The organism is Streptomyces sp. NPDC048496, assembly GCF_043200055.1.
Classification (GTDB): Bacteria; Actinomycetota; Actinomycetes; order Streptomycetales; family Streptomycetaceae; genus Streptomyces.
This window is the reverse complement of record NZ_JBICXB010000002.1, coordinates 401,926-459,596: the sequence shown is the minus strand read 5'-3', so window position 1 is coordinate 459,596 and position 57,671 is coordinate 401,926. Positions and strand designations below refer to the sequence as shown.

Below are 57,671 nucleotides of genomic sequence, written 5' to 3'. Positions count from 1 at the left end.
GGGTCACACCCCGGACGGGACCTCCGCCTTGGAGCCTGAGCTGTCGTCGCCTCCGGCCTCCAGCGCCTTGTTGCGCCGGACCGAGGACCAGAAGGACCAGCCGATCAGCACGACGCCGACGAGACCGGTGATGATCTCGTTGATCTGGTACTGGATGGTGACGAGCAGGATGACGGACAGCGCGCCGATGGCGTAGTGCGCGCCGTGCTCCAGGTAGACGTAGTCGTCCAGGGTGCCCTGTCGGACCAGGTAGACGGTGAGCGACCGGACGTACATGGCGCCGATGCCGAGGCCGAGGGCCATCAGCACGATGTTGTTGGTGATGGCGAAGGCACCGATGACGCCGTCGAACGAGAAGGACGCGTCGAGCACTTCCAGGTAGAGGAACATGAAGAACGCGGCCTTGCCGGAGAGCACGATCGCGGAGACCTTCTTGCCGCTCTTCCTGGCCTCTTCCTCGACCTCGTGGTCGCGCTCCTCCTCTTCCTCGAGCTTGTTCTCGAAGAAGCCGGAGAGACCGCCGACGATGAGGTACGTGATCAGACCCGCGATACCCGCGAGCAGGACGGTCTCCGCCTTGTCCGCGTGCGCGCCGCCGTGCTGGTGCGCCTGGGTCGCGAAGGTCATGGCCGAGACCAGCAGCACGATGAGCGCGATGCAGACCGACAGCATGTCGACCTTGCCGAGCTTGGCGAGCGGGCGCTCGATCCATCGCAGCCACTGGATGTCACGGTCCTCGAAAATGAAGTCGAGGAAGATCATCATGAGGAACATGCCACCGAAGGCGGCGATCGCCGGGTGGGCGTCCGTGACCAGTTGCTGGTAGCGGTCGGGCTGGTTGAACGAGAGATCGACCGCCTCGATGGGCCCGATCTTGGCAGTGATGGCCACGATCACGACGGGGAAGACCAGCCGCATACCGAAGACCGCGATGAGCACACCGACCGTGAGGAAGATCTTCTGCCAGAAGGCATTCATCTTCTTCAGGATTCCGGCGTTGACCACCGCATTGTCGAAGGACAGCGAGATCTCGAGGACGGAAAGAATCGCCACCACACCGAACGCTTCCCACCCCCCGTAGAACACCGCTGCGACCAGGCCGAGCGCGGTAATCGCGAACGACCAGCCGAAGGTTTTCAGAAGCACTGGCTACCCCATCGTGTATGTAACTGGGTCTCCCCTGGACGTGTACGGGGCTCCCCCGCTGTGCGCGGCTTTACGAAACGTTGACCCCGAAGTCTAGAGCGATGCCCCGCAGCCCCGACGCGTACCCCTGTCCCACTGCGCGGAACTTCCACTCGCCGCTGTAGCGGTAGAGTTCCCCGAAGATCATCGCGGTCTCGGTGGAGGCGTCCTCGCTCAGGTCGTAGCGCGCGAGCTCCTGGCCGTCCGCCTGGTTCACCACGCGAATGAACGCATTGCTGACCTGGCCGAATGTCTGGCCGCGATTCTCGGCCTCATGGATCGAGACCGGAAAAACGATCTTGTCGCAGTGGGCGGGGACCTGGTTGAGGTTCACGATGATCGACTCGTCGTCGCCCTCGCCCTCACCCGTGAGGTTGTCGCCCGTGTGTTCCACGGAGCCGTCCGGACTCGTGAGGTTGTTGTAGAAGACGAACCATTCGTCGCCGAGCACCCGGCCCGACTGGCACAGCAGCGCGCTGGCGTCGAGGTCGAAGTCGGCGCCCGTGGTGGCTCGTGCGTCCCAGCCGAGGCCGACGAGCACCTGGGTGAGGTTGGGTGCGGCCTTGGAGAGGGAGACATTGCCTCCCTTGGCGAGCGTGACGCCCATGATGTGAGTCCTCCCCGAGTCGATGAACCGTCTGTTGAGCGCGTCCGGCGCCGCACTGGGTGCGGCGCCGGACGGGGATGTGCTGGGGGTGTACAGCGGATTATGGCCGGACACCTCCGGGGGCGCGGCCCGGGCTGTGCCTTCTCAGGAACGGCCCGGTCCCGCGCTCTGGGCCGTACCTCAGACGTTGACGCCGAAGTCCTGCGCGATGCCGCGCAGACCCGAGGCGTAGCCCTGGCCGATGGCACGGAACTTCCACTCGGCGCCGTTGCGGTACAGCTCGCCGAAGACCATGGCGGTCTCCGTCGAGGCGTCCTCGCTGAGGTCGTACCGCGCGAGCTCGGTGTTGTCCGCCTGGTTGACCACGCGGATGTATGCGTTGCGCACCTGGCCGAAGCTCTGCTGGCGGGTCTCGGCCTCGTAGATCGAGACCGGGAAGACGATCTTGTCGACGTCGGCCGGGACTCCGGCCAGGTTCACCTTGATGACCTCGTCGTCGCCCTCGCCCTCACCGGTGAGGTTGTCACCGGTGTGCTCGACGGAGCCGTCGGGGCTCTTGAGGTTGTTGAAGAAGACAAAATTACCGTCGCTGCCGACCTTGCCCTCGGCGTTGGTCAGCAGCGCGCTGGCGTCGAGGTCGAAGTCTCCACCGGTGGTGGTACGGGCATCCCAGCCCAGACCGACGACGACGGCGGTCAGGTTGGGCGCGGCCTTGGTCAGCGAGACGTTGCCGCCCTTGCTGAGGCTGACTCCCACGAGTCCTCCCATTGGTTTCTTGGGGGCCGACGGCTGCCGGCGCCTCCACGTTGCGTTGGCATCGGATCAACGAGTGGATCCTAGTGACGGGTTCCCGGCCAAAACAGGCTTTTGGCCGGGGGGCGCCGGGAGATCGTCCGGAACACCGGCGCGGGATCGTCCGGAACCGGATCAGATCGCGTCGAGGGCCTTGATGTAGTCGTTCAGGTCGCGCGCGTCCGGCAGACCGTTGACGACGGTCCAGCGCACCACGCCCTCCTTGTCGATGATGAAGGTGCCGCGCACCGCGCAGCCCTTCTCCTCGTCGAAGACGCCGTAGGCCCGGGAGGTCGCGCCGTGCGGCCAGAAGTCCGAGACCAGCGGGTACTCGAGGCCCTCCTGCTCGGCGAAGACGCGCAGGGTGTGGATGGAGTCGTTGGAGACGGCCAGCAGCTGCGTGTCGTCGTTCTCGAACTGCGGCAGCTCGTCACGGAGGGCGCAGAGCTCACCCGTGCAGACGCCGGTGAAGGCGAACGGGTAGAACAACAGCACCACGTTCTTCTCGCCGCGGAAGTCGGAGAGCTTCACGGTCCGGCCGTGGTTGTCCTTCAGCTCGAAATCCGGGGCCTGGGTACCGACCTCGATCGCCATGGAAACGCGTCCCTTCGCTGCTTCACCGGGCTGGGCTGTCCGGGTGGACTCCCACCCTACGCAGAGACCTCGGTGGGCCTGCGGACAGGGATGTGCGCGGGCGGGGACCTGGGTACGGGCATGCGAAGGCCCCCGCCGGTGCACGACCGGCGGGGGCCTCGTGGTGAGTGCGGTTCAGCGCCTGGCTTTGGCCGACTTCGGGGTGACCAGACGGCTGCCCGTCCAGTCCTTGCCCGCATTGATGCTCTTGGTCTGGGAAAGACCGGCTGTCTGGCCGGCCTCGTTGATATCGCTCGGTTCGACGTAGCCTTCGCGGCCTGTCTTCGGCGTCATCAGCCAGATCACACCGCCTTCGTCGATCAGACCAATGGCATCCACCAGCGCGTCCGTAAGGTCGCCGTCCTCGTCGCGGAACCACAGCAGGACGACGTCAGCGACGTCGTCGTAGTCCTCATCGACGAGTTCCTGGCCGGTAGTGGCCTCAATGCCCTCACGGAGCTCCTGCTCGACGTCGTCGTCGTAGCCGATCTCCTGGACCACCTGTCCGGGCTCGAACCCCAGCCGTGCAGCCGAGTTGGTCCGTTCCTCCGCGTGGTCCGCGGTCGCGCTCACGGGTTGCCTCCTGATCATGTTCGGAAAATGCTTCAGCCACGCGCGTGCGCGGGGCGTTGGCCGTAGTCCACACGGGCGCGGCGGATCGCGCAAGTACCCAGCGTGCGAGACCGCCTGAACGGTGACGTTCCCTGCCACGTCGCCGCACGATCGGCAGGTCCCTGACTGGGCTCCACACGGCCGTCCACACCCTTTACGTCCTTGCACAGCTTATGCCGTTTCGGTCCGCCAATCGGAGTCGAGCAGCCTTTGGGAACGCTTGGACGGGTTGGGCGTATGGTTGCGGTTTGATCCAACCCGTCTGCCGAGCCGCCCTGGCGTACCCGACATGATGCCTCCCCACCTGGCGGTTACCCCTCGGTAGAGATGACGTACGCGCCGTCGCGGTACACGATGGTGCTGGCGTACATGCATACATCCCGGGGGCATGCCTCCCGTGACCAGGCCCCGTAGAGCAGCACCGAACAGCGAAGGAACAGCGTGGCTTCCGGATCCGATCGCAACCCGATCATCATTGGCGGCCTTCCGAGCCAGGTCCCGGACTTCGATCCTGAAGAAACCCAGGAATGGCTCGACTCCCTCGACGCCGCCGTCGACGAGCGCGGCCGTGAGCGGGCCCGCTACCTGATGCTCCGGCTCATCGAGCGCGCGCGCGAGAAGCGCGTCGCCGTGCCGGAGATGCGCAGTACGGACTACGTGAACACGATCGCCACGAAGGACGAGCCGTTCTTCCCCGGCGACGAGGAGATCGAGCGCAAGGTCCTCAACGCGACCCGCTGGAACGCGGCCGTGATGGTGTCGCGCGCCCAGCGCCCGGGTATCGGCGTCGGCGGTCACATCGCCACGTTCGCCTCCTCCGCCTCGCTGTACGACGTGGGCTTCAACCACTTCTTCCGGGGCAAGGACGACGGTCTGGGCGGCGACCAGATCTTCTTCCAGGGGCACGCGTCCCCCGGTATCTACGCCCGCGCATTCCTGCTCGACCGGCTGAACGAGGCGCAGCTCGACGCCTTCCGCCAGGAGAAGTCGAAGGCGCCCAACGGCCTGTCCAGCTACCCGCACCCGCGGCTGATGCCGGACTTCTGGGAGTTCCCGACCGTCTCGATGGGCCTCGGTCCGCTCGGCGCGATCTACCAGGCCCGGATGAACCGCTACATGGAGGCGCGCGGTATCGCCGACACCTCCCGGTCCCACGTCTGGGCCTACCTGGGCGACGGCGAGATGGACGAGCCCGAGTCGCTGGGCCAGCTCTCCATCGCCGCCCGTGAGGGCCTGGACAACCTGACCTTCGTGGTCAACTGCAACCTGCAGCGTCTCGACGGTCCGGTGCGCGGCAACGGCAAGATCATCCAGGAGCTGGAGTCGCAGTTCCGCGGCGCCGGCTGGAACGTCATCAAGCTGGTCTGGGACCGCTCCTGGGACCCGCTGCTGGCGCAGGACCGCACGGGCATCCTGGTCAACAAGCTGAACACCACGCCGGACGGCCAGTTCCAGACGTACGCCACCGAGTCGGGCGCGTACATCCGGCAGCACTTCTTCGGGGACGACCCGCGGCTGCGCGACATGGTCAAGGACATGACCGACGACCAGATCCTGCACCTGGGCCGCGGCGGTCACGACCACAGGAAGGTCTACGCGGCGTACGCGGCGGCCAAGGCCCACAAGGGCCAGCCGACGGTGATCCTCGCGCAGACGGTCAAGGGCTGGACCCTGGGTCCGAACTTCGAGGGCCGCAACGCGACCCACCAGATGAAGAAGCTCACGGTCGAGGACCTCAAGCGGTTCCGCGACCGGCTGCACATCCCGATCACGGACAAGCAGCTGGACGAGGGCTACCCGCCGTACTACCACCCGGGCCGCAACTCGGAAGAGATCCAGTACATGCACGACCGCCGCAAGAGTCTGGGCGGCTATGTCCCGACCCGTGTGGTGCGCGCGAAGCCGCTGGTCCTCCCTGAGGACAAGACGTACGCGACCGCGAAGAAGGGTACGGGTCAGCAGTCGATCGCCACGACCATGGCGTTCGTCCGCATCCTGAAGGACCTCATGCGGGACAAGGAGATCGGCAAGCGTTTCGTGCTGATCGCGCCCGACGAGTACCGCACCTTCGGCATGGACGCGTTCTTCCCGAGCGCGAAGATCTACAACCCGCTGGGTCAGCAGTACGAGGCAGTGGACCGAGATCTGCTGCTCGCGTACAAGGAGTCGCCGACCGGTCAGATGCTGCACGACGGCATCTCCGAGGCGGGGTGCACGGCGTCGCTGATCGCCGCGGGTTCGGCGTACGCCACGCACGGCGAGCCACTGATCCCGGTGTACGTCTTCTACTCGATGTTCGGTTTCCAGCGCACCGGTGACCAGTTCTGGCAGATGGCCGACCAGCTCGCGCGCGGCTTCGTGCTGGGTGCGACCGCCGGTCGTACGACGCTGACCGGTGAGGGTCTGCAGCACGCGGACGGCCACTCGCAGCTGCTCGCCTCGACGAACCCGGGCTGTGTGGCGTACGACCCGGCGTTCGGGTACGAGATCGCGCACATCGTCAAGGACGGTCTGCGCAGGATGTACGGCGAGAACAGCGAGGACGTCTTCTACTACCTCACCGTCTACAACGAGCCGATCCAGCACCCGGCCGAGCCGGAGAACGTGGACGTCGAGGGCATCCTCAAGGGCGTCTACCGCTTCAGGAGCGGCGAGAAGGGCATGATCCCGGCCCAGATCATGGCGTCCGGTGTGGCGGTCCCGTGGGCGGTCGAGGCGCAGCGGATCCTCGCCGACGAGTGGAACGTGAAGGCGGACGTCTGGTCGGCGACCTCCTGGAACGAGCTGCGCCGCGAGGCCGTCGAGGTGGAGCGGTACAACCTGCTGCACCCGGAGGAGGAGCAGCGCGTCCCGTACGTGACCCGGAAGCTCTCCGGCTCCGAGGGCCCGTTCGTGGCGGTCTCGGACTGGATGCGTTCGGTGCCGGACCAGATCGCGCGCTGGGTTCCCGGTGCGTACCAGTCGCTGGGTGCGGACGGCTTCGGCTTCGCCGACACGCGTGGCGCGGCCCGCCGGTACTTCCACATCGACGCGCAGTCGATCGTCCTCGCGGTGCTCACCGAGCTCGCGAAGGAGGGACGGGTCGACCGTTCGCTGCTGAAGCAGGCGATCGACCGGTACGAGCTCCTGGACGTGACCGCGGCCGCCCCGGGCGCGGCCGGCGGCGACGCGTAAGCACGACGGCCGAAGGGCGGCGGGATCTTCTGGTCCCGCCGCCCTTCGGCGTATCCGGTCAGTTCTCCCAGACCTTGAAGGCCCTGACCTGGTACGGGGACTGGGGCACCCAGGTGCCGCCGCCCGGATAGGTCTCGAACTCGCCGGTCTCGGCGCACTCGGCCGACTGATATGTGGTGACGGGCCGGCCGGTGCGGTTGGCGAGCGCTTGGACCTTGTTGCCCGCCGGCAGCGGCACACAGCTCTCGATGTCGATCGTGGACAGCTCATGGATCTGCCGCAGGCCGGTGAAGTCCGGCTTCTCCCAGAGGCAGAGCTGACCGCTTCCGCAAGCCCCAAGGCGTGCGGGTGCGGAGTGGGCCGCGGCCTGCGAGCCCGTGGAACGGGCAGCGGCCTGCGGAGTCGCGGGGTGGGCCGCGGCCTGCGGAATCAGGGCGGCGGTGGCGAGAGCGGCGGCAAGAATGGTCGTACGCATGGAAATCGACCCCCGTGGTGGTGCGAATCAGTTGCACGCACCCTGACCTGCTCGGCAGCGCCCGGGGAAGGGGCTGCGGAGCACACCACCCTGATAGGCGACAGCCCCGCCGGAACGATCCGGCGGGGCTGTCGTGCGCACTGTGTTGACGCCACGGAGGCGTCACGACGAACGGTCAGATGTGACCCGCGCCCGCACCGGCCTCGGCATTCGCACCGCGCTTGGTGAGCGTGGCGACCAGAGCGGCGACCACCGCGACGACGCCGGCGACCATGAACGCCGTGCTCATGCCCGACACGAACGTGTCATGGGCGACGTCCGCGATCTTCGCCGCGACCTCCGGCGGAGTGTTGCCGGCCACCGGCGGTACGCCGACCTCGACAGCCGAGGACGCGGCGTCCAGCTGCTGCGGCGAAAGGGGCGGAAGCTTCGCTGCCGTCCAGTTGTCCGCCAGCTGCGAGTCGACCCGGGAGGCCATGACCGCGCCCAGCACCGCCGTACCGAGGCTGCCGCCGACCTGCATGGCGGCCTGCTGCAGGCCGCCCGCGACGCCGGAGAGCTCCATCGGGGCGTTGCCGACGATGACCTCGGTGGCGCCGACCATCACCGGGGCGAGGCCGAGGCCGAGCAGACCGAACCAGATCGACATGGTCAGGGTGCTGGTGCCGATCTCCAGCTGAGACATCCCGAACATGGCGACCGCCGTGCACACCATGCCGCCGACCAGCGGGACCCGCGGGCCGAACTTGGTGATCATGGCGCCCGCGAGCGGCGAGGCGACGATCATCATCCCGGTCAGCGGCAGCAGGTGCAGACCGCTGTCGACGGGGCTCAGACCGTGCACGTTCTGGAGGTAGAACGTGACGAAGAACAGCCCGCCCATGAAGGCGAAGGCCATCAGCACCATCAGGACCGCGCCCGCGGACAGCGGCACCGAGCGGAACATCGCCAGCGGGATCAGCGGCTCCCTGACGTTCTTCTGGGAGAAGGCGAAGACCACGAACAGCGCCACGGCGGCACCCAGGAAGCCGAGCGTCCTGTAGTCGCCCCAGCCCCACTGCGCACCCTTGATGAGCGCCCAGATCAGGCAGAACATCGCCTGCGACAGCAGCACGATGCCGCCGATGTCGAAGGAGCGCGGCGCGTTCTCGGCGCGGTGGTCCTTGAGGATCACCACGCCGAGCAGAAGCGCGATCACTCCGACCGGCACATTGATGAAGAAGACGGACTGCCAGCTGACGTGCTCGACGAGGACGCCGCCGAGGATCGGACCGCCGGCCGTCGAGGCCCCAATGACCATGCCCCAGATGCCGATCGCCATGTTCAGCTTCTCGGCCGGGAAGGTGGCGCGCAGCAGGCCGAGCGCGGCCGGCATCAGCAGGGCGCCGAAGAGACCCTGCAGCACCCGGAACGCGATGACCAGAGCCACGCTGCTGGAGAAACCGATGGCTCCCGATGCCGCGGCGAAGCCCACGACACCGATCAGGAAGGTCTGGCGGTGGCCGAACCGGTCACCGAGCTTGCCCGCGGTGATCAGGGAGACCGCGAGTGCGAGCATGTAGCCGTTGGTGATCCACTGGACATCGGCGAGCGAGGCCTTCAGGTCCTGCTGGATGGCGGGGTTGGCGATCGCGACGATCGTGCCGTCGAGCGCGACCATCATCACGCCGATGGCCACGGCGAAGAGCGTCAGCCAGGGGTGGCCGCGCAGCCCCTTGGCCGGGGCGGGAGCAGGGGCGCCCTGCGGCTCCCGCAACGGCTTTTCTGCGGTGGTCTGACTAGTCATGCCGGGGACACTAGTGTCAGTCGCTGACAGTTGACAAACCATTTCACAAGCCGGTAACTGTCACGTGGCTCACAGGTACCCTGAGCTGGACAAAGAGACAGAAAGAGGGCCGCTCAGTGACCGATGTCCGGCGCGCCGCAGAGCCACCGACCGGGCTGCGGGAACGCAAGAAGCGACACACCCGGGACGCCCTGCTGCACGCCGCCCTCGACCTCTTCACCACCCAGGGGTACGACGAGACCACCGTCGACGAGATCGTCGACGCCGTCGAGGTCTCCCAGCGCACCTTCTTCCGCCATTTCGCCAGCAAGGAGGAGACCGTCTTCGCCGTCCAGGAGATGATGGAATCGCATTTTCTCTCCGAGCTGCGTCAACGACCCGCAGCGGAAGCCCCTTTCGAGGCTATGCGCAGCGCGGTCCTGCGCACCTGGAACAGTATCGGCGAGGCGATCGAGGAGACCGTCACGGTCGAACTCCACATGCGTACGTACCGGATGATCGAGTCGACCCCTTGCCTGCTCGCGGCCCACCTGCGGCGCAGCTTCGACCTGGAGACCGAGATGGCCGAGGTGATCGCCGGGCGCGAGGGCCTCGACATCCGGACGGATCCGCGACCGCGGGTCGCCGTCGCCGCGTTCTCCGGGGTGATGCGGGTGGCCGGGCAGCTGTGGGGGCAAGGGCGGGACACGAGCGTGGAGTCGCTGCGCGCGCTGACCGAGAACTATCTGGACCAACTGGGCCCGGCGCTCGCAGGGAACTGGCATACGCCGGTCGAACCCGCGACCGCCGCGCCTGCGCCTTCCGCCGGATAGCTCCGCCCCAGCCATGTGCCGAACGCCTCATACCGGAACATGGCGGACTTCACAACTGTCGCACCACAACCGGCCCGCGCAGGACGGGAGCGGCGCGAAATCCGTCGGAGCGTACCGGACGCGCGCACGGAGCGTGAGAGAAACCCGCCCCGATTCCCTGCAGGCGAGTGATGTGTGTCACCCGGTTCACAGTGGTCGTCGCGCGTCTCCTAATGTGGGCCGGAGTGACTTCCTTCGACTCCTCCCCCACGCTCACCGCATGGCGCGCACTGCTCGCCGTCGCGGTCGTGTTCGTGATGCTGGCGACCACCGGCTGGACAGCCGTACGTCACCAACCCTCCCACGAGCCACGCGACATCGCACTCGCCTCCTGGGCGCGGGGGCGGATAGCGGGTCACCCGCTGCCGCACGCCGATGCACCGCCGTACCGGCTGGCGCGGTTCTTCGCCACGCTCACCGCCACACAGCGGACCGCGCTCGCCGACAGGTACCCGTTGGTCGTCGGCAATTTGAACGGCGCCCCGGTCACCCTGCGCTACCACGCCAACCGGCGGGCCCTGGTTCAGGCGCGGGCGGTCGAGCGGCGGCGCATGCACGACGTCAGGCTCTCCCCGGACGGCCGCGCCGAGGCGCTGCGCCGGATGGAGCGCTTCCAGTCGATGCTGGCCCACGGCCGGCATTTCCTGGCCTTCGACCCGTCCGGGAAGGGCCACGCCGCCGAGGTGTTCGGTGACCTGGACAAGGCCGAACGGATCTCGATGGTCGTGCCCGGTGTCGACACCAACCTGCTGACGCTGGAGCGGACCGGGCCGAAGGTCGACGCCGCCCCCGTCGGCATGGCGAAGTCGCTGTACACGGCGGAGCGCACCGCCCGCCCCGGCACCCGGACCGCCGTCATCGCCTGGGCCGACTACACCGCGCCCGCCGGCATCGGTATGGACGCGGCCCTGGGAAACCTCGCCGAGCGCGGCGCGGTCCGGCTCAACGCGCTCGTCGGCGCGCTGCCCGGCACGTCAAAGGTCTCGCTGTTCTGTCACAGCTACGGGTCCGTGCTGTGCGGTGTCGCCGCGGAAGAACTGCCGTCCCGGGTCACCGACATCGCGGTCGCGGGCAGCCCCGGCATGCGGGTGGGACACGCGGCGCAGCTGCACACCTCGGCCGCCGTCTGGGCGATGCGGGACCGCAACGACTGGATCCAGGACGTACCGAACATGGAGGTCGGCGGGCTCGGCCACGGGGCCGATCCGGTGGACCGGGGCTTCGGTGCGCGTGTCGTCTCGGCGGGCGACGCCAACGGGCACAGCGGCTATTTCGTGCCGGGCACCGAGAGCCTCCGCAACTTCGCCGCCATCGGCGTGGGTGCCTACGGCTCGGTGACCTGTGCGAGCGCCGACAGCGCCTGTCACAAGGGAATTTCCGGCGCCGAAGGCGTGTGACGCGCGTAAAGTGCCGCAAGGGAGCATGAATTGCGGCATACGCCGAGGGGGACGTGCGGGCAAGTGCCACATACGATGAGGCACATGGGTGATGTGCTGGCGGGAATTCATGCCACCTGGGAGTTCGACACCGACTCCGTGCTCATCCGCTTCGAACGGGGTATTCGCACGCCGAAGCTCTTCCAGAGCCTGCGTGAACGCCGCATTCCGCATGCGGCGTTGTCGTCGGTGACGCTGACTCCGGGCAAGCGGGGCACGGTGGTGCTGCATGCGGTGCCGAGACCCGGCGCCGATCCCCTGCTGGAGGCTGCGGCAGGGCAGCTGAAGGACGGCTGCGATCCGTACCGGCTGGTGCTGCCCGCCGAACGCGAGACGCTCGCCGAGTACTACGCGGACGAGCTGCGCGCACTGCTCGGAGCGGACGCGGGGGAGCCCGCCGAACGTTTCATGGTCGCGGCCCCCGAGGCGCCGATGCAGTTCAAGGCGTACGACGGCCGGGCCAGCTTCGACGGGGACCGGATCTCCTTCCGCTGGTTCTGGACGGGTGCCTCCACGGCGAAGTGGAAGGCGGGCGACCAGACGTTTCCGGTCACCGAGCTGTGCGGGGTCGAGTGGCGGTCGCCCGAGGCGTTCGGCGGCTACCTGCGGCTGGTCCCGCGAGGTGCCGGGAGTGCGGTTTCCCTGGCGGGCGCGGAAGGTGCGGCCGCGGAGGGCGGGGCGCCCCGTCCGGACGCCGCACCCGGTCCGCAGGCAATGACCCCGCGGGCCGCCCAGGCCGATCAGGACCCGGCCGCGGTGACCTTCGGGCTCGGCTACGGCCCGGTGCACGAGTCGCTGCCGTTCGCCGCCGCCGTCCTGGAATCCGTACGCAGGAACCAGTCCGCCCCCGTGGCGGCAACCGCCGTCCTGGCGGGCGCGGGGCGCCGCGATCCGGCGGACATCGCCGAGCGGATCCGGCACCTCGGGGAACTCCACCGGGCGGGACTCGTGACGGACGACGAGTTCAGCGCGAAGAAGGCCCAGCTGCTCGCGGAGCTGTAGCGGCGTGCGGCGATCCCGCCGCACGACCGGATCGGCCGGCTGCTGCACCGTCCACTGGTGTGGGCTCCGGTCGCCGTGTTCGCGCTGGGGATCGCGTAGCGGGGCGGCCGGCGCCGCCGCCGGTTACTCGCGCGCCGCCGACGTCGAGCTCATGTCCGGGTAGCGGTCCCCTGCGACCAGGCCGGCGATCGGCTCCAGCACGGCCAGCTCCTCCGGCGTGAGGGTGAGCCGGGTCGCCCCGACGTTCTCCAGCAGCCGGCTGCTCTTGCGGGTACCCGGGATCGGCACCACGGTCAGGCCGTGCACCTGGGCCCGCTGCTGCACCCACGCCAGCGCCACCTGCGCGGCCGAGGCCCCGTGCGCGGCCGCGATCTTGTGGACGGGTTCCAGCAGCGCGGCGTTGGTCTTCGCGTTGTCGCCGGTGAAGCGCGGCTGGTACTGGCGGAAGTCTTCCTTCGACAGGTCCTTGCCCGCGTCCGCGAACGCCCCGGTCAGGAAGCCGCGGCCGAGCGGCGAGTACGGCACGAACGTCACCCCGAGCTCGACGGCGGCCGGCACGGCACTGCGCTCGACGTCCCGGCTGAAGAGCGACCACTCGGACTGCAGGGCGGCGATCGGGTGCACGGCGTACGCCTCGCGCAGTTCCGCGCCGGTGACCTCGCTCAGCCCGAGCTGCTTGACCTTGCCCTGCTGGACCAGCTCGGCCATCGCGCCGACGGACTCGGCCAGCGGGACGGCCGGGTCACGGCGGTGCATGTAATAGAGATCGATGACGTCCGTGCCGAGGCGGCGCAGGCTGTCCTCGACGGCCTGGCGGATGTACCCGGGGTCGTTGCGCACGCCCCGGTACTGCGGGTCATCGGTCCGCTCTATGGCGAACTTCGTGGCGAGGGTGATCTCGTCCCGGTGCGCTCCGACGAACGGGGCCAGGAACGTCTCGTTGGCGCCGCTCCCGTAGATGTCCGCGGTGTCGAAGAGGGTGACGCCCACGCTCAGCGCCGTCTCCAGGGTTTCGCGGGCCGCGGTCTCGTCGGTGTTCCCGTAGAACTCGCTCATGCCCATGCAGCCGAGTCCCTGCACGCCGACCTGCGGGCCGTCGTGTCCCAGCTCCACTGTGACGATCTTGTTGTCAGTCATCAGGCACAAGGCCTTTCCGGCGCCCGTCGGGCACTCGCATAGAAGTCGATCTTGTGGTCGAGGACGGCGAGGGTGTCCTGGAGCTCCGCGATCCGCGTCCTCACATCGCGACGGGTCGCCTCCAGCAGCTCCTGCCGTTCCTCGAACGTGTGCTCGCCCTCACGCAGCAGCTCCGCATACCGGACCATGTCGGCGACCGGCATCCCGGTCAGCCGCAGCTTGCCGACGAAGGCCAGCCAGTCGAGGTCGCGATTGGTGAAGCGGCGCTGACCGGTGTGGGACCGGTCGACGTGCGGCATCAGCCCGATCCGCTCGTACCAGCGCAGCGTGTGGGCGGTGAGCCCGGTGAAGGCCGCGACCTCGCTGATGGTGTAGCGGTCCTGACCCTCGGGGCGCGGATGAGCCCTGGGTGCCGATGCGCATGCGTCCGTCCCTGCGGAAGTGCTCTCCATCACCGTCATGACCTCCACGCTAGAACCTTGGAGTGCACTCGAAGCAAGCGCAAACGGCGACGGGTTTCGGGCGGGTGGCGGGGCGGCCCGGCCGCCCCGCCACGTGGCACGGAGGAATACCCACGCACCGACTGCGGGCGAGGAACTCACCCGGGGACGCCGGGCGCCTACGGGTTCAGGATGGCGCGGACCGCGACATTATCCGCTTCGGCAACCAGGATTCCGATCTCCACCCCCGAGCCGACCGGTAATGCAGCACGACCAACCCACCTCCCCAACTGAATTCCGCCTTTAAGTAGGTTGCTTCAGGAACAGCGACCCGATCACGAAGGACCGACTCGCGCCTACGGCGAACGCAACACTCTGGGGAATCCCAACGTTTGACGCATTCAACTCACTGACGTTGATCCCTTTTGTGCTTCCTTCCAAAAAATGAAGAACACACGCCCAAAATCATGACGAGCACTCCGTAAGCGATCATCGCCTCTTCGAGTCGTTCAAGAAATCTCCCCTCACTGGAATTCATCACCAGAAGGAGAATTCCTGAGACCGAGAAAACCAGCCCGACCCATACCGCCGGAAAGTTGAATCGATCACCCTCGCCGGCCGGTCGTCGCCCGGACGTGGAGGTCCCCGACATCTCGCCCTCATCCCTCTTCTGATTTCTTGCGACAGCCCAAGGAATGAGCGGCGCAACTATCAGTCCTACGCCGGCCGCTTGCCACGGCGGCCCGAGGGTGAGCGCCAATGCCGTGACCGCACAGACCCACACACCGATACCGGCGAGAACCAGGTAGCCGACGAAGCCCCGAGAGGAGGCGGACTTACGGATACGTCTCACCTGCCCGCCCATTTGGTGCCGAATCCCATGTGATTCACCACCTGCCTTCCGTTCAGGCCACCCTTCCAGAAACGCCCGCCGTTCCTCCATGCCGAGGAGAACAGAGTGGACACCGAATGGTAGGGGCTTGTCGGACTCATGAGCATTCCCGCTTTACTCAGTGCGGTTGCTCCACCGACCGTCGCAGCACCTATCGATGCCGACTGCACGTAACCCTCCGTAGTGTGTTGCCCGCCGGACAACCCATAGGTTGCAATTCCTTGTGTGGCCCCGATTGCCGCGCTCAGGAGAATTCCACCGGCACCAGCACATATTCCGGCGGTCGCGATGGTGCATGCAACCGCTACCACTGTGCCAACAATTATTACTACCCCTTGAGCTATTCCACGCCAGTGATCCTTCGCGAAGCCTCCAACAGCGCTGGCAGCACCAGCCACTCCGGATACGACTCTCCCTCCGGAGTTGTTCCAGATTCCCTTCCAGAATCCCTCTTCGTGTTTGTTGTTCTCCTGCTGTTCCAGCGCACGCTTGAGATCCGCTGCCCGTTTCTGTGCATCCGCTTGTTGCTGAGAGCCCGACTTGTTTCCGGAGCAGCTGGCGGACATGCTGCCGCCGTAGCAGTACTTGGGGCCGTCGATGGCCGCTGCGAGCTCGGCGGACCGGCGCCGGCCTTCCACGCTGTTGTGGTCCGGGTTCACCGCGGTGCAGCTGGCTGACATGTTGCCGGTGTAGCAGTTGCTCTTGGGCGGGGTCGGGGGTGCGCAGCTGGCGGACATGTTGCCGCCGTAGCACCTGGAGTTCTCGCCGGTGGGGTCGGAGTAGGTGGCCGGGTTGTTGCTGCCGTACTGGTAGGCATTGTGCTGGACCGGGTCGTCGACGACCAGGAGCGGGTCCACGGAGATGAACCGGCCGAGTGTCGGGTCGTACTCGCGGGCGCCCAGGTGTGTCAGCCCGGTCGGGTCGGTCGTTCCGTCCACGAAACCGTGACTGCCCGGCCAGCTTGTACCCGTGCTGGCACGTGCACCGCCGAAGGGAAGTTGCTTGCGCCGAGTGACCAGCTGGCCCGCGCCCATGGCGACTGCGACGAGCGCGGTGCCCTGCTGGTCGCCGAACAGGAGGGATATTCCGGCGTTGGTCCGGACGGCTACTGTCTCGCCACCGTGGGTGTAGTAGCGGGCCGCCGTCTTGACGCCGGCCGAGGTCGTCGTCAGCTCGTTGCCTCCCGGCAGGTACGCCGTCGTGCTGCCGTCGGCGTTGCGGGCCAGGATCCGGTTGCCGTCGGTGTCATAGACATAGGACGTCGTCTTGCCGCCCTCGGTGACCGTGTCGAGGTTGCCCTCTGCGTCCCAGGTCATTCCCTGATTCCGTGAACCGCCCTTGCGCGTCTCGGTATTACCGGACGCGTCGTAGGTGAAATTCTCCGTCTTGCCATTGTCCGGACCACCAGTCGTGGAGACGGAGCGCAGGGCGTGGGGGGTGTCCCCCGGCTTTCCGGGCGTGTACGTGCGAGTGACATCGGAAGCGCCCGATGTGACCGCGTGCCGGGTCTCCTTGGTTCGGTTGCCCATCATGTCGTACTCGTAGGTGTGCCAGTAGGCATCCGGTCCACCCACCGTCTCTGCCGACGGCTTCTTCTTGCAGTCGTCGGACGCGTTCTTGGTGGTCCAGGCATCCGTCATCTGCCGCAGTGCGTCGATGCCGAAGCACTGGGTGTCGGTCACCGCTGCCGCGTCCTGGCCGGACGTGCTTGATATCCGGGTGGTGTTGCCCGCCGCGTCGTAGGAGTACTTCGTCGCCTCGATCCTCAACGCCTCGTCACCGTCGAGGGTGCGTCCGGTCAGCTCGCCCGTGTGCTCGTCCCACTGCTGCGTGTTGTAGACCTTGTGTCCGAGCGTGCCGTACTCGGTCCGGACCGGCCTGGAGAACACGTCGTACGAAGTGGCGTTGACGAGGACGGTCGAACCCGCGGTGGTCTTCTGCGGGAGATCGCCCTCACCGTAGACCGTGGTCTGACGCTCGCCGGGGAGGCCGCCGGCAGCGGGGTGCTTCACCCATTCCTGAGTACCTGTGTACTGGTTGTAGCCGTATGTCCAGGTGTACGAGCCGGCCAGCGCGCCCGCGGAGTCCGGCAGCGTGGCCGTCGTCGAGGTGGGCTGGTAGCGGTCGTCGTAGCTGTCGACCTGTGTGGTGTAGGCCTTGCCGTTCTCGTAGCGGGTGCTGGACGACGGCTGTCCCTTGGCGACGGTGTCGTACATCCACGAGGCGCGTAGCGTCGAGCCCTGTTTCAGCTCCTTCTTGCGTCCCAGTTCGTCGTATATGGTGGTCAGTTCGCCGCCGCGGGCGTCGACGACCAGGTTCGGCCGGTCCGCGTCGTCGTATTCGGTGCGGGTGAAGCCCTTGTCCGGGTCGTCGGCGGTGTGCTGACGGCCACGTGCGTCGTACGTCCAGGTCCAGGTACCCGCGGGGTCGGTCATCTCCGCGAGACTGCCGTGCTTTTCGTACGCGTAGGTGGTGGTGCGGAACTCGGTGCGCTGGGCGTTGGTATAGGTGCGCAGTTCGCTCTTGCGACCGAGAGCGTCTTCGATGGTCGTGGTCGCGGTGCCGCCCACGGGCGGTATGACCGTGGTGCGGTCGCCGCCGTACACGGTGGTGGTGCGCTTGGTTTCGTCACCGAACTTACGGGAGATCGCTGCCACGGTACGCGTCGCGCCGTCGAAGAGGTTCTCCACAGACGCGGGAACCTTGCTGTCGTCACCGCTCGCCAGCGTCGCGGACGGGGCGCCTGCGGCGTAGTAGGGGCTGTACGTCTTCCAGGCCTGGCCACGGGTGTCGTACAAGATCTCGCTCACCAGTCGTCCGGCGGGTGCGCCGACGGCCGGTGACTGAGTCTCGCGGGGGCGCAGCAAACCGTCATAGAACGTGTACGTGCTGGCGTACGAGCCGTCGAACTGCATGGCCTTCGCCGTCACCACACTGGGCTTTGACTTGGTGACGCTGTAGGCGTACTCGGTGGAAGGCAGCTTGGGGTAGGCCGACTTGGACCAGCCCGGCTCCCACACCTTGATGACTCTGCCGAGCGCGTCGTAATCGATGTCCGCCCGCTTGCCGTTGGCGTCGACGACCGCGGTGGTCACTCCGCGTACCGGGTCGGTGAAGGTGGTGTTGGCCTGTTCGAGAATGTTGGTGGCGACGGTCTGGTTCGGCGACTGGCCGGTGGGCGGCTTGTACTCGGTGGTGATGGTGGACTTGGCGGCGTCGGTGGCGGAGGTCTGGCGTCCGTAGTCGTCGTATCCGGCCTTGCTGACGGTCACGAAGCCGGTGCCGGCACCGTCGTTCTCGTCGCGCCGGGTCTCGTCCCCCTTGGTCGGTCCGGCGCCGAGCGTCGTGGAGTTGTCGTAGTAGTAGCGCTTGGTGGAGATCAGATCGGCGGGCAGGCTCGGGGTGGTGCCGCAGAGCTTGGCCACCACCTTCGACTCGGCGACCAGGTCAAGGATGTTCGCGCCGGTGTTGCGGGCGTACGAGGCGGTGGTGCACTGTTCGTCGCCGCTCTTGCCGGTGTCTCCGGTCTCGGAGAGGGTTTTGACCCTGCCGTAGGAGTCGAACTCCCGATCCGATTCGGTGCGCCGCAGCTTCCCGCCGTCGATCGTGGTGCGGTTCTGTTCCTTCTGCACCGCGGTCCGGTAGGCGTAGACCTTCGGCAGGCTGTCGGCGCGTGTGTGGGTGGCGGTCGCGGACGAGTGCCAGGGCGTGTAGCCGGTGGCCGAGACGAGAGCGCCGCCCGAACCGTTGTAGGTGGCCTCCTCGCGCGTCATGCCGGCGAAGGCCTCGTGGTCATCGATCGTGTTGCCTTCGCCGTCGGCGACCTTCGCGCCGGGGATGCCGCGGAAGTAGCGGGTCTCGGTCAGGGACTGGATGCCCTGGACGGGGTCTCCGGTGCGTGTCTGTACGAGCCCGTAGCCCTTGCGGTCGCCGTAGGTACGCTCCTCGGCCTTGGTGAGCTCGTCGTCGTCCTTGGCCCAGGCGAGCCCGCCGGAGTAGGAGTAGTCGGTCCGCTTGACCGGGGCGCCGGCGACGTTGTCCGACTCCAGCATCTGGGTGACCACATAGGAGTGGAACCAGTCTGCGTAGGGCTTGTACTCCGCTGCGGGGGCTTCCGGCGGGGACCAGATCACCGGATAACAGCGTTTCGTGTTCGCCGACGGGCTGGGCAGGCTTCCCGCCTTGCAGTCCGCGCCGGAGTAGGTGACGCCGATGGTGCCGCCGGACTCGGTGTCGATCGCGTAGACGCGGTAGCGGTTGTACGCGGGGATCACGTCCACCGCGCCTTCCACGCGGTTGGGAAGCTGCTGACCCCGGAACGTCACTGCGGGGAGCGTCGTGTCACCCGCGGTGTGTCCGGTACGCGTGATGGAGGACAGCCACAGGGGAGGGTCGGTGCCGTCCCCGGTCGGGGGGAACGTCTGCGTCAGGGCCCAGGAGTCGGCCTTCTTGTACGCGCCGTCGGAGAGCGCCGACGTGGTGATCCGGGTGAGGCGTTTGCGGCTGAAGTACGTGGGCGAGGAGTTGCCTTCGCAGGTGTCGCCCTCGGCGCAGGACTGGTCGAACGGGGTGTCCGGCCAGTTCTTGGCATTGGTCTTGGTGAACTTGCCCGTGGCGCAGTCGAATGTGTCGGTGGGCAGGCACCGCTCGGCGACCTCGAAATCGACCTTGGCCACGGCCTTGTCGGCGTACACGCGGTTCGAGCGCAGACCGTATTCGATGCGCTTGAGGTAGCCACCGCGGGTGTAGCTGGTCATCGTGCCCTTGTACGTCGTCGGGTCGATGTTGCGCTGGTAGTAGTTGGACTCCTTCGCCCAGTAGTAGGCCATGGCGTTGCCGTGGGGGTCGACGACGTAGTCCAGGTTCCAGCGCCATGCCTGCTGGCACCAGGAGTCCTTGAAGGCGGTGGCGTGGCAGTCCTCCCCGGCGTGGTTGCCGAATACCGGCACCGTCCAGGTGGAGTCGGTCTCGTCCTTGCCCGTGCTCCAGCCGGGCAGGCGGTTGTAGCCGAAGTGGTACTGGGTGCCGTCCGGGGTGGTCACCAGCCAGTACTCGCCGTCGTTGTCGCCATTGCCGCGGTCCGCACTCTTGAGAAGGACGACCCGGGTGCCGTCGTCGTCCTTCTTGTGCCACTCGTCCTTGTGGGCCGCGTCCGGGGTGTCGTCCTTGACCAGCTCACTGGAGGAACCGTTCATGGAGAGCGTGGCGTTGTTCGTCTTCCAGCACTGGTCCCCGACACGGGTGGTGTTGTTCCCGTTCTTCTTGTCGTCCTCACAGGCCACGTAGCGGCGCTCGATGAAGCCCGGTGACATCGACCAGCCGTCGCCGATCCAGTTGGCCTGGTTGTTCGTGGCGGCGGTGCGGCCGTCGACGTCCTGCGAGGAGTAGGTCAGTCCCAGATTGGGTTCCAGGCCGCCCGGAACGGCGGGGGTTTCGATGTCGTACGCCCATGAGAAGCCGCCTGACGAGCCACCGGCGTTCCACCGGCCCGAAGGTGCAAGTGACGTGGCGGTGAACTTCCCCGCAGCGCCGGCGGGAGCGGCCGTCACCGCGAAGAGAGTGGTGTCAGGGGATGCGGCAACGCCTGTGGCGGAGCGTGTTGCGGAGGATTCCGGCTGCACCAGCTGCTCGGTGTCCAGTTCAGCGGAGGCCACGACCTCCGTGTCGACCTCGGCCGAGAGTGTGCTGCGCCTGGGGTCGTTGACCGTCTTGACGGCGGCGCCCGGCGCGCAGCCCTTCTTGCCCGGGGTAGTCAGGGCGCAGGCAGGAACCTGGCGCAGCGTCAGCCGGGAGGCCCAGTCGCCGCCGTACATTCCGGCAAAACTCGCGTAGTTGAGCTGAACGCCCACCCGTTCCTTGCCGTCCTGGCTGCCGTGCCCCTTCAGGGCGATCACCACACCATTGATGCGGGCTGCCTCCGCAGTCGCCCGGTCCAGCACCTGCACCTGCACCTGGTCGGCCGCCATACGCGTCCGCGTGCCGTTCTTCGGAGCCGCGATCGCCACCGGCAGTGACCCCGCGCTCGCGGACTTCGACCTCCTGCCGACCGCGGGCGTGTCCAGCGTCACGGAACCGGCCTTGGGCCAGTGTGCCTTGGCATTCGGCTTCCGGTGGGCCTGCGCGGTCTCGTCCGGCTTGTCCAGACCCTGCCGCTCGACACGGGAGACCGGCACAGGATCCGGCTTGGTCGGTTTCTGCAGCTCCACCTCTGCCGCAGCCGCCACCGGGCCACCGAGGAGTGCGAGGACGAGATAGGCCACCAGGGACAGCGCGATGACCCGGATGCCCCTGTCGTATCTGCCACGCGCTCGTACTGATCGATCGAACACTGCCGGGCGTATACCGGACATCCATTCCCCCCACAGGAACTTCACAATGCCAAAGATCCGCGAACGGTAACACACGGCGTGGGGCAAGCAAAGGGGGAAATCAAAACACCTCGAAGAATGCATCGATCGAGAAACTTGCGGTATCACCTCTCGGAATCATCCGCCGCTTTTTTCAAGACAAAAATCTCACGCCCCCTCCAGAAGGGAGTGCCGCCAACTGCGGCCAAATCGCCGCCAGCACAGGCATGTTGGCGCGATCCGGACTCTGAAAATCCCCCATAGTCGACAATCCCACACGTCTTTTCAATCTACCCACAATATCGATCTATCAGATGTAGCAAAATCTCTTCAGCGAGGCCATTAATCAGGCTGTAAGGTGCGCAGAATTCAGTGAAGTAACGGAAAGGAAGTGTGATGGCGAATCCTCCACCTCGGCAGAGACGTATCCCGTTTCTCCCCATATCCGTGGCGACAGCGCTGATCCTGGCGTTGACCGCACCGATGGCTGCCGCGATGCCTGCCGGGGATCGCGCCGCGCCCGTCGTACCGACGGACGAGCGAGCAGAGGTCACCGCTGAAGCCTCGGCACTCGCCGAGGCGAAGTCGACGGGCGAACCGGCCGAGATCCTGTCCCGCCGGACCGAGACCTCCCAGGTCTTCGCCAACCCGGAGGGATCATTCACTCAGGAGACCTACGCCCTTCCCCAGTGGGTCCGGAAGAACCACAAACTGGTCGACATCGACCCGACCCTCACCCCCACCGCCGACGGGACCCTGGTCACCAAGGCGACCGAGGTGGGCATCGCGTTCTCCGGCGGCGGCAGCGGGCCGCTGGTGACCATCACCCGCGACGGGCGAAGCATGTCGTGGTCCTGGCCGACGGCGTTGCCCACGCCTCAGGTCGATGGCAACACCGTGACGTATGCGGAGGTGATGGCGGGCGTCGACCTGAAACTGCGAGCCGGCGAGAGCGGCTTCGGTGAGCTTCTGGTGGTCAAGACGCCCGAGGCCGCGGCCAACCCGGCGCTGAAGAGCCTGGAGTTCAAGCTGGCCACCGATGGCGTGACCGTCGCCGCTGATGAACACGGCAACATGAGGGCCGTCAACCCCGCCGGGCAGGAGATCTTCACGGCCCCCACCCCGCGGATGTGGGACAGCTCCGTCCCTGCTGGTTCAGCCGCCGCACTGAGCGCATCCGGCCCTGCGGCTCAAGAGCCCCGCGGGGACGAGTTCGAGCCCGGAAACGGCGCGCTGGAGACGTCGATGCCGCTCAAGGTGGGCGCGGACACCCTCACCCTGGCCCCCGACCAGTCCCTGTTGACCGGCAAGGAAACGACCTACCCGGTATACCTGGACCCTTCGGTGAGCGGCTCGCGCGAGGCCTGGACCATCATCTACAAGAAGTACCCCGATGGCACGTTCTACAACGGAGCGGGGTGGACCAACTCCGACGGCTCCAAGGGAACATCGACCGCCCGGGTCGGCTACGAGAACCAGACCAACGGCACGGCACGTTCCTTCTTCCGCATGGACTCCAACAACCTGTGGAACACGGACAAGGTCATCTCCGCCTCCACCTTCCGGATCAAGAACAGCTGGTCCTGGTCCTGCACCAACCGCCCCGTGGAGACCTGGCTGACCGGATCCATCAGCTCGTCGACCTCGTGGAACAAGCCGCCTTCCTGGTCACGTCTGCTGAGCACGGTCAACGAATCCAAGGGATACAACTCGACCTGCCCGGGCGGAAATCTCGCCTTCGACGTGACGTCCGCCGCCAAGGACGCCGTCAGCAAGCACTGGGACAACATCACTCTCGGCATGCGCGTCCCCGTCGCCAGTGAGACCGATGTCTACGCGTGGAAGAAGTTCGACGCCAAGTCGGCGGTGCTGTCGACCACATACAACACCCGCCCCAAAGCCCCGACCGCCCTGGACACCATCCCCAGCACGAAGAACACCCAGGGCTGCGGTGACACCGCCCCGTACGGCCTGATCGGCAACACCGACATCTACCTCACCGCCAAGATCACCGACGGGGACGGCGGCACCGTCAAGGCCAAGTTCAATCTGTGGCCCACCGGCCACCACCCCAATGACGACCCCAACGGGGTCATCGTCGTCAACAAGACGCTCTCCGTCACCTCCGGCACCGTGGCCAAACTCAAGGTGACCAAGGCCGAGTTGACTCCGTACCTGTCCAAGGCGAACGGCAACTTCTCCTGGAAGGTCCAGGCCCAGGACAGCGCGCTCTCCTCGGACTGGACGCCTCCCGCGGGAAAGCCGGGCTGCCGCTTCGTCTTCGACCCCACCCGCCCGAGCAGCCCGCCCGGTGTCGACTCAAAGCAGTTCCAGACGGCAGCGACGGCTGGCCCGGCGTCACCGGAAGCGTCCGCACCGAAGGCACCTTCAGCATCACCAGCGGCGGAGTGGCCGATGTCACCAAGTACGAGTACTGGACCGACTGGGACTCCACCCGCAGGACCGCGACGCCCAGCACCAGCGGGGGCTCCGTCTCGGTGAAACTGACGCCGACCGCAGCCGGATCCAACCAGGTCTACGCCAAGAGCTACGACAAGGCGGGCAACTCCTCCGACACCACCGTCTACCTCTTCTACGCGAACGGCCCCAAAACCCCCGACAAGCCCGGCGACATCAACGGGGACGGCAACGCCGACCTGTGGGGCGTGGACAAGGACGGCACTCTGCGCCGCTTCTACGGGGCCGGCGACGGCACCGTGACCGAGGCGGCACTCACCGCCTCCAACTACACCTGGAACAACACACCGATCACCCACCGCGGCGACTGGAACGACGACGCCTACGAAGACCTCATCGCCCTGCGCCACGATGCGGCCCTGGGCACCGACCGCCTGTGGATGCATCCCAACAACGGGTACGGCTTCGCCTGCACCGACTGCGTCGACGGCAGGAACCGTGAGGAGCTGACCGTCTACGACCCCAACAACGACCACTGGCAGGGCGCGAGTCAGATCCTCGCCATCGGAGACGTGGACGGCCCCCTCGACACCGACGGGGACGGCACCATCGATACCCCGGGCTACCCGGACCTGCTGGTGAAGACCAGTGACCAGCTCTGGCTCTACTACGGTGCGCCCGACTACCGGCTCGACTCGTACCGCGATCCCGTCCTCCTTGCCGCCGGCGACGCCATGAGCGACGGTGGCTACACCCTCGCCAAGATCACCCTCGCAGCCCCGGGCGACTTCACCGGCGACGGCCAGGTCGACCTGGCCGCCCGCTTCGACATCGGCGGCGGGCTCTACCTCTACGACAGCATCAACCCCGACGGGCCCAACGGCCCCGACCAGGTCAACCCTGGCCACCGCGTCCTGCTGGCCACCGGCTGGACCACGGCGAACGTCCCTCTGTTCACCGCACCCCCCGACGCCAACAACAACGGCAAATTCGATCTCTGGGGCACCACCCCCGGCAGCGGAAGGCTCCGTTACTTCTCCGATTACATTCCGGGCGGCTACGGCCCGACCACGACTGCTTCCGAAGCCTTCACCGGCTACCAAGCCATCAGCTGACCTTTCGGTGACGAGGCAGTGTGCCCCCGCCGCACGACGGCGGGGGCGCGCTCGCCCTCGTCGGGCGGCCGGTGGCTCGACAGCCCCGCCCGTTACGCTCGTACGCATGCAGAGCCTGGCGATGATCGACAACTGGCCCGTCCCCACCGCGGCAGCAGCCGTCGTACGAGCGGACGGCACCGTCGTCGGCAGTCACGGCCCCACCACGCACCGCTTCCCGCTCGCCTCCGTCACCAAGCCGATAGCCGCCTATGCCGCCCTCGTGGCGTACGAGGAAGGCGCCGTCGAGCTCGACGAGCCGGCCGGGCCCGAGGGTTCCACCGTCCGGCATCTGCTCGCGCACACCAGCGGGCTCGCCTTCGACGAGCACCGGACGACGGCCGCACCGGGCACCCGGCGGCTCTATTCGAACGCGGGCTTCGAGGTACTCGGCGACCACATCGCCAAGGCCACCGACATTCCGTTCCCGGAGTACGTGCGCCAGGCCGTACTGGAACCGCTCGGGATGATCTCGACCACGATGGACGGCTCGCCCGCCAAGGACGGTGTCTCGACCGTCGACGATCTCGTGCGGTTCGCGGCGGAGGTGCAGGCGCCGCGGCTGCTCGACCCGCGTACAGTGCTGGCCGCGCAGACCGTCGTCCACCCCGGCCTGAAGGGTGTGCTGCCGGGCTACGGCCACCAGAACCCCAACGACTGGGGGCTCGGCTTCGAGATCCGGGACTCCAAGTCGCCGCACTGGACGGGCACCTCCTCGTCCCCGGCGACCTTCGGGCACTTCGGCCAGTCCGGTACGTTCCTGTGGTTCGACCCTGTCGCGGGTGCGGCCTGCGTCGCACTGACCGACCGGGCCTTCGGACCGTGGGCGGTCGAGGTGTGGCCGGCGTTCACGGACGCGGTGCTCGCGGAGCTCGGCTCCGGCCACTGAGAGACGTCACCCGTCGGCCGCTTTCGTGGCCCGGCACTCGAACCAGACTGTCTTGCCGCAGCCGTCGCGGCGCCTCTCCATACTCGTCATCGGCACGGACGCCTGGCAGGCGTTCGTGGACGGACTCCACTGAACCGCAGCCACCCGATTATCAGTTGCGGAGCTCACGGCCCGAGGAACCGCTACTCTCCTCGGCCATGGCCGACATAGTCCGCGCCGCCGCCTCCGACGTCCCGGCGCTCGCATCCGTACTCGCCAGTGCCTACGCCGAAGACCCCGTCTGGTCCTGGCTGATGCCGCGTGACCGGGACCGGAGGCTGCGGCTGCTGTTCAGCGCGCATCTGGCGCAGCAGGTCCCGGCGGGCCGGGTGTGGACCGACCCCGACCGCACGGTGGCGGCGGTGTGGGCGGAACCTGGTGAGTGGAAACTGCCAGTGAGCTATCGGCTGCGCAACGCGGGCACGCTCCTACGGGCGGGACGGGCCCAACTACCCCGGACTGGAATGCGGTTGCTCACCCTGGAGCACCGCCACCCGGCCGACCCCGCGCACTGGTACGTCGAGTACATCGGCACCCACGCGGACGCCCGCGGCACCGGGCGCGGGTCGCAGGTGCTCGGCGGGCTGCTTGAGCAGGCGGACGCCGGCGGGCGGCCGGTGTTCCTGGAGTCGAGCAACCGCCGCAATCTGACCTTCTACCGACGGCACGGATTCGCTGTGCAGGAGGAGATGACGTTTCGGGCCGGACCGCCGATGTGGTCGATGTGGCGCCGCGACACCGGCCGGTAGCTCAGGCCGACAGCTCCCAGATCAGCACCTCGGCCGCCCCCGCCGCCACCAGCTCCAGCCCCTCCTCGCCGGTGATCCGCACCGAGTCGCCCGGCGCCAGCTCCTCGTCGCCGATCCGCACGCCCCCGGCCACCACGTGGACGTACGCCCGCGCCGTGTCCGGCACCGCTGTGCGCTCCCCCTCGGCGAGTCTGCGCACGTGCAGCATCGCACCGGCTTCCGGGAGGGCGTACGGGGTGGAGTCGGCGATGCCGGGGACGATCGCGTACGAGGGTTCGCCGCCCGGTTCGAGCGGCGCCAGCCACATCTGAAGGAACGTCAGCGGAACGTCTCCGTCGTTGCGTTCGACGTGGCGTACGCCGGCCGCCGCGCTGAGGTGCTGGAGGTCCCCGGCCCGCACGACGGTCGCATGGCCGGCCGAATCGCGGTGGGTCAGCTCGCCCTCGACGACCCAGGTGACGATCTCCGTGTGGCTGTGCGGGTGTTCGTCGAAGCCCGCGCCGGGCGCGAGCCGTTCCTCGTTGCAGGCCAGGATCGCGCCGAAGCGCAGGTTGTCCGGGTCGTAGAAGGAACCGAAGGAGAAAGCGTGCCGGGACAGGATGCCGACGGCCTCGTCCCCGCCCGTGTACCGGTCGTCCGCGCGCTGTACGGAAATCACGGGTCCACCGTAGCCCGGCCCGGCGCCCCTGCGTCCCGGCCGGCGACCGGCCGTCCACTACTCGGCAGTACGACCCGCGGTGGCCCCGGCCCACCGTACCCGCGGCCCGATAAGGCAGTCTTGTCTCCGTGCCCCGATCCGATCCTGAGCAGCCTGCTGCGAATGACGCCCACCTGCATGCCGCGACCCTGAAGCGGCTGGAGCAGTCCTCCGGCCGGCTGGCCGCCAACGCGATCGCCCGCATGGACGAGTCGCTGCCCTGGTACCGGGCGATGCCACCGGAGAACCGGTCATGGATCGGCCTGGTGGCCCAGGCCGGAATCGCCGCCTTCACCGAGTGGTTCCGGCACCCGGAGACGCCGCAGGCCATCTCCACCGATGTGTTCGGTACGGCTCCGCGCGAGCTGACCCGGGCGATCACCCTGCGCCAGACCGTCGAGATGGTGCGCACGACGATCGAGGTCATGGAGGCCGCGATCGAGGAGGTCGCCGCGCCCGGCGACGAGTCGCTGCTGCGCGAGGCGCTGCTCGTCTACGCACGGGAGATCGCCTTCGCGACCGCCCAGGTGTACGCGCAGGCGGCCGAGGCGCGCGGCGCCTGGGACGCCCGGCTGGAATCGCTCGTGGTGAACGCGGTGCTGTCCGGGGAGGCCGACGAGGGCGCCGTCTCCCGGGCCGCCGCGCTCGGCTGGAACTCCCCCGAGCATGTGTGCGTGATCCTCGGTACGGCCCCCGACGGCGACAGCGAACTGACCGTCGAGGCGATCCGGCGCGCCGCCCGCCACGCCAAACTCCAGGTCCTCACCGGAGTGCTCGGCAGCCGTCTGGTCGTCATCGCGGGCGGCAGCGACAACCCGCTGCACGTCGCGAAGGCGCTGATCGGCCCGTACGCGGCCGGCCCGGTCGTCGCCGGGCCCGTGGTGCCCGACCTGCTGGCGGCCACCCGGTCCGCCCAGGCCGCCGCCGCCGGGCTCAAGGCGTGCGGTGCCTGGCAGGACGCACCGCGGCCGGTTCTGGCGGACGACCTGCTGCCGGAGCGCGCCATTGCGGGCGACCCCGCCGCGCGCGACCAGTTGGTGGAGGAGATCTACAGACCGCTGGAGGAAGCGGGCTCGGCGCTGTTGGAGACTCTGAGCGTGTACCTGGAGCAGGCGAGCAGTCTGGAGGGCGCGGCCCGGATGCTGTTCGTGCACCCCAACACCGTGCGCTACCGGCTTCGACGTGTGACAGACGTCACCGGGTGGTCACCCTCCGATGTCCGCTCGGCGTTCACGCTGCGAATCGCCCTGATTCTGGGGCGTCTGGCCGACAGGGATACCCAGCCCTAGACTTTTGTCGGACATCAACAATTCCCCCTACGGTTCTTCGTCCCTGTCCCCACGGGTGTTCAGGACCGTTCACAAGAGAGAGTGTGAGGGTGCTCGTACTCGTCGCTCCCGGCCAAGGCGCTCAGACGCCCGGCTTCCTGACTCCCTGGCTCGACCTTCCCGGTGCCTCCGACCGCGTCGCGGCCTGGTCCGACGCCATCGGGCTCGACCTTGCCCACTACGGCACGAAGGCCGACGCGGACGAGATCCGCGACACCGCGGTGGCTCAGCCGCTGCTGGTCGCCGCGGGCCTGCTGTCCGCCGCCGCACTGGCCTTGTCGCCTGATGTCGTCGCAGGTCACAGCGTTGGTGAGATCACCGCGGCGGCGCTCGCCGGTGTCCTCGACGAGGAGGCCGCGCTCCGTCTCGTACGCACCCGCGGGCTCGCCATGGCGGACGCCGCAGCGGTCACGGAGACCGGCATGGCGGCGCTGCTCGGCGGCGACCCCGACGTGACGGTCCCGCACCTGGAGATGCTCGGGCTGACCCCGGCGAACGTCAACGGGGGCGGCCAGATCGTCGCTGCCGGCACCGCCGCGCAGATCGCCGCGCTGACCAAGGACATGCCCGAGGGTGTGCGCCGCGTGGTGCCCCTCAAGGTCGCCGGTGCCTTCCACACGCACCACATGGCTCCCGCGGTCGACCGGCTCCGCGAGGCGGCTGCGGCTCTGACGGTCTCCGAGCCGACTGTGACGTATGTCTCGAACGCGGACGGGAAGCCGGTCGCCACCGGCGCCGAGGTCATCTCGCGGCTGGTCGGCCAGGTCGCCAACCCGGTCCGCTGGGACCTGTGCATGGAGACGTTCAAGGAGCTGGGCGTCACGACGCTCATCGAGGCCTGCCCGGGTGGGACCCTGACCGGTCTCGCCAAGCGGGCACTGCCCGGGGTGCGGACCCTCGCGCTCAAGACCCCCGACGACCTCGACGCGGCCCGCGCGCTCCTCGCTGAGCACGCGGGCGCCTAAGGAGCCCGAGAGCATGTCGAAGATCAAGCCCAGTCAGGGCGCCCCGTACGCACGGATCATGGGTGTCGGCGGCTACCGCCCGACCCGCGTCGTGCCCAACGAGGTGATCCTCGAAACGATCGACTCGTCGGACGAGTGGATCCGCTCGCGCTCCGGCATCGCCAGCCGCCACTGGGCCTCCGAGGAGGAGACCGTGGCCGCGATGTCCGTGGAGGCGTCCGGGAAGGCCATCGCCGATGCCGGGATCACGCCCGAGGAGATCGGCGCCGTGATCGTCTCCACCGTCTCGCACTTCAAGCAGACCCCGGCCATCGCGACCGAGATCGCCCACAAGGTCGGTGCGGGCAAGCCCGCCGCCTTCGACATCTCGGCCGGCTGCGCGGGCTTCGGCTACGGACTGACCCTCGCCAAGGGCATGATCGTCGAGGGTTCGGCAGACTACGTACTCGTCATCGGCGTGGAGCGGCTCAGCGACCTCACCGACCTGACGGACCGTGCGACGGCGTTCCTGTTCGGCGACGGTGCCGGCGCGGTCGTCGTCGGCCCCTCCAAGGTGCCCGCCATAGGCCCGACGGTCTGGGGCTCCGAGGGCGACAAGTCCGAGACGATCAAGCAGACCGTGGCGTGGGACGAGTTCCACGCCGAGCGTCCGGAGAAGTTCCCGGCCATCACGCAGGAGGGTCAGGCGGTCTTCCGCTGGGCCGTCTTCGAGATGGCGAAGGTCGCCCAGCAGGCGCTGGACGCGGCCGGGATCACCCCGGAAGACCTGGACGTCTTCATCCCGCACCAGGCCAACATGCGGATCATCGACTCGATGGTGAAGACCCTGAAGCTGCCGGAGCACGTCACGGTCGCCCGTGATGTGGAGACCACCGGCAACACCTCCGCCGCCTCGATTCCGCTCGCTATGGAGCGGCTTCTGGCGACCGGTCAGGCGAAGAGCGGCGACACCGCGCTCGTCATCGGCTTCGGGGCGGGTCTCGTCTACGCCGCGACGGTCGTTACTCTCCCCTAGGCACACCGGACCTTCCGGTCCGGACGTCCGTACCCTGCAGAAACACATCGAAGGAGCGCCAACATGGCCGCCACCCAGGAAGAGATCGTCAGCGGTCTCGCCGAGATCGTCAACGAGATCGCCGGTATCCCGGTCGAGGACGTCCAGCTGGACAAGTCCTTCACCGACGACCTGGACGTCGACTCGCTGTCCATGGTCGAGGTCGTCGTCGCCGCCGAAGAGCGCTTCGACGTCAAGATCCCGGACGAGGACGTCAAGAACCTCAAGACGGTCGGCGACGCTGCCGACTACATCCTGAAGCACCAGGCCTGATCCAGCCGGCTCGTGTGTCGCCACCCGGCGGTGGCGCCGCTGATTCACGACCCTCTACACGTGGAGAAGATTTTCCAGTGAACTCGACCAATCGCACCGTGGTCGTCACCGGTATCGGCGCAACCACTCCGCTGGGTGGCGACTCGGCGTCGACCTGGGAAGGTCTGATGGCCGGTCGTTCCGGCGTCAAGCCTCTCGAGGGCGAGCGTTTCGCCGAACTGCCCGTCCGGATCGCCGCCCTCGCGGCCGTCGACCCGGGCGACGTACTGCCCCGCCCCCTCGCCCGCAAGCTGGACCGCTCGGCGCAGTTCGCGCTGATCGCGGCCCGCGAGGCGTGGGCGGACGCCGGCTTCACCGGCAAGGCCGGTGAGGACGAGAAGATCCAGCCCGACCGGCTCGGCTCGGTCATCGCCTCCGGTATCGGTGGTGTGATCACGCTCCTCGACCAGTACGACGTGCTGAAGGAGAAGGGCGTACGCCGCGTCTCCCCGCACACCGTGCCCATGCTCATGCCGAACGGCCCGGCGGCCAACGTCGGCCTCGAGGTCAACGCACAGGCCGGTGTCCACACCCCGGTCTCCGCCTGTGCGTCGGGCGCCGAGGCCATCGGGTACGCCGTCGAGATGATCCGCACCGGCCGCGCCGATGTCGTGCTCGCCGGTGGCACCGAGGCGGCCATCCACCCGCTGCCGATCGCGGCGTTCGCCAACATGATGGCGATGTCCAAGAACAACGACGAGCCCGAGAAGGCGTCTCGTCCGTACGACACGGGCCGTGACGGCTTCGTGCTCGGCGAGGGCGCGGGCGTCGTGGTCCTGGAGTCCGCGGAGCACGCTGCCGCGCGGGGCGCCAAGGTCTATTGCGAGGTGCTGGGACAGGGACTGTCCGCGGACGCCCACCACATCGCCCAGCCCGAGCCGACCGGGCGCGGGATCGCTGCCGCGATGCAGAACCTGCTGGACCAGACGGATCTCAAGCCGTCGGAGGTCGTGCACCTCAACGCGCACGCCACGTCGACGCCGCAGGGCGACGTCGCGGAGCTGAAGGCTCTGCGCAAGGTCCTGGGCGACGACCTCGACCATGTCGCGATCTCCGCGACGAAGTCGATGACCGGTCACCTGCTCGGTGGCGCGGGCGGCATCGAGACCGTCGCGACGGTCCTGGCGCTGCACCACCGGATGGCGCCGCCGACGATCAACGTGGAGAACCTCGACGAGGCGGTGGAGGCGGACATCGTGCGCGATGAGCCCCGTCCGTTGCCCGAGGGCCCGATCGCCGCGATCAACAACTCGTTCGGGTTCGGGGGACACAACGTGGTGCTGGCGTTCCGCAGCGTCTGATCCACGGCCCGCGCCCGGTACACCGAGGCCCGCCTCCCCCGAGTGGAGAGGCGGGCCTCGTCCGCTGTGCGGGACGTTTCGGGGGGCTCTGCCCCCGGGCCCCGCTCCTCAATCCCCGGAGGGGCTGATTCTTGTCGCGCCGGATTCCGGCCTCGCCGGCGTTCGAGACGCGGCGCCCGGGGTGGAGCCCCGGTTCCGGGAAGGGGCGGGCGGGGGAACGGGCCCGCCGCAGGCGCCCCTCACACCACCTGGTGGAGCCACCGCACCGGGGCCCCCTCCCCCGCATGCCGGAACGACTCCAACTCGTCGTCCCACGGCTTGCCGAGAAGTTTGGCGATCTCCGCCTCCAGCTCCGTCTCCCCCCGCACCGACCGCGCCAGCGCGGCCCGCAACCGGTCCTCCGGGACCAGGATGTCGCCGTGCATGCCGGTGACCGCGTGGAAGATGCCCAGCTCCGGCGTGGAGCTGTACCGCTCGCCCTCGGCCGTCGCACACGGCTCCGCCGTCACCTCGAAGCGCAGCAGATCCCACCCCCGCAGCGCGGAGGCAAGCTTCGACGCGGTACCCGCGGCGCCCTTCCAGGAGAACTCGGACCGCCAGGTGCCGGGCGAGGCCGGCTGTCTGACCCAGTCGAGCTGAACCCGCACACCGAGGACACCCGCCACCGCCCATTCGACATGTGGGCAGAGCGCGCGCGGTGCGGAGTGAACGTACAGGACTCCACGTGTCGTCACCGGGACCTCCAGTGTGGGACGAGGTTCGCCTTCCCCAGCGGCCTCGCGCCCGTACCGCCATTTCTCGGTCGGTCCCCGAGGCTGTCGTCAGTAAACAGCATCGGGAGTCAATCTCCGGAAAAGGGACGGTATGTGACGTGATGTGATGATACGAAGCCACCCAAGTGGAGTCGGGTGGCGGAACGCGGCACTGGTTCGACGGGGAAAAGCTACCGTGCGGCGGCGCCCGAGGTATGACGTACCGTCGGTCCTGGGCCGATGATTCGCACAGCTTTCACCCGGCAGGGCGCGCGGGCGTGTCGCCCGGGGCCATGGGGGGTTGCCGGGGGCATAAACGGGAGGGCATGAGGGATGCAGAATCGTTCCGCGAGCCAGCGCTCGCGCACCACTGCCGCCGTTCTGACGGCGCTCCCGGTGATCGCCATGGCCGCACTGGCCGGCTGTGACACCGGGTCGGACGGGACGACCAAGGGGTCCGCCGCCGGGCGGCACCACCCGTCTGCCGCGCCCTCCCCCGTCTGGAACCCCAGTCCGGGGTCGGTCGCCGCGGTCGGGGACTCCATCACCCGTGGTTTCGACGCCTGTTCCGTGCTGGCCGACTGCCCCGAGGTCTCCTGGGCGACCGGCACGGACAGCGAGGTCCGGAGCCTCGCCGTGCGGCTGCTCGGCTCCTCGGGCGCGGCCTCGCACAGCTGGAACCACGCCGAGACCGGGGCCCGGATCGCCCAGTTGCCGGCGCAGATGGCTCTCGCGGCGGAGCGGAAGCCGGACCTGGTGACCGTGATGATCGGCGCCAACGACGCCTGCCGGGACTCGGCGGGACTGATGACGCCGGTGGCGGACTTCCGGGCCTCGTTCGAGGCGTCGATGCGTCGGCTCCGCAGCAAGGCGCCGAAGGCGCAGGTGTACGTGTCGAGCGTGCCGGATCTCAAACGCCTCTGGTCGACGGGGCGTGACAACCCCCTGGGCAAGCAGATCTGGAAGCTGGGCATCTGCAAGTCGATGCTGGGCCATGCGGATGACATGAGCGCCGGGGCCGAGGCGCGCCGCGCCTCGGTGCAGGAGCGCGTCGTGGCGTACAACGAGGTGCTGCGGAACGTGTGCGCGAAGGATCTGCGCTGCCGGTACGACGGCGGTGCGGTCTTCGACTACCGGTTCACCGGCCGGCAGCTCAGCCAGTGGGACTGGTTCCATCCGGGGCTGAGCGGCCAGGCCCGGCTCGCCGAGATCGCGTACCGCAATATCACGGCTCGGAAGCCCCCGGCGTAGCCACCGGCACGTGGTCTAAGGTCCGTGATCATGGACACCGGTTCGAGCGGCACGACGATGCGTACGGAACTCTTCGGCACCCTCGCGGACGGCACCGCCGTCCACCGCTGGACGCTGGAACGGGCCGATACGCGGGTACGCGTCCTGACGTACGGCTGCGTCGTGCAGTCGGTGGAGGTGCCCGGACGGGACGGCGTGCGGGCCGGGGTGGCGCTCGGGCTGCCGGACCTCGCGGCGTACGAGACGTTCTCGGGCCCCTACTTCGGGGTTCTGGTCGGACGGTACGCGAACCGGATCGCGGGCGCTTCCTTCGTGCTCGACGGGCGGACCCACCACGTGACCCGGAACGAGGGGCGCAACCATGTGCACGGCGGGGCCCGCGGCTTCGACAAGCACGTGTGGGAGGCGCGGGAGGTCCCGGGCGGTGTGGAGCTGTCGCTGGTCTCGGAGGACGGCGAGGAGGGCTTCCCGGGGCGGCTGGCGGTCTCGGCGGCGTACACCCTGGACGAGGACGGGGCGCTGCGCATCGCGTACCGGGCGACGACGGACGCACCGACCGTGGTGAACCTGACCCATCACACGTACTGGAATCTGGCCGGCACGGACAGCGGCAGTGCGGCCGGGCACACCCTGCGGATCGCTGCCGGGCGGATCACCCCGGTGGACGGCGAGTCGATTCCCACGGGCGAGCTGCTGCCGGTGGACGGCACCCGGTTCGACTTCCGTGAGGCGCGGACGGTCGGTACAAGGTACGACCACAACTTCGTGCTGGACGAGGCGGTGGACGGTCCGGTGGCCGAGCTGTTCGACCCCGGCTCGGGGCGCGTCCTGACCGTCACCACGACCGAGCCCGGGCTGCAGCTGTACACCGCCGACCACTTCGATGGGTGGCCGTACCGGCCCTGCGACGGGATCGCGCTGGAGACGCAGCACTTCCCGGACTCGCCGAACCGGCCGGAGTTCCCGAGCACGGTGCTGCGGCCGGGCGAGGAGTACGTGTCGACGACCGTGTACGGGTTCTCGGTTCGCTGACCGGATGCGGAGAGCCTCGTGCGGGGCGCTGCCGGGCGGTCTCACTCCGGAACGGGCCGCGCCGCTGCTCGTGGCGGTGTTGGACGGGCTCCGGTACCAGTGGCTGCTCGCCCCCCGGATCGGTGGACATGCAGGCCGTGTTCCGGGACTTCCTGCGGCTGTTGCAGCCCGGGCTCCCGGACGCCCCCGACGAGCGCGACGACTCCACTCACGAGTAAGATGACCTGCGGCAACACCGATAGGACAAGATCGATAAGCGGCACCTGCGAGTGATTCCGCGCGGTCTACGCGTGTCCGGGCAACGCGCTCCCTTCCGCGCCCCCAGGGTGTCCGCATGACTACCGAGCCAGCCGAAGCGACCTCCGCCCTGCCCTCGCGGCGCACCATGATCGCGGGTGCCGCCGGCGCCGCCGCCCTCGCCACGACCGCCGTGACCTCGGCGAACGCGGCCACGCCCGACTCCCTTGAGATGGTGTCCGAGGGCCGTACCGACAAGGTCGTGCGGGAGACGTTCACCGGCGACCGGGCGATCGTCACCGTGCCGTTCTCCGGGCTGCGCCACATCCCGGTCGCGCCCGCGCTCTCGTACGGCAAACGGCGCGCGATCACCGAGATCCACTACGACGCGGCCACCAAAGTGCTGCTCGAATTCAGCCGCCGCTGATGGGAGTTCGAGGAGAAGGACTGGAAGGCCGAGCTGGACAGGATCCGGCCCGGTCTGTACGACGCCTACCGGCTCGGCAAGGCGCCGGCCGACGGTTCGCTGCTCGGCGCGCACCCCTCCGTACCGCGCGGACATCTTCCGCCCAACCAGCGCGTGCACTATGCGGCGTACCGCGCGACCGCCCGCGACCAGCCCGAGGCGGCGCATGTCATCGGCGGCGGATCCGTCACCGACAACGCCAACCGCTTCATGTTCCAGCCGTCCCACCCGGTCCATGGAAGCGGGGGAGGTGTCCTCCTCGCCTCGTACAGCTGGGCCGACGACGCCCTGAAGTGGGACTCCCTGGACGACGACGAGCGCTACCCGCACGCCCTGGGCGGCGAGCAGGACGTGCACGGGCAGCGCATCGAGGTCTTCTACACGGGGGTCGGCGCCACCCAGTCGTGGATGCGCGACCCGTACGCGTACGGCGAGGCGTCGGTGCTGCTGCCCGGCCAGCACACCGAACTGTTCGCCGATGTGCGCTCGGTCGAGGGTCTGCTGCACTTCGCGGGCTGTCACACCTCGGTCAAGCCCGCCTGGATCGAAGGGGCGTTGGAGTCGGCGGTCCGCACGGCGCTGGAAGTGCACACGAGCTGACGTCCGTCACGGACTCAGCGGGCGAGGCCCAGCGTGACACCCAGTCCGACGAGCACCGATCCGATGCCCCGGTTGAGGACCTTCTGCCACCGCAGCATCGCGGTGCGCAGGTGGGCGTGCGAGAAGAACAGCGCGACCAGTCCGAACCAGCCGAGATGGGCGAGGGACATGAAGAGCCCGTAGCCGGCCTGCCGCCACAGGCCGGTGTCGGGTCCGACGACCTGGGTGAACGTCGACACGACGAAGAGGGTGGTCTTGGGGTTGAGCGCATTGGTGAGGAAGCCGGTGCGCAAGGCCCCGAGACGGCTCAGTCCCGGCTTCGACCCCAGGTCGACGGCGAGGTCGTTGCGGGCGAAGAAGGTCCGTACCCCGACGTAGACGAGATACGCCGCACCGGCCAGCTTGATCGCGGTGAACAGGGCCGTCGAGGACGCGATCAGCAGCCCGACGCCGAGCATGGTGTACGTGACATGGACCAGGACACCCGCGGCGACACCGGCGGCGGCGAGGAGCCCGGTCGTCCGGCCGTAGAGATAGCTGTTGCGCACGACCATCGCGAAGTCGGCGCCCGGGCTGATGACGGCGAGGACGGTGATGACGGCGACGGCGATGATCTCGGTCATGGGCTCAGGTCTCGTCAGTCCGTGTTGACGCTGTACGGGGACGGGGACGCGTCCTCGTGCCCGTCCTCGTCGTCGGCGGGCGGCACCACCAGGTCCCGGGCGAGCAGGGTGGCCCCGGCGACGGCGCCCGGCATCAGGAACACGGCGACGAACGGGACCAGGAAGGCGAGCCCCAGCGGTACACCGAAGCCGAGGATCAGCATGCGGCGGCCGCGCAGCAGGACGAGCCGGTCGGCCAGGACCATGCCGCGGCGCTGGAGCGCGACGGCGGTGAGTTCCTCCGCGAGGAAGTAGCCGGTGACGCAGAATCCGATGACGGGGACCACGGTCTGGCCGACGACCGGGACGAACCCGAGGGCGAAGAGCAGGACGGCGTAGAGCGTGACGCGTACCAGGATGCGGATGCTGTCACGGGCGGAGATCCACAGCTCGCGCCAGAGCGGCAGCCCCGACTCGGGGACCTCGCCGCCCTCCGTGCGGTCGACCTCCTCGGAGAGCGACTCGTAGAACGGCTGGCCGACCAGCAGGGTCACGGCGGTAAAAGTGATCACGGCGAGGAAGAGGCCGAGGGCGAAGACCAGCACGGTGAGCGTGGTGCGGAGAAGACCGAGCCAGGGGCTGGACCAGTCGTCGGCGAACGGGGTCGCCCAGGCGACGAGGTCGTCGGCGCCGTAGCCGAGACCGATGAGCGCTCCCGCGTACACGACGAGTGTGATGAGGCCGGGTATCAGGCCGAAGCCGAACCATCGTCCGTGCCGGGCCACCCAGCGCTGCCCCTTGATCAAATAGCTGAAACCCGCCCCTAGATCACGCATGGCGTCAGCGTACTGGCGGCGGCGGACGCCGGTGACCGGGGAGTCGGGGCGAACAGAACCGAGGGCCGCACCCTGGCGGGGGTGCGGCCCTCGGTCACGTACGAGCCGTACGGGCGATCAGACGACCGACAGCTCGACCTTGATGTTGCCGCGCGTGGCGTTCGAGTACGGGCACACCTGGTGGGCCTTCTCGATGAGCGACTGCGCGGTGGCGGTGTCGACGTTCGGGATGGTCGCGGAGATCGCGACCTCCAGGCCGAAGCCGCCCTCGGCGGTCTTGCCGATGGAGACGGCGGCGGTCACGGTGGAGCCGGAGATGTCGGCCTTCTCCTGACGGGCAACGACGCCGAGAGCGCCCTGGAAGCAGGCGCTGTAGCCGGCCGCGAAGAGCTGCTCCGGGTTGGTGCCCGCGCCGCTGCCGCCCAGCGCCTTCGGCGGGTTGACGACGACGTCGAGCAGACCGTCGTCGGAGAAGACGCGGCCGTCACGGCCGTTCTCCGCAGTGGCGACAGCGGTGTACGCGACGGTTATGTCCTGGATGGTCATGCTGAGGGTTCCTCTGCTGTAGCGCCGCGACTCGCGCCCACGATCGCGACGGCCTGTGATGAGACTAACGGGTGCCTGTGAGTGGCTTTCAGTCGAGGGAGACGATCATCTTTCCGGTGTTCTCGCCGCGCATCAGACCGAGGAAGGCGTCGAAGCCGTTCTCGATGCCCTCGACGAAGGTCTCGCTGTACTTCAGCTCGCCCGAGGCCAGCCAGCCGGCGACCTCCTGGACGAACTGCGGCTGAAGCGCGGTGTGATCGCCGACGAGCATGCCCTGCAGGCGCAGCCGCTTGCCGATGACGAGCGCGAGGTTGCGCGGGCCGGGGGTCGGCTCGGTCGCGTTGTACTGGGCGATCATTCCGCAGATGGTGGCGCGACCGTGCACGTTGAGCGAGGAGATCGCGGCTTCGAGGTGCTCGCCGCCGACGTTGTCGAAGTAGACGTCGATGCCGTCGGGGGCGGCCTTGCGCAGCTGCTCGGCGACCGGGCCGTTCTTGTAGTTGAACGCCGTGTCGAAGCCGTACTCCTCGACGAGGAGCTTGACCTTGTCGTCGGATCCGGCCGAGCCGATGACCCGCGAGGCGCCCTTGAGCTTGGCCATCTGGCCGACCTGGCTGCCGACCGCACCAGCGGCGCCGGAGACGAAGACGGCGTCGCCCGCCTTGAAGGAGGCGACCTCGAAGAGGCCGGCGTAGGCGGTGAGCCCGGTCATGCCGAGCACGCCGAGGTAGGCGGAGAGCGGGGCCAGGTCCGGGTCGACCTTCACGGCGTGTCCGGCGGGGACGTCGGCGTACTCGCGCCAGCCCAGGCCGTGCAGGACGTGGTCGCCGACCGCGATCCCCTCGGCGTTGGAGGCGATGACCTCGCCGACCGCGCCACCCTCCATGGGGTGGTCCAGCTTGAAGGGCGGGGTGTACGACTTCACGTCGTTCATCCGGCCGCGCATGTACGGGTCGACGGAGAAGTGCAGGTTGCGGACGAGGACGCGACCCTCGCCGGGAGCGGTGACCGGGGCCTCACGCAGCGCGAAATCCTCGGCCTTCGGCCAGCCGTGGGGGCGGGCGACAAGGTGCCATTCACGGCTGGATGTGGGAAGTGCTGCAGACATGGGCTCGGGGTCTCCTCAATGTCTTACGGGTGGGGGAAGCGTTCCCGCGGTGGAGAAAAGCTTCATGACATGAAACAACCATGCTCCTGAATATTTCATGTTGTCAAGCAACCGGGTATCCTGAGTGTCATGGCCACCACGCGAACAGACCCTCTGACCCTCGAAGTCGTCGAGCTGATCGGCACTGTCGTGGCGCGCTACTACGAGGAGTACGACCAGGCAGCGGCCGCGCACTCACTGACCGGCGCGCAGGCCAGGGTCCTGGGACTGCTCTCCCTGGAGCCGATGCCGATGCGCAGGATCGCCCAGAAGCTGAAGTGCGAGCCGTCGAACGTGACGGGGATCGTCGACCGGCTGGAGACCCGCGGCCTGGTCGAGCGCCGGCCCGACCCGGCCGACCGGCGGGTGAAACTGGCCGCCCCGACGGAGAAGGGCACCGACACCGCGCGGCAGCTGCGCGAGTCGCTCAGCTTCGCCCGGGAACCCCTGGCGAAGCTGTCGGACACGGACCGCGCGGTGCTGCGGGATCTGCTGCGGCGGATGCTGGGCGTGGACGCGGAGTCCTAGTGCCGCGACCGGAGATGTCTGCCCCATGAGGAGCGTCGGCCAGTGCATGGCGCAGTGGCTCAGCGCCGCGACGGGGGTTGCGCACCGGCGCAAACGAGGGCGCCGTTGAGATGCCGCCGACACGGGTGGCAGTAATCCATGGCGCCCGCAGATTAAGTGCCGACAGGACAACAGAGAAAGCCGTTCAGGTGAGGATTCTGTGTGGAAGCGTTGATTGCATGACCACCGCCCCCTTCGGTCCGCTCGAATTCCAGCTCGTCCTGCTCCGCCGGATGTCCGACCACCAGCCGGGCCTCGTCGAGGAAGCCCGGCAAGAACTGAACGCCTCGCTCTCCGAGATGCGGGAGGCGAACCGCCGCTGGCAGGCGATGGTCCGCGCGCCCCGCGGCCGCGGTTCGCTGCGCCGCTACCGCTCGGTGCTGGGCGAACCCGAGTCCTCCGTACGCCGCCGGATCGGCGACCTGGAGTGCGATGCCCTGCTCTGGCCGGTGCCGCTCTGGCCGGATCTGCGGTTCGAGGTGATGGTCGCGCCCGGCGCGGCCGTATGGAACGAATGGTTGGTCAGAGCCCCGGGGGCGGCCGGCCCTGAGCTGCGCACCGTCGAGGATCTGCGCCCCTGGTCGTGCACCGTCGACGAGGTGGCGTGTGCCTTCGCCCCGGCCCGCCCGATGGAGGGCAGCGCGCCGACCCGCTGGGCGCTGGCGATCACCGACCCCGTGACGGGTGCGCCGCACGTAGCCGAATTCACCTGGGGGCTGTTCCAGCGACTGCTGCCCGGCTGACTCCGGCGCGCCGCCCGCATCTGTCGACCCGTCAGCTTCATACTCCCTCCGGCTCATCCCAACGCGCGCGATTCGTCCGGACGGCGCACGATGCAGAGAGGGCCGGCTGCCGCCGGCACCCCCATCAGCGCTCTCGGGAGAACCTGCCGTGACCGTCAGTCTTGAGCAGTTGCGCCGTTGCCATGTCGCCGTCGACCTCGGGGCCGCCCGCACCCGGGTGTACGTCAAGGGGCTCGGGCTCGTCGTCGACGAGCCGAGCGTCGCCGCAGTGAACACCCGTACCGGCTCGCTCATCGCCGTCGGTGCGCTCGCCGAGCAGATGACGGGCCGCACCCCCGACTACATCCGGGTGGCGCGCCCGGTCTCCGGCGGAACCGTCATCGACATCGAAATGGCCCAGCGCATGCTCCGCCACCTGCTCGGTGAGAAGCTCCGCCGCCAGCTGCGCCGCAAGGCGCGGCTGCGGGCGGCCGCCTGCACCCCGCACGACAGCGATCCGCTCGCCCAGCGGGCCGCCGTCGAGACCCTGGTCGGGCTCGGCGCCCGGCGGGTCGAGCTGGTTGACACGCTGATCGCGGCGGCCGTCGGCTGCGGGCTCCCGGTCGAGCAGCCGATCGGGAGCATGATCATGGTGTGCGGGGCGGCGACCACGCAGATCGCGGTGCTTTCGCTCGGTTCGATCGTCACGGCCGCCCGGATCCCGATCGGCGGCGATGCCATCGACCACGCGGTGATCCAGCATCTGCGCCAGCACCACGAGTTGATGCTGCCGAGTCAGTCGGTACGTCCGTTGCAGCTGGCGCTCAGCAGCAACGGTCTGACCCCGTACGGTCCCGCGACGACCGAGATCCACGGCCGTGACGTGGCGACCGGTCTGGCCCGCTCGGTGCACGTCGACACCGCCGCCGTGCGGCAGGCCATCGAGACCCCACTGACCGCGGTCCACGACGGCGTCGGCAAGGTGCTGCGCGACTGCCCGCCCGATCTGGTGGCCGATCTCGCGGACCGCGGGATCATGATGGTCGGCGGCAGCGCGCTGCTGCCGGGTCTCGACCAGATGCTGCGTGATGCGACGGGCATGCCGGTGCAGATCGCCGAGCGCCCCGACGTCTGCTCCGTCCTGGGGCTCGGCGCCATGCTGGACGGCGAGATCCAGCCGTTGGTCCTCAACCCGCTGGCCGCCTGACGGCCGCGGGGGCGCCGTATGACGCACGACGACCAGGGCGCGGCGGACAAGCCGGCGGCGGACCGCTCCAGCGGCGAGCCTCCCGGGCTGCCGATGCTGCTGGAGGCGGTGCTCTGCGTCGGCACCGATCTCGAACTGCGGGCCACGCTCACCCAGATCGTGGACACCGCCACCGCGCTCACCGGTGCGCGGTACGGAGCGCTCGGCGTCCTCGATCCCGAGGCCGGTGCCAACACCGAGCTGTTCACCTCCGGTCTGACCGACGCCGAGCGGGAGCGCATCGGCAGCTTCCCGGACGGGCACTCGGGGCTGCTCGGCGTGCTCATCGACCATCCGCAGCCGTTGCGCTCCGACGACCTGACCGCCGATGCGCGCTCCTCCGGTGTGCCGCCCGGCCATCCGCCGATGTGTTCCTTCCTCGGGGCTCCGATCCGGGTGCACGACGAGGTGTTCGGCAATCTCTATCTCACGGAGAAGATCACCGGGCATTTCACCGATACGGACATGGCGCTGATCCAGATCCTCGCCTCACAGGCCGGGATCGCGATCGGCAACGCCCGGCTGTACGAGACGGCCCGGCAGCGGGAGCGCTGGATCGAGGGCGCGGCAGCCGTCACCACGGCCCTGCTGAGCGGCACGAACGCGGCCGACGCGCTGATGACCGTCGCCGAGCGGGCCAGGATCCTCGCCGACGCCTCGGCCGGGGTGATACTCCAGCCGACCGCGGACGGCGGCATGGAGATCGTCACCGCGTCCACGCTCGACGACCCGGCCGGCATCGTCGGCACCACCATCGAGCCCGGCTCTCCCGTACTGGTGCAGCTGCTGGGCGGTGAGCCGGTCTTCATCGACGACTCGGCGACCGATCCGCGGATGACGACGCATGTACGGACCCGGTTCGGCCCCAGCATGATGCTGCCGCTGCAGAGCGGCGGGCGCCTCATCGGCACCCTCGCTCTGCCCCGGCGGCGCGGCGGCGCGCCGTACACGGCGGTGGACCGGCTGCTGGCCTGCCAGTTCGCCTCGCAGGCGGCGCTCGCCCTGGTGCTGGCGGACGCCCAGCAGAACAGGGAACAGCTCGCGGTGTACGAGGACCGTGACCGGATCGCCCGCGATCTGCACGATCTCGTCGTCCAGCGGCTCTTCGCGACGGAAATGATGCTCGAATCGACCCGCCGCCGGGCCGCCGCGCCGGAGACGGACGAGCTGCTCAGCCGGGCCGTCGACGAGCTGGACTCCACCATTCAGGAAGTGCGGACCGCGATCTTCGCCCTCCAGCAGCCGCCCACCGAGGCACCCTCCACGTTCCGCGGCCAGGTGCTGCGGGAGACCGGGGGCGCGGCCGCCGTGCTCGGATTCCAGCCGTCGGTGCAATTCTCCGGGGCGGTGGACGCCCTGGTGCGGCAGCCGGTGGACCAGCAGCTCCTCGCGGCGCTGCGGGGCGCCCTGGCGGCGGCGCACCGGCGGGCCGGGGTGTCGGCCATAGAGGTGGAGGTGGATGCGACGGCGCGGCTTCCGGACGGACGGTCCGCGGTCCGGCTGTTGGTCGCCGACGACGGGCGCACCGAGGACGGCTCGCGATCGACGACCGTCACCTGGCAGGCGCCGCTCTGAGCGCGACCCGGGTGCTGGAGTGGGCGACGCCCGCCTCACGCTTGAGCCTGCGCAGAAGTCCGTCCAGGGCGGCGGTGTCGGCGACCGTGGCGCGTACGAGATAGTCGTGCCCGCCCGTCACATGCACCACTTCGGTGATGCCGGGCAGCGCGAGCACCGCGCGTTCGAACACCTCGTTGCTCGTGTCGATACGCAGCGTCACATCGATGAAGACCACCAGGCCCGTCCGGGTGTCGGCGGCCGGGTCGATGATCACGGTGAAGCCGCGGATGACGCCGTCCCGGCGCAGCCTGCGCACCCGGTCGGCCGCGGCGTTGGCGCTGAGGCCGACCCGTACTCCCAGATCGCGATACGAGATCCGCGCGTCCTCCTGGAGGGCGCTGAGGATTTCCCTGTCCAGACGGTCCATACCGCGATTGTCGCAGCTTGTGCCGGATTGCGACTGCGGAGACCTGGGGCCGGGTTCCCGTGCCCCCACATGGAGTCCCGTCGTCCCCGGCGGATCGGCGCGCGGCGTCGGACGCGGTGCATCGCGACGCGGAGGGGCCTCCTCGCACAGGGCGTCGGGAGCCCGCGCCCTGTCGGGGGGAGGCCGTTACGGCCTCCCCCACGATGGGGAGTGGATCAGCGAGCGGCGTCATGCGGCTTCGATGGCAAGGCGGAGGAGGGAGTCGACGCGGAGCGTCGGTGACTGACGACAACGCCACAAGCGGAGTCGCAGGGCGTCGGGAGCCCGCTCCCTGTCGGGGGGAGGCCGTTACGGCCTCCCCCACGATGGGGAGTGGATCAGCGAGCGGCGTCATGCGGCTTCGATTGCAAGGCGGAGGAGGGAGTCGACGCGGAGCGTCGGTGACTGACGACAACGCCACAAGCGGAGTCGCAGGGCGTCGGGAGCCCGCTCCCTGTCGTGGGGGAGGCCGTTAGGGTCGGAAGGGTGACTCCTCTTCTGCCTGCGCTCCAGCACGGTTCCGGCCCGGCCGCCTCCCGGGAAGCCGTCCGGTTCGGCGAACACACCCTGACGTACGCACAGTTGGCCGCGGCCTCGGACGCCCTCGCCGCGCGGCTCGCGGGCGCCGGGCGGGTCGCCGTCTGGGCCACACCGACCCCGGAGACCGTGGTCGCGGTGGTGGCGGCGCTGCGGGCCGGGGTGCCCGCCGTGCCCCTCAACCCGAGGACGGGCGAGCGGGAACTGGCCCATATCGTCGCTGACAGCGCCCCGTCGGCGGTGCTGGCCGGAGCGGGCGACGTGCTCCCGCCCGCGCTGGGCGCGCTGGACCGTACGGATGTCGACACGTCGGCAACGGTGGCGAGCGGCGCCGGCTTCCCCGAGCCCTCCCCCGAGTCCCCCGCCCTGATCGTCTACACCTCCGGCACCACGGGCCCGCCCAAGGGCGCGATCCTGCCGCGCCGGGCGATCGCCGCCTCCCTGGACGCGCTTGAGGACGCCTGGCAGTGGACCGGCGACGACGTCCTCGTCCACGCCCTGCCGCTGTTCCATGTGCACGGGCTGATCCTCGGCGTCCTGGGTCCGCTGCGCCGGGGCGGTTCGGTGCGTCATCTGGGGCGGTTCTCCGCCGAGGGCGTGGCCCGGGAGCTGGGGTCCGGCGGCACGATGCTGTTCGGCGTACCGACGATGTACCACCGGCTGGCCGAGACTCTCGGCGACGGTTCGGGGCCGGACGTCGCCGGGCTGGCGAAGGCGCTCGCAGGGGCGCGGCTGCTGGTCTCGGGGTCGGCTGCGCTGCCCGTCCATGACCACGAGCGGATCGCGGCGGCGACCGGGCGCCGGGTCGTCGAGCGGTACGGCATGACGGAGACCCTGATGAACACCGGTGTCCGCGCGGACGGCGAACCGCGGCCCGGGACGGTCGGCGCACCCCTGCTCGGCGTCGAACTCCGGCTGGTCGAGGAGGACGGCACCCCGCTCGCCGACCCGACGGCCGAGGGCGCCGTGGGCGAGATCCAGGTACGCGGCCCGAACGTCTTCACCGGCTATCTGAACCGCCCCGACGCGACGGCGGCCGCGTTCACCGAGGACGGCTGGTTCCGTACGGGCGACATGGCGACCCTCGACACGGACAGCTATGTACGGATCGTCGGCCGCAAGGCGACCGACCTGATCAAGAGCGGGGGCTACAAGATCGGCGCGGGCGAGATCGAGAACGCGCTGCTGGACCACCCAGGCGTCCGCGAGGCGGCCGTCACCGGGGAGCCGGACCCGGATCTGGGCGAGCGGATCGTGGCCTGGGTGGTGCCGTCCGATCCGGGCGCCCTGCCCACGGCGGCCGAGCTGGCGGACCACGTGGCGGCCCAGCTCGCCCCGCACAAGAGACCGCGCACGGTCCGTTACCTGGAGGCGCTGCCCCGCAACGACATGGGCAAGATCATGAAGCGGTCCCTCGGTGCTTACGGCGCGGCAGGCGATCGCGGTGTCCGACGGCGAGTCCACCGCGCGGGGTGACGGATGGCTGGTTAGCGTGAAAAACGGGACCAATCAACGAGTCAGGAGCGCAGAGTGATGGCCGCAGAACCTGAGGGCACACCGTGCTGGGCGGACGCCATGTTCACCGATCTCGAGGGGGCGAAGAGCTTCTACGGTGACGTGCTGGGCTGGACCTTCAGCGTGGCGTCGTCGGAGTTCGGCAACTACACGCAGGCGTATGCGAACGGCAAGGCGGTGGCCGCCGTCGTACCGCCCATGCCCGGCCAGGAGGGCCAGTCGGCATGGTGTCTGTACTTCGCGTCGCCCGACGCCGCCGCCACCGCCGCGAAGATCCGGGACAACGGCGGCGAGGTGCTGATGGACCCGATGCAGGTCGGCGACTTCGGCTCGATGCTGCTGGCCCGCGATCCGAGCGGAGTGACGTTCGGCGTGTGGCAGGCGGGGCAGCACGAGGGGTTCGAGGCCAAGGGCACGCCCGGTGCGTACTGCTGGTCGGAGGTGTTCACCCGGGAGCCGGCGACGGCGGACTCCTTCTTCCCCGCCGTCTTCCCGTACAACGTGAAACAGATGAAGGACGACGCGATCGACTTCTCCATCTACGACTTGGGCGCCGACCCGGTCATGGGGCGGATGAAGATGACGGACGACTTCCCGCCCGAGGTCCCGCCGTACATCAACGTGTACTTCACCGTCGAGGACTGCGACGCGGCGGTGGCGAAGGCGACGGAGCGCGGGGCGATCCTCCGGTTCGGGCCGATGACCAGCCCCTTCGGCCGGTTCGCCGCGCTGAGCGACCCGCAGGGTGCGGCGTTCTCGGTGATCGACGTCAAGACGACCGGGGGCGACATGCCGGAGTTCTCCGACGCGACCACCTGAGCGGCGACACAGTCCGGCCGTCCGGCTCACAGTCGGCCGGTCGCAGTCGGCCGGTCGCCGTGCGTCGGCGACCGGCTGCTGGCTCTGTCCTCCCTCCCCTCGGCTCCGTACGCAACTCCACGGAAGCGAGAGCGCCGCTGTGGATTGCGAGCGCCGCACCTGGAGGGCATGGTGTCCGACCGGTCACGGCTGCGGATCGCGCGCGTCGTACCGGGTGAACCCGCGCCACCTCAGCGCGAGCAGCGACACCGCGACCACACATGCGATCCCGCCCCCGGTGACCGCCACCGCCGGGGACGTCAGGTCGGCGACCGAGCCCGCCAGGAAGTCACCGAGCCGCGGCCCACCGGCCACCACCACGATGAACACGCCCTGCAGCCGCCCCCGCATCTCGTCCGGCACCGCCGCCTGGAGCATGGTGTTGCGGAAGACCATCGAGATGGTGTCCGAGCACCCGGCGAGCGCCAGCAGGATCAGCCCGAGCCAGAGCTGACGGGTCAGCCCGAAAACGGCGATGGCGCTTCCCCAGCACGTCACGGCGACGATCACCGCGAGCCCCTGCCGTCTGATCCGTCCCAGCCAGCCGGAGAACACCCCGCCCAGCAGCGCCCCCAGCGCCGGAGCAGCGACCAGCAGCCCGGTGGTCTTCGCGTCACCGCCGTACCAGACCACGGCGACGACCGGGAAGAGGGCCCGCGGGTGGGCGAGGACCATGGCGCACAGGTCGCTGAAGAAGGTCATCCGCAGATTGGGCCGCGCCCCCAGGAAACGCAGCCCGTCGGCGACGGACGCCCGCTTCTCCCCGCTCCCCTTCCCCGCGCCGTCCCCCCGTTCGGGAAGCATCGGGGGCAGCCGCCACATCGCGTACAGCGAGGCGGTGAAGGTGACTGCGTCGACGGTGTACGCGGCCCGGTACCCCCACCAGCCGACGATGAGCCCGCCGAGCATCGGCCCGACCAGTGCACCGGTGGTGCTGGTCATGGAGTTGAGCGCGTTGGCGGCGGGCAGCTGCTCGGCCGGCAGCAGCCGGGCGATCATCGAGCTGCGGGCCGGTGAGTTGAGCGCGAAGCAGACCGCCTGAAGAGCGACGACCGCGTACAGCAGCCCCACCTGCTCCACCCCTGCGACGGTGGCGGCGACCAGGGCGACGGAGAGCACGAACGAACCGGACGAGCTGGCCAGCCCCAGCTTGCGACGGTCGACGGTGTCCGCGACGGCACCGCCGTACAGACCGAAGACGACCAGCGGCAGGAATGAACAGATTCCGATCAGCCCGACCGAGAAGGCGGATCCGGTGATGTCGTACACCTGGAGGGACACGGCGAGCGCCGTCATCCCCTGCCCGATCCAGGAGACCGTGTTCCCGAACCAGAGCCTGCGGTAGTCGAGCGAGGTCCGCAGTGGGGTCAGGTCGGCGAGTATGCGAAGGCGCTGGGCGGGTTCTTCGGTCGTTTCGGTCACAGCGGATGGTAACGACCGGCCCGCGCCCGCCTTCGCCCGGAGATGCCCTTGCCGCCGAAGCCGGGGCCTGCCGTCCGGCGCGGACCTGCGCGCCGGGGCTCACCCGTTCACCCCCTCACTGCCAGGGAACTTCTGATGGGCCTGCAGGAGGGCGGGCGACGCCGTTCCGCGGCGGGGGCTGGGCGGAGAACAGCGTGGCGTACAGACCGCTCCGACCGAGGAGTTGCGCATGCGTGCCCGACTCCACCAGCCGGCCCTCGTCCAGCACCAGAATGCGGTCGGCGTCCGAGGCCAGGGCCAGATCGTGCGTGATCACGATGGTGGTGCGCCCTTCGGCGAGGCGCCGCAGCGGTCCGAGGATGCGCTGAGCGGCCACGGTGTCCAGCCCCGTGGTGGGCTCGTCGAGCAGCAGAACGGGCGCGTCGCGCACCATGGCGCGGGCAATGGCGACGCGCTGCAACTGGCCGCCGGAGAGCCGGGCGGTTCCGGGGGAAATGACGGTGCCGTAGCCGTCCGGAAGGGCCCGGATGAAGCCGTCGGCGTCGGCTGCCCGCGCGGCATCCACGACCTCACTGTGGGTGGTGCCGGGACGCCCGCAGCCGATGTTCTCCTCGATGGTGTCGTGCAGGACGAGTGTGTCCTGGGGAAGAAGCGTGATGTTCCGGCGGAGATGGGTGAGCGGTATTCGGTCCACGGACACGCCGTCCAGTCGGATGCTGCCGGAGTCGGGGTCGTAGAACCTCAGCAGCAGGGCCGCCAAGGTCGACTTGCCCGCGCCGCTGGGACCGGTGATGACCAGCAGCTCCCCGGGGCTCGCGGTGAAGGAGAGGTCGCGGAGAACCGGCTCGCTGTTGCCGGGGTAGCGGAAGGAGACCTGTCGTGCTTCCACCTTGCCGAATGCGCGGCTGCGGACGGGCACGGGCACCGAATCGGCCGGGTCGGTGACGGCGGGCCGGGCGTCGAGGATCTCCAGCAGCCGCTCGGCTGCGGCAGTCGCAGCGGTGGCTGTCAGGCCGAGCTGGCCCAGCGAGCGCACCGGCGGGTAGAGGTAGCCGATGAAGGCGGCGAAGGCCAGGAGCTGTCCGAGGGTCATCCGTCCCTCGGCGATCTCCCATGCCCCCAGACCGATGATCGTCAGGATGCAGAGCGTTTCGAGGATCTCCACGGTCTCGGTGTAGAGCGCGGTGAGGCGGACGCCGGACACCGCCGCCTTCAGCCGCTTGCGCGCCTTGTCCTGGAGCCTTTCCTCCTCGTCCCGCTGCCTGTTGTACGCCTGGGTCAGAACGACGTTGACCAGCGTCTCCTCGACCACTGCTGTGATGGCACCGTCCGCCGCGCGTCCGCGACGGGACACCTCACGCAGACGCCCCGTGAACATGCGGGTCGCGACGAAGAAGAGCGGGACCAGGACGAAGGTGGCGAGGGCCAGATCCCACCGCAGCCACAGGGCGGCGGCGGAGAAGAAGACGGTGCTGAAGACGGCCGAGGCCACCCCGACGATGCCGGAGACCACGAGCTGCTCGATGGCTTCCACGTCGCCGGTCAGTCGCTCCACCAGGTCACCGCGGCGGTTGCGCTGGAAGAAGTGCGGCGGCAGCGTCTGAAGATGCGAGAAGACCCGGGCCCGTAGCCGCAGCACAAAGCGTTCAGCGGTCCAGGCCGCGAGCGAACTGCCCAGATACCCCACCACCGCACCGAGGGCGGCCACGGCGAACCATTGACCGGCAGGCTTCCAGAAGGCGCTGACGGAACCTGCCTGCAGGGCCTTGTCGGTGAGTTCGGCAAAAAGCAGGATCGTCACGGTCTCGGCGATCGCGGCCATGACGGCGAACAGACAGATCAGGACGATCCAGCGCCGGTCGCCTCGCGTCAGTGGCCAGAAGCGCCGGAACGAGACGGCGATGCTGATGGGATCGGTGCGGATCGGCACATCCGTCACCGACTCCTGGGTCGGCCCGTCGGGGCGGGCCGCATGCCGGGGTGAGCTGTGGAGGCTCATGGGCGTCACGTCACAGGGGTGCTCGGGCTATGGTCCGTCGCCATAGACGCAGGCCCCAACACTTCGAGGCGGACCCGCGCGTGAGCGCGAGCCAGCCTCGAAGCAGTTGGGATGGGGGGATGTGCGGTCAGTAGCCGCACCACCCGCCGCCGCGACCGTATCCGCGGCCGAATCCGCCACGGCCGAATCCGCCACGGCCGAATCCGCCACGGCCGAATCCGCCACGGCCGAATCCGCCACGGCCGAATCCGCCACGGCCGTATCCGCCACCGCCGTATCCGCCACCGCCGTGGCGGAAGATGCTACGTGCATTCATCTTCGGCTCCTTACGAGTCGATGTGCCGCCCCTTGCTCGAACTGCGGCACCTTCGACATTACGACTCCCCCCAACTACCAACAAGTCGGGCAAGAGCTGATTCGAACGGAACGTGCGAGATGCCCCGAATTTCCAGGGATTTGCCGGGTGTGACTCTCCGGCAAACCCCTCCCGCAGGGCCCGCCGGCGGGCCGTACGGGGCCCTCGCTCAATCGACCTGACGGTGCCTCGCCGCGGCAAGGCGCACCTGCACTGAGCATCCGCGCACTCAACGGAAGCGTGAATATGCCAATGACATATTCATTCATGTGGCATATACACAAACTCGCCATCCGTTTGTGCGCACCGCGCGGCACGCCAACCGGGCCCACCCACCCGGTTTCTGACGGTTCAAAGGGCACGGGCAGATCCGACCGCATCCCGACCGGCGCACACCCCGACACCCCGGACCGTAGCGCCGCATCGACACCCACCGGTCCGGTTCGGGCGAGCAACGCGTCACCGCACGACGCGACTTCGTGACAGCTCATACCGTCCACCGGCACCCCGCCATGGGGCGTTCAGCCGAGCAAGGACGCCCCGCGACCTGCGGCGATACACCCCGGACGGACACGCACGGCGTTGCTCCGTCACCGGCCGCCCGTGGCCCCTTCGGGCCCGCGGCACCACCACCGCGGCCCGCTCCGCAATCGCGAGGTCGACCTCCTTCAGCGACGACGTGCGGATATCCGGGGCGAGCTGGATCGCGGAGTGGCGCAGCGCCTCCTTATATAGCGCACAGGTCGCCGTCGCCCCGATGCGTGAGGGTCGCCGCACAGTGCCGGAGGTCCCGGAGGCTGTTCGGCGGCAGGTCGGCCTCCCGGTCCGCCGGAACTTCTCGGACACCCTCTCGGGGCGCAGCAACGTGCCGTCAGGCTCGACGAATACCTTCCGTGTGTCCGCCCAGTCCGCGACGCTCTTCCCGGCCGCCCTCTGCCAGTGTCGTGACCGGCAATGTTTGCCCCGTGAGGAGCGTCGTCCAGTGCGTGCGGTCGCAAGGCGGCCGGAAGTCCTTGGACGGGGTCTCCCCTGCTCGAACGGAGTTGAGAGCTTGGGGATGGAGCTACCAGGGCTTTTGGCCAACGCGGCGAGCGGGCGTGCTGGGCGGCGCGACGGGGCAAAGCTTGCCGGGAGGGGCACTAGGTCCTGGGCAACGTCTCGGGCGGCCTCGGCCTCCGGCCGAGCAGGCTCCCCCTGCCACCAGGGGTCCGCGATGGCCCGCTCCCGGATCCCCTCGTGGAGCCGGCGGATCCGGGACTCCAGGCGCCGGTGCTTCCGCAGGAGCGTCAAGGCCCAGTCACTGGTGGCAGGCTCGCCGTTCCACCTGCACTGCGGCCTCCAGCGGCGGGACCGTCCGGCCGGGCAGGTGCTCGCAGCGGGAGCAGTGCGACCCGCTGTTCGAGGGAAGCCACCGGCGCGCCTCCCTGACTCCGTCGGCATTTCGGCCGAGCATGGGGCGAGCGAGCGATCACGAGGGACACGAAAAGGCCCCCGTCGACGCGGGGGCCTGTGCGTTGTTCCAGGTCAAACGTTTCCGCCAGGAACATTGGGCGTGGGGCGGGTGGGACTCGAACCCACGGCCGACGGATTATGAGTCCGCTGCTCTAACCGGCTGAGCTACCGCCCCTTTTCGGCGTGGCGCGTACAAGTGTGCGCGCCGTCTGCCGCAGCATAGCCGGTCATACGATCTCTCGCTCCGGATGGTCGGCTTCGCATGACCATGAAGACAGAGTCGGCCGCCGCCCGGTTCCGAACAGCGGAAATCAGACGCGAAAGAGTCCGGACCGAGCCGGCGCCGGCTCCGGCCCGGCACGCGAAAAAGGACCCCGAAGGGCCCTCTTCCGTTCCGCTCCCCCGACTGGACTCGAACCAGTAACCCTCCGGTTAACAGCCGAATGCTCTGCCAATTGAGCTACAGGGGATCGCGCTCCCCCGACTGGACTCGAACCAGTAACCTGCCGGTTAACAGCCGGCTGCTCTGCCAATTGAGCTACAGGGGATTGCTGCGTTTGCACCGAACCCTACCTCCCTGGCTGCTGCCGGGCGGCGCGCGTTCGCTGCGACACATACATTAGCGCAAGCAGGGGGGTGCTCCGCCAATCGGTATCGCCCGGGGTGATCTCGGGCGCCGCCGGGTAGGCGGGCAGCACACGTCGCACGGAGCAGGCACGGAGCAGGAGAAAGGGTGGCAACCATGCGGTACCGGCTCACGTTCATCGCCGGACTGGCCCTCGGTTACGTACTCGGCACACGGGCCGGACGCGAGCGCTACGAGCAGATGAAGAAGTCCGCACGCCAGTTCGCCCAGAATCCGGCCGTGCGCAACAGCGCCGAGTCCGCGGCACAGACCGGCCGCGAGTTCGCCGGCAAGGCGTACCACGCGGTGAGCGACAAAGTAGGGGAAAAGGTGCCCGCCTCGGTGGTCGAGCGGATGCGGTCGCTCCGGGAGCGGGGCCAGGGGCAGGGCATCGAGGACGACTGGGGCACCAGCAACACGTAACCGGGCCGGCCGGACCTCCTCCCGTACGGGAATGGTCCGGCGGTGCGGCAGAATCTCCCCATGGGCATAGTCGCCGGCTTGGACAGTTCTTCGGCCTTCACACACATCGTCGTCTGCGATGCGGACACGGGTGCCGTACTCCGGCAGGGGTACGCCGCACATCCCGTCGAGGCGAAGGCCACCGAGGTGGACCCGCAGGCGTGGCTGCTCTCACTCGGTGAGGCGGCCGCCGGCGGGCTGCTCGAAGGTGTGCAGGCCATCGGGGTCTCCGCGCAGCAGCACGGTCTGGTGCCGCTGGACCAGCAGGGCAATCTCGTCCGTCCGGCGCTGCTCGGCAATGACAGGCGGGCGCAGGTCGCCGCGGCCGATCTGGTCGACGGGCTCGGCGGGCGGCAGGCCTGGGCCGAGGCGGTCGGGGCTGTCCCGCAGGCCGCGCAGCCGGTGTCGAAGCTGCGGTGGCTGGCGCGGAGCGAGCCGGATTCGGCGCAGCGGGTCGCCGCGGTGCTGCAGCCGCACGACTGGCTGGTGTGGCAGCTGCTGGGCCGGCCGAGCCGGCGGACCACCGACCGCGGTGCCGCGTCCGGGACGGGGTACTGGTCGGCCGGGACCGGTTCGTACCGGCCCGATCTGGTGGAGCTCGCGCTCGGACAGCAGGCGGCGCTGCCGGAGGTGCTCGGTCCCTCCGATGCGGCCGGGACGACGCCCGAGGGGCTGCTGATCTCGGCCGGGACCGGCGAGACGATGGCGGCGGCGTTCGGGCTCGGGGTCGGGGTCGGCGATGCGGTCGTGTCGCTCGGAGCCTCCGGCTCGGTCATGGCGGTGCACCACGAGGCGCTGTCCGATCCGACCGGGATCATCACGTCGTTCGCGGATGCCACCGGGATGCATCTGCCGGTCGTGCACACACTCAATGCGGTGCGTGCTCTGCGGGGTTCCGCCGAGATGCTGGGGCTGGAGAGCCTGGAGGAGCTGTCCTCGCTGGCGCTGAAGTCGACGCCGGGCGCCTCCGGACTCGTACTCCTGCCCTATCTGGAGGGCGAGCGCACCCCGCACCTGCCCCACACGGCGGGCACGCTGTGCGGGCTGCGGCGCGAGTCGATGAAGCCGGAGCATCTGGCGCGGGCGGCGTTCGAAGGGATGCTGTGCTCGCTGGCCGACGCGCTCGATGTGCTGCGCGGCCGTGGGGTCGAGGTGCGTCGGGTGTTCCTGCTGGGGGCGGCGGCCGAACTGCCGGCCGTGCGGGGTCTTGCCCCCGCGGTGTTCGGTACGCAGGTCGTCGTGCCGCAGCCGGCCGAGTACGCGGCGCTGGGCGCCGCCCGGCAGGCGGCCTGGGCGCTCGGGGTCTCCCGGGGGACGCTCGATCCGCGGACTCCCCCGGCCTGGCAGGGTGCGGCGTCCCAGGTGCTGGAGCCGGGCGAGGAACTGCCGGTCGGCCAGGCGGTGCGGCAGCAGTACATGGCCACGCGGGACCAGCTTCACCCCGGGGCGTTCGACTCCGCGTTCTGAGCCGGGCGCTCTCGGTGACAAGGCCGGTCCCCGGTCGGAGGTTCGGTCTCCGGCGGGTGGACCGGGTCTCGTTTTGACCTGGGCTTGAGGAAAAACGTTCGCGGTCGCACCGGCCCTTGCCGGAAAATGAGTCGACTCCCGACCTCCTGCCGACTCCGAGAGACACGCGTGCTCATAAAACTCCTGCGGGGCTACCTCGGCCCGTACAAGAAACCGATCGTGCTACTGGTGGCGCTCCAGCTGCTGCAGACCTGCGCCACCCTCTATCTCCCCTCCCTGAACGCCGACATCATCGACAACGGTGTCATCGAGGGGGACACGGGCTACATCCTGGAGTACGGCGGCATCATGCTCGCCGTCTCCATCGTCCAGGTCGTCTGCAACATGGGGGCGGTCTTCTACGGTGCGCGCACCGCGGCCGCACTCGGCCGGGACGTCCGGGCGTCGGTCTTCGACCGGGTTCAGTCGTTCTCGGCACGTGAGGTCGGACGCTTCGGGGCGCCCTCGCTGATCACCCGTACGACCAATGACGTCCAGCAGGTCCAGATGCTGGTCCTGATGACGTTCACCATGATGGTCTCGGCGCCGATCATGTGCGTAGGCGGCATCATCCTGGCGCTCGGCCAGGACGTTCCGCTGTCGGCGGTGCTGCTCGCGGTGGTGCCGGTGCTCGGCATCGCGGTGGGTCTGATCGTGCGGCGGATGCGGCCGCTGTTCCGCACGATGCAGGAGCGGCTCGACACGGTGAACCGAGTGCTGCGCGAGCAGATCACCGGCAACCGGGTCATCCGCGCCTTCGTGCGGGACGCTTACGAGGAGAAGCGGTTCCGCGGCGCCAACACCGAACTGACCGATGTGGCGCTCTCCACCGGGCGTCTGATGGCGCTGATGTTCCCGACCGTGATGACGGTCGTGAACGTGTCGTCGATCGCCGTGGTCTGGTTCGGTGCGCACCGGATCGACAGCGGCGGGATGCAGATCGGCGCGCTGACCGCGTTCCTCGCCTACCTGATGCAGATCGTCATGTCGGTGATGATGGCCACCTTCATGTTCATGATGGTGCCGCGCGCCGAGGTGTGTGCGGAACGCATCCAGGAGGTCCTGGAGACCGATTCGAGCGTCGTGCCGCCGGTCAAGCCGGTACGGGAGCTGCGCGCCCACGGCCATCTGGAGGTGCGGGGTGTGGACTTCCGCTACCCGGGCGCTGAGGAGCCGGTGCTGCGGTCGGTGGATCTGGTGGCACGGCCCGGCGAGACGACCGCGATCATCGGGTCGACGGGCAGCGGGAAGTCGACGCTGCTCGGTCTCGTACCGCGGCTGCTCGATGTGACGGACGGCCAGGTGCTGGTCGACGGCACGGACGTACGGACGCTGGAGCCGACGCTGCTGGCGAAGACGGTGAGTCTGGTTCCGCAGAAGCCGTATCTGTTCTCCGGGACGGTCGCGACGAATCTGCGGTACGGAAACCCGGACGCGACCGACGAGGAGCTGTGGCACGCGCTGGAGGTCGCGCAGGCCAAGGAGTTCGTCGAGGAACTGGAGCATGGGCTGCACGCGCCGATCGCGCAGGGCGGAACCAATGTCTCCGGCGGGCAGCGGCAGCGACTCGCGATCGCGAGGACGCTGGTGCAGCGGCCGGAGATCTATCTCTTCGACGACTCGTTCTCCGCGCTCGACTACGCGACGGATGCCGCGCTGCGCGGGGCGCTGTCGCGGGAGACGGCCGAGGCGACCGTGGTGATAGTGGCGCAGCGGGTGTCCACCATCCGTGACGCGGACCGGATCCTGGTGCTCGACGAGGGCCGGGTCGTCGGGTCCGGTACCCATCACGAGCTGATGGACGGCAATGAGACCTACCGGGAGATCGTGCTCTCCCAGCTGACAGAAGCGGAGGCCGCGTAATGGCCGGTCCTGGCGGACGCATGATGGCGGGCGGGGCGCCGACCGACCGGTCCATGGACTTCAAGGGGTCCTCGAAGCGGCTGCTGAAGCGCTTCGCGACGGAGAAGGCCACGCTGTACGTGATGCTGGCGGCCGGTGTGCTGAGCGTCGGGCTCTCGGTGGTCGGGCCGAAGATCCTCGGCAGGGCGACCGACCTGGTGTTCGCCGGCGTCATCGGCCGGCGGATGCCCGAGGGAACAACCAAGGAGCAGGCCGTCGAGGGCCTGCGCAAGAGCAACAGCGGCCTCGCCGACATGCTCTCCGGGGTCGACTTCACCCCCGGGCAGGGCATCGACTTCAGCGCGGTGGGGAACGTACTGCTGATAGCGCTGGCGATCTACGTCGGTGCCGGTCTGCTGATGCTGGTGTCGACGCGCCTGTCGATCCGGGTGATCAACCGGGTCGTGTTCCAGATCCGCGAGGACATCCAGACGAAGCTGTCCCGGCTGCCGCTGTCCTACTTCGACCGGGCCAAGCGCGGCGAGGTGCTCAGCCGGGCGACCAACGACATCGACAACATCTCGCAGACGCTGCAGCAGACGATGGGCCAGCTCATCAACTCCCTGCTGACCATCATCGGCGTGCTGGTCGTGATGTTCTGGATCTCGCCGCTGCTGGCGCTGGTCGCGCTGGTGACGGTCCCGCTGTCGGTGGTCGTGGCGACGAAGGTCGGCAAGCGGTCGCAGCCGCAGTTCGTGCAGCAGTGGAAGGTGACGGGCAAGCTCAACGCCCATAT

Annotated in this window: 46 protein-coding genes, 3 tRNA genes and 2 pseudogenes (1 of these 51 running past the window's edge); 27 read left to right on the top strand and 24 right to left on the bottom strand. The window is 68.9% G+C overall.

The window, feature by feature from the left end; genetic code table 11:
- Window positions 1-3 precede the first annotated feature (3 nt).
- The 5 genes from ACGFSA_RS04250 to ACGFSA_RS04230 all read right to left on the bottom strand — a co-directional run bounded on the left by ACGFSA_RS04250 (window position 4) and on the right by ACGFSA_RS04230 (window position 3,790).
- Window positions 4-1,146, bottom strand: a complete 1,143-nt coding sequence (locus tag ACGFSA_RS04250) for a DUF475 domain-containing protein (RefSeq protein ID WP_393299400.1) — start codon at window positions 1,144-1,146, stop codon at window positions 4-6.
- Between the two features lie 70 nt (window positions 1,147-1,216).
- Window positions 1,217-1,792: a TerD family protein gene (locus tag ACGFSA_RS04245; RefSeq protein WP_393299397.1), complete on the bottom strand. Its 576-nt coding sequence runs from the start codon at window positions 1,790-1,792 to the stop codon at window positions 1,217-1,219.
- A gap of 180 nt (window positions 1,793-1,972) precedes the next feature.
- Window positions 1,973-2,548, bottom strand: coding sequence for a TerD family protein (locus ACGFSA_RS04240; RefSeq protein ID WP_359109185.1), 576 nt, complete (start codon window positions 2,546-2,548; stop codon window positions 1,973-1,975).
- Between the two features lie 171 nt (window positions 2,549-2,719).
- The gene (locus ACGFSA_RS04235; protein WP_366693641.1) at window positions 2,720-3,178 is read right to left on the bottom strand and encodes a peroxiredoxin; all 459 of its coding nucleotides are present in this window, start codon (window positions 3,176-3,178) and stop codon (window positions 2,720-2,722) included.
- A gap of 174 nt (window positions 3,179-3,352) precedes the next feature.
- The gene (locus ACGFSA_RS04230) at window positions 3,353-3,790 is read right to left on the bottom strand and encodes a DUF3052 domain-containing protein (RefSeq protein ID WP_037696857.1); all 438 of its coding nucleotides are present in this window, start codon (window positions 3,788-3,790) and stop codon (window positions 3,353-3,355) included.
- A 480-nt stretch (window positions 3,791-4,270) separates the two neighbouring features.
- On the opposite strand from ACGFSA_RS04230, the gene aceE reads away from it, so the two are divergent.
- Window positions 4,271-7,003 carry a pyruvate dehydrogenase (acetyl-transferring), homodimeric type gene (gene aceE / locus ACGFSA_RS04225; RefSeq protein ID WP_393299392.1) on the top strand — a complete coding sequence of 911 codons (2,733 nt, stop codon included), beginning with the start codon at window positions 4,271-4,273 and terminating at the stop codon, window positions 7,001-7,003.
- Window positions 7,004-7,061: 58 nt separating this feature from the next.
- On the opposite strand, the gene ACGFSA_RS04220 is transcribed toward aceE, so the two are convergent.
- The gene (locus ACGFSA_RS04220; RefSeq protein WP_393299389.1) at window positions 7,062-7,478 is read right to left on the bottom strand and encodes a peptidase inhibitor family I36 protein; all 417 of its coding nucleotides are present in this window, start codon (window positions 7,476-7,478) and stop codon (window positions 7,062-7,064) included.
- A 175-nt stretch (window positions 7,479-7,653) separates the two neighbouring features.
- Window positions 7,654-9,264: an MFS transporter gene (locus ACGFSA_RS04215; RefSeq protein ID WP_393299386.1), complete on the bottom strand. Its 1,611-nt coding sequence runs from the start codon at window positions 9,262-9,264 to the stop codon at window positions 7,654-7,656.
- A gap of 116 nt (window positions 9,265-9,380) precedes the next feature.
- Here ACGFSA_RS04215 and ACGFSA_RS04210 point away from each other — a divergent pair, with 116 nt between their 5' ends.
- The 3 genes from ACGFSA_RS04210 (at window position 9,381) to ACGFSA_RS04200 (ending at window position 12,553) form a co-directional block, all read left to right on the top strand.
- Entirely contained in the window at window positions 9,381-10,076 is a 696-nt protein-coding gene (locus ACGFSA_RS04210; protein WP_393299383.1) for a TetR/AcrR family transcriptional regulator, read from the top strand.
- A 224-nt stretch (window positions 10,077-10,300) separates the two neighbouring features.
- Entirely contained in the window at window positions 10,301-11,512 is a 1,212-nt protein-coding gene (locus tag ACGFSA_RS04205; RefSeq protein WP_393299380.1) for an alpha/beta hydrolase, read from the top strand.
- Window positions 11,513-11,596: 84 nt separating this feature from the next.
- On the top strand, window positions 11,597-12,553 hold the full coding sequence (locus ACGFSA_RS04200) for a DUF4429 domain-containing protein (protein WP_393299377.1): 957 nt from the start codon (window positions 11,597-11,599) through the stop codon (window positions 12,551-12,553).
- Window positions 12,554-12,676: 123 nt separating this feature from the next.
- Here the strand turns inward: ACGFSA_RS04200 and ACGFSA_RS04195 are convergent, their stop codons facing one another.
- The 4 genes from ACGFSA_RS04195 to ACGFSA_RS04180 all read right to left on the bottom strand — a co-directional run bounded on the left by ACGFSA_RS04195 (window position 12,677) and on the right by ACGFSA_RS04180 (window position 21,351).
- Window positions 12,677-13,690 (bottom strand): aldo/keto reductase, encoded by a 1,014-nt coding sequence (locus tag ACGFSA_RS04195; RefSeq protein WP_393299374.1) that lies wholly within the window; start codon window positions 13,688-13,690, stop codon window positions 12,677-12,679.
- Entirely contained in the window at window positions 13,690-14,151 is a 462-nt protein-coding gene (locus ACGFSA_RS04190; RefSeq protein WP_393299371.1) for a MerR family transcriptional regulator, read from the bottom strand. Before ACGFSA_RS04190 ends, ACGFSA_RS04195 begins: the two co-directional genes overlap by 1 nt.
- A gap of 385 nt (window positions 14,152-14,536) precedes the next feature.
- Window positions 14,537-14,983, bottom strand: a complete 447-nt coding sequence (locus ACGFSA_RS04185; protein ID WP_393299368.1) for a hypothetical protein — start codon at window positions 14,981-14,983, stop codon at window positions 14,537-14,539.
- On the bottom strand, window positions 14,980-21,351 hold the full coding sequence (locus ACGFSA_RS04180; RefSeq protein WP_393299365.1) for an RHS repeat domain-containing protein: 6,372 nt from the start codon (window positions 21,349-21,351) through the stop codon (window positions 14,980-14,982). Before ACGFSA_RS04180 ends, ACGFSA_RS04185 begins: the two co-directional genes overlap by 4 nt.
- A 465-nt stretch (window positions 21,352-21,816) precedes the next feature.
- Here ACGFSA_RS04180 and ACGFSA_RS04175 point away from each other — a divergent pair, with 465 nt between their 5' ends.
- The 4 genes from ACGFSA_RS04175 (at window position 21,817) to ACGFSA_RS04160 (ending at window position 26,618) form a co-directional block, all read left to right on the top strand.
- Window positions 21,817-23,871 carry a hypothetical protein gene (locus ACGFSA_RS04175; RefSeq protein ID WP_393299362.1) on the top strand — a complete coding sequence of 685 codons (2,055 nt, stop codon included), beginning with the start codon at window positions 21,817-21,819 and terminating at the stop codon, window positions 23,869-23,871.
- Window positions 23,778-24,902 (top strand): hypothetical protein, encoded by a 1,125-nt coding sequence (locus ACGFSA_RS04170; protein ID WP_393299359.1) that lies wholly within the window; start codon window positions 23,778-23,780, stop codon window positions 24,900-24,902. The genes ACGFSA_RS04175 and ACGFSA_RS04170 overlap by 94 nt, the downstream gene beginning before the upstream one ends.
- 106 nt (window positions 24,903-25,008) lie before the next feature.
- Window positions 25,009-25,830, top strand: a complete 822-nt coding sequence (locus tag ACGFSA_RS04165) for a serine hydrolase domain-containing protein (RefSeq protein ID WP_393299356.1) — start codon at window positions 25,009-25,011, stop codon at window positions 25,828-25,830.
- Window positions 25,831-26,027: 197 nt separating this feature from the next.
- Window positions 26,028-26,618, top strand: coding sequence for a GNAT family N-acetyltransferase (locus tag ACGFSA_RS04160; RefSeq protein ID WP_393299353.1), 591 nt, complete (start codon window positions 26,028-26,030; stop codon window positions 26,616-26,618).
- A 1-nt stretch (window position 26,619) separates the two neighbouring features.
- Here ACGFSA_RS04160 and ACGFSA_RS04155 read toward each other — a convergent pair whose 3' ends face one another.
- Entirely contained in the window at window positions 26,620-27,276 is a 657-nt protein-coding gene (locus tag ACGFSA_RS04155) for a pirin family protein (protein ID WP_393299350.1), read from the bottom strand.
- Between the two features lie 128 nt (window positions 27,277-27,404).
- Between ACGFSA_RS04155 and ACGFSA_RS04150 the strand changes: the two genes are divergently transcribed.
- The 5 genes from ACGFSA_RS04150 to fabF all read left to right on the top strand — a co-directional run bounded on the left by ACGFSA_RS04150 (window position 27,405) and on the right by fabF (window position 32,275).
- Window positions 27,405-28,604 (top strand): PucR family transcriptional regulator, encoded by a 1,200-nt coding sequence (locus ACGFSA_RS04150; protein WP_393299347.1) that lies wholly within the window; start codon window positions 27,405-27,407, stop codon window positions 28,602-28,604.
- 89 nt (window positions 28,605-28,693) lie between these two features.
- Complete coding sequence (locus tag ACGFSA_RS04145) at window positions 28,694-29,608, top strand: ACP S-malonyltransferase (protein WP_393299344.1); 915 nt, start codon at window positions 28,694-28,696, stop codon at window positions 29,606-29,608.
- Window positions 29,609-29,621: 13 nt separating this feature from the next.
- Window positions 29,622-30,623 (top strand): ketoacyl-ACP synthase III, encoded by a 1,002-nt coding sequence (locus tag ACGFSA_RS04140; protein ID WP_393299341.1) that lies wholly within the window; start codon window positions 29,622-29,624, stop codon window positions 30,621-30,623.
- Window positions 30,624-30,686: 63 nt separating this feature from the next.
- Window positions 30,687-30,935 carry an acyl carrier protein gene (locus tag ACGFSA_RS04135; protein WP_266986003.1) on the top strand — a complete coding sequence of 83 codons (249 nt, stop codon included), beginning with the start codon at window positions 30,687-30,689 and terminating at the stop codon, window positions 30,933-30,935.
- A 77-nt stretch (window positions 30,936-31,012) separates the two neighbouring features.
- Window positions 31,013-32,275, top strand: a complete 1,263-nt coding sequence (gene fabF / locus ACGFSA_RS04130; protein ID WP_393299338.1) for a beta-ketoacyl-ACP synthase II — start codon at window positions 31,013-31,015, stop codon at window positions 32,273-32,275.
- A 239-nt stretch (window positions 32,276-32,514) separates the two neighbouring features.
- On the opposite strand, the gene ACGFSA_RS04125 is transcribed toward fabF, so the two are convergent.
- Window positions 32,515-33,009, bottom strand: coding sequence for a DUF3145 domain-containing protein (locus ACGFSA_RS04125; protein WP_266985999.1), 495 nt, complete (start codon window positions 33,007-33,009; stop codon window positions 32,515-32,517).
- Window positions 33,010-33,360: 351 nt separating this feature from the next.
- Between ACGFSA_RS04125 and ACGFSA_RS04120 the strand changes: the two genes are divergently transcribed.
- From ACGFSA_RS04120 to ACGFSA_RS04105, 4 genes and pseudogenes are all read left to right on the top strand, one after another.
- Complete coding sequence (locus ACGFSA_RS04120) at window positions 33,361-34,278, top strand: SGNH/GDSL hydrolase family protein (protein WP_393299333.1); 918 nt, start codon at window positions 33,361-33,363, stop codon at window positions 34,276-34,278.
- A 30-nt stretch (window positions 34,279-34,308) separates the two neighbouring features.
- Entirely contained in the window at window positions 34,309-35,310 is a 1,002-nt protein-coding gene (locus tag ACGFSA_RS04115; protein WP_393299330.1) for an aldose epimerase family protein, read from the top strand.
- Window positions 35,311-35,332: 22 nt separating this feature from the next.
- Window positions 35,333-35,528, top strand: a pseudogene (locus ACGFSA_RS04110) (hypothetical protein); the annotation flags it as partial.
- A gap of 245 nt (window positions 35,529-35,773) precedes the next feature.
- Window positions 35,774-36,613: pseudogene (locus ACGFSA_RS04105) on the top strand (flavin monoamine oxidase family protein); the annotation flags it as partial.
- A gap of 14 nt (window positions 36,614-36,627) precedes the next feature.
- On the opposite strand, the gene ACGFSA_RS04100 reads toward ACGFSA_RS04105, so the two are convergent.
- From ACGFSA_RS04100 to ACGFSA_RS04085, 4 genes are all read right to left on the bottom strand, one after another.
- A complete protein-coding gene (locus ACGFSA_RS04100) occupies window positions 36,628-37,236 on the bottom strand; it encodes a LysE family translocator (protein ID WP_393299327.1) in 609 nt (202 codons plus the stop codon).
- 14 nt (window positions 37,237-37,250) lie between these two features.
- Window positions 37,251-38,051, bottom strand: a complete 801-nt coding sequence (locus ACGFSA_RS04095; RefSeq protein WP_393299324.1) for an EI24 domain-containing protein — start codon at window positions 38,049-38,051, stop codon at window positions 37,251-37,253.
- 117 nt (window positions 38,052-38,168) lie between these two features.
- Window positions 38,169-38,597: an organic hydroperoxide resistance protein gene (locus ACGFSA_RS04090; protein ID WP_393299321.1), complete on the bottom strand. Its 429-nt coding sequence runs from the start codon at window positions 38,595-38,597 to the stop codon at window positions 38,169-38,171.
- 88 nt (window positions 38,598-38,685) lie between these two features.
- The gene (locus tag ACGFSA_RS04085; protein WP_393299318.1) at window positions 38,686-39,705 is read right to left on the bottom strand and encodes an NADP-dependent oxidoreductase; all 1,020 of its coding nucleotides are present in this window, start codon (window positions 39,703-39,705) and stop codon (window positions 38,686-38,688) included.
- 129 nt (window positions 39,706-39,834) lie between these two features.
- On the opposite strand from ACGFSA_RS04085, the gene ACGFSA_RS04080 reads away from it, so the two are divergent.
- From ACGFSA_RS04080 to ACGFSA_RS04065, 4 genes are all read left to right on the top strand, one after another.
- Window positions 39,835-40,272 (top strand): MarR family winged helix-turn-helix transcriptional regulator, encoded by a 438-nt coding sequence (locus ACGFSA_RS04080; RefSeq protein WP_393299315.1) that lies wholly within the window; start codon window positions 39,835-39,837, stop codon window positions 40,270-40,272.
- Window positions 40,273-40,490: 218 nt separating this feature from the next.
- Entirely contained in the window at window positions 40,491-41,054 is a 564-nt protein-coding gene (locus tag ACGFSA_RS04075) for a hypothetical protein (protein WP_393299312.1), read from the top strand.
- A gap of 148 nt (window positions 41,055-41,202) precedes the next feature.
- Window positions 41,203-42,240, top strand: a complete 1,038-nt coding sequence (locus ACGFSA_RS04070) for a rod shape-determining protein (RefSeq protein ID WP_393299309.1) — start codon at window positions 41,203-41,205, stop codon at window positions 42,238-42,240.
- A gap of 93 nt (window positions 42,241-42,333) precedes the next feature.
- On the top strand, window positions 42,334-43,854 hold the full coding sequence (locus tag ACGFSA_RS04065) for a GAF domain-containing protein (RefSeq protein WP_393299480.1): 1,521 nt from the start codon (window positions 42,334-42,336) through the stop codon (window positions 43,852-43,854).
- Here ACGFSA_RS04065 and ACGFSA_RS04060 read toward each other — a convergent pair.
- On the bottom strand, window positions 43,832-44,263 hold the full coding sequence (locus tag ACGFSA_RS04060; protein ID WP_393299306.1) for an Lrp/AsnC family transcriptional regulator: 432 nt from the start codon (window positions 44,261-44,263) through the stop codon (window positions 43,832-43,834). The genes ACGFSA_RS04065 and ACGFSA_RS04060 overlap by 23 nt on opposite strands.
- A 525-nt stretch (window positions 44,264-44,788) precedes the next feature.
- Between ACGFSA_RS04060 and ACGFSA_RS04055 the strand changes: the two genes are divergently transcribed.
- Together ACGFSA_RS04055 and ACGFSA_RS04050 are read left to right on the top strand one after the other, a co-directional pair.
- Entirely contained in the window at window positions 44,789-46,315 is a 1,527-nt protein-coding gene (locus tag ACGFSA_RS04055) for an acyl-CoA synthetase (protein WP_393299303.1), read from the top strand.
- Between the two features lie 57 nt (window positions 46,316-46,372).
- Complete coding sequence (locus ACGFSA_RS04050) at window positions 46,373-47,173, top strand: VOC family protein (RefSeq protein ID WP_393299300.1); 801 nt, start codon at window positions 46,373-46,375, stop codon at window positions 47,171-47,173.
- 183 nt (window positions 47,174-47,356) lie between these two features.
- On the opposite strand, the gene ACGFSA_RS04045 is transcribed toward ACGFSA_RS04050, so the two are convergent.
- From ACGFSA_RS04045 to ACGFSA_RS04020, 6 genes are all read right to left on the bottom strand, one after another.
- Entirely contained in the window at window positions 47,357-48,634 is a 1,278-nt protein-coding gene (locus tag ACGFSA_RS04045; RefSeq protein ID WP_393299297.1) for an MFS transporter, read from the bottom strand.
- A gap of 115 nt (window positions 48,635-48,749) precedes the next feature.
- Window positions 48,750-50,633 carry an ABC transporter ATP-binding protein gene (locus tag ACGFSA_RS04040; RefSeq protein ID WP_393299294.1) on the bottom strand — a complete coding sequence of 628 codons (1,884 nt, stop codon included), beginning with the start codon at window positions 50,631-50,633 and terminating at the stop codon, window positions 48,750-48,752.
- 127 nt (window positions 50,634-50,760) lie between these two features.
- A complete protein-coding gene (locus tag ACGFSA_RS04035; RefSeq protein WP_393299291.1) occupies window positions 50,761-50,949 on the bottom strand; it encodes a hypothetical protein in 189 nt (62 codons plus the stop codon).
- Window positions 50,950-52,541: 1,592 nt separating this feature from the next.
- Window positions 52,542-52,615 (bottom strand) — tRNA-Ile (locus tag ACGFSA_RS04030).
- Between the two features lie 222 nt (window positions 52,616-52,837).
- Window positions 52,838-52,910, bottom strand: a tRNA-Asn gene (locus tag ACGFSA_RS04025).
- A gap of 5 nt (window positions 52,911-52,915) precedes the next feature.
- Window positions 52,916-52,988 (bottom strand) — tRNA-Asn (locus ACGFSA_RS04020).
- A gap of 194 nt (window positions 52,989-53,182) precedes the next feature.
- Between ACGFSA_RS04020 and ACGFSA_RS04015 the strand changes: the two genes are divergently transcribed.
- The 4 genes from ACGFSA_RS04015 to ACGFSA_RS04000 form a co-directional block, all read left to right on the top strand.
- Window positions 53,183-53,488 (top strand): YtxH domain-containing protein, encoded by a 306-nt coding sequence (locus tag ACGFSA_RS04015; protein ID WP_393299477.1) that lies wholly within the window; start codon window positions 53,183-53,185, stop codon window positions 53,486-53,488.
- Between the two features lie 60 nt (window positions 53,489-53,548).
- Window positions 53,549-54,994 carry an FGGY family carbohydrate kinase gene (locus ACGFSA_RS04010; protein WP_393299288.1) on the top strand — a complete coding sequence of 482 codons (1,446 nt, stop codon included), beginning with the start codon at window positions 53,549-53,551 and terminating at the stop codon, window positions 54,992-54,994.
- Window positions 54,995-55,162: 168 nt separating this feature from the next.
- Complete coding sequence (locus tag ACGFSA_RS04005) at window positions 55,163-56,896, top strand: ABC transporter ATP-binding protein (RefSeq protein WP_393299285.1); 1,734 nt, start codon at window positions 55,163-55,165, stop codon at window positions 56,894-56,896.
- Window positions 56,896-57,671: the 5' end (the start) of an ABC transporter ATP-binding protein gene (locus ACGFSA_RS04000; protein ID WP_393299282.1), read on the top strand. It continues 1,150 nt past the right edge of the window; 776 of the gene's 1,926 nt are visible here — the first part of the coding sequence; the start codon lies at window positions 56,896-56,898; its stop codon lies beyond the right edge, outside the window. The genes ACGFSA_RS04005 and ACGFSA_RS04000 overlap by 1 nt, the downstream gene beginning before the upstream one ends.

What these genes read in the sequence shown, in the direction of transcription:
- ACGFSA_RS04245 (WP_393299397.1), bottom strand. Translation starts at nt 1,792, where the DNA reads ATGGGCGTCACGCTCGCCAAGGGAGGCAATGTCTCCCTCTCCAAGGCC.
- ACGFSA_RS04235 (WP_366693641.1), bottom strand. Translation starts at nt 3,178, where the DNA reads ATGGCGATCGAGGTCGGTACCCAGGCCCCGGATTTCGAGCTGAAGGAC.
- ACGFSA_RS04220 (WP_393299389.1), bottom strand. Translation starts at nt 7,478, where the DNA reads ATGCGTACGACCATTCTTGCCGCCGCTCTCGCCACCGCCGCCCTGATT.
- ACGFSA_RS04215 (WP_393299386.1), bottom strand. Translation starts at nt 9,264, where the DNA reads ATGACTAGTCAGACCACCGCAGAAAAGCCGTTGCGGGAGCCGCAGGGC.
- ACGFSA_RS04200 (WP_393299377.1), top strand. Translation starts at nt 11,597, where the DNA reads ATGGGTGATGTGCTGGCGGGAATTCATGCCACCTGGGAGTTCGACACC.
- ACGFSA_RS04195 (WP_393299374.1), bottom strand. Translation starts at nt 13,690, where the DNA reads ATGACTGACAACAAGATCGTCACAGTGGAGCTGGGACACGACGGCCCG.
- ACGFSA_RS04190 (WP_393299371.1), bottom strand. Translation starts at nt 14,151, where the DNA reads ATGACGGTGATGGAGAGCACTTCCGCAGGGACGGACGCATGCGCATCG.
- ACGFSA_RS04165 (WP_393299356.1), top strand. Translation starts at nt 25,009, where the DNA reads ATGCAGAGCCTGGCGATGATCGACAACTGGCCCGTCCCCACCGCGGCA.
- ACGFSA_RS04160 (WP_393299353.1), top strand. Translation starts at nt 26,028, where the DNA reads ATGGCCGACATAGTCCGCGCCGCCGCCTCCGACGTCCCGGCGCTCGCA.
- ACGFSA_RS04140 (WP_393299341.1), top strand. Translation starts at nt 29,622, where the DNA reads ATGTCGAAGATCAAGCCCAGTCAGGGCGCCCCGTACGCACGGATCATG.
- ACGFSA_RS04135 (WP_266986003.1), top strand. Translation starts at nt 30,687, where the DNA reads ATGGCCGCCACCCAGGAAGAGATCGTCAGCGGTCTCGCCGAGATCGTC.
- ACGFSA_RS04120 (WP_393299333.1), top strand. Translation starts at nt 33,361, where the DNA reads ATGCAGAATCGTTCCGCGAGCCAGCGCTCGCGCACCACTGCCGCCGTT.
- ACGFSA_RS04115 (WP_393299330.1), top strand. Translation starts at nt 34,309, where the DNA reads ATGGACACCGGTTCGAGCGGCACGACGATGCGTACGGAACTCTTCGGC.
- ACGFSA_RS04100 (WP_393299327.1), bottom strand. Translation starts at nt 37,236, where the DNA reads ATGACCGAGATCATCGCCGTCGCCGTCATCACCGTCCTCGCCGTCATC.
- ACGFSA_RS04095 (WP_393299324.1), bottom strand. Translation starts at nt 38,051, where the DNA reads ATGCGTGATCTAGGGGCGGGTTTCAGCTATTTGATCAAGGGGCAGCGC.
- ACGFSA_RS04090 (WP_393299321.1), bottom strand. Translation starts at nt 38,597, where the DNA reads ATGACCATCCAGGACATAACCGTCGCGTACACCGCTGTCGCCACTGCG.
- ACGFSA_RS04085 (WP_393299318.1), bottom strand. Translation starts at nt 39,705, where the DNA reads ATGTCTGCAGCACTTCCCACATCCAGCCGTGAATGGCACCTTGTCGCC.
- ACGFSA_RS04080 (WP_393299315.1), top strand. Translation starts at nt 39,835, where the DNA reads ATGGCCACCACGCGAACAGACCCTCTGACCCTCGAAGTCGTCGAGCTG.
- ACGFSA_RS04075 (WP_393299312.1), top strand. Translation starts at nt 40,491, where the DNA reads ATGACCACCGCCCCCTTCGGTCCGCTCGAATTCCAGCTCGTCCTGCTC.
- ACGFSA_RS04065 (WP_393299480.1), top strand. Translation starts at nt 42,334, where the DNA reads ATGCTGCTGGAGGCGGTGCTCTGCGTCGGCACCGATCTCGAACTGCGG.
- ACGFSA_RS04060 (WP_393299306.1), bottom strand. Translation starts at nt 44,263, where the DNA reads ATGGACCGTCTGGACAGGGAAATCCTCAGCGCCCTCCAGGAGGACGCG.
- ACGFSA_RS04050 (WP_393299300.1), top strand. Translation starts at nt 46,373, where the DNA reads ATGGCCGCAGAACCTGAGGGCACACCGTGCTGGGCGGACGCCATGTTC.
- ACGFSA_RS04040 (WP_393299294.1), bottom strand. Translation starts at nt 50,633, where the DNA reads ATGAGCCTCCACAGCTCACCCCGGCATGCGGCCCGCCCCGACGGGCCG.
- ACGFSA_RS04035 (WP_393299291.1), bottom strand. Translation starts at nt 50,949, where the DNA reads ATGAATGCACGTAGCATCTTCCGCCACGGCGGTGGCGGATACGGCGGT.
- ACGFSA_RS04015 (WP_393299477.1), top strand. Translation starts at nt 53,183, where the DNA reads ATGCGGTACCGGCTCACGTTCATCGCCGGACTGGCCCTCGGTTACGTA.
- ACGFSA_RS04010 (WP_393299288.1), top strand. Translation starts at nt 53,549, where the DNA reads ATGGGCATAGTCGCCGGCTTGGACAGTTCTTCGGCCTTCACACACATC.